Source organism: Sphingorhabdus profundilacus, assembly GCF_009769755.1.
GTDB classification, from domain to species: Bacteria; Pseudomonadota; Alphaproteobacteria; order Sphingomonadales; family Sphingomonadaceae; genus Sphingorhabdus_B; species Sphingorhabdus_B profundilacus.
Window position 1 is genome coordinate 1,607,376 of the sequence record NZ_SDWJ01000001.1, and the last position, 44,440, is coordinate 1,651,815.

General features: G+C 54.8%; 45 protein-coding genes and 1 tRNA gene (1 of these 46 running past the window's edge). 26 read left to right on the plus strand and 20 right to left on the minus strand.

The annotated features are described in order from the left end of the window. On the plus strand, nucleotides 1-256 hold the final stretch of the coding sequence (hslU, locus tag EUU23_RS07520) for an ATP-dependent protease ATPase subunit HslU (RefSeq protein WP_160353410.1). It extends 1,046 nt beyond the left edge of the window; 256 of the gene's 1,302 nt are visible here — the last part of the coding sequence; its start codon lies off the left edge, out of view; the stop codon is at nucleotides 254-256. A gap of 76 nt (nucleotides 257-332) precedes the next feature. On the opposite strand, the gene EUU23_RS07525 is transcribed toward hslU, so the two are convergent. Then, nucleotides 333-3,194 (minus strand): M16 family metallopeptidase, encoded by a 2,862-nt coding sequence (locus tag EUU23_RS07525; RefSeq protein WP_160353411.1) that lies wholly within the window; start codon nucleotides 3,192-3,194, stop codon nucleotides 333-335. 60 nt (nucleotides 3,195-3,254) lie between these two features. Next, entirely contained in the window at nucleotides 3,255-4,013 is a 759-nt protein-coding gene (locus EUU23_RS07530; RefSeq protein WP_160353412.1) for a competence/damage-inducible protein A, read from the minus strand. Between the two features lie 62 nt (nucleotides 4,014-4,075). On the opposite strand from EUU23_RS07530, the gene map reads away from it, so the two are divergent. Beyond that, a complete protein-coding gene (gene map, locus EUU23_RS07535) occupies nucleotides 4,076-4,903 on the plus strand; it encodes a type I methionyl aminopeptidase (RefSeq protein WP_160353413.1) in 828 nt (275 codons plus the stop codon). Nucleotides 4,904-4,911: 8 nt separating this feature from the next. Here the strand turns inward: map and EUU23_RS07540 are convergent, their stop codons facing one another. The 5 genes from EUU23_RS07540 to EUU23_RS07560 form a co-directional block, all read right to left on the minus strand. Then, complete coding sequence (locus tag EUU23_RS07540) at nucleotides 4,912-5,415, minus strand: RES family NAD+ phosphorylase (RefSeq protein ID WP_160353414.1); 504 nt, start codon at nucleotides 5,413-5,415, stop codon at nucleotides 4,912-4,914. Further along, nucleotides 5,412-5,849 carry an antitoxin Xre/MbcA/ParS toxin-binding domain-containing protein gene (locus tag EUU23_RS07545; RefSeq protein ID WP_218939521.1) on the minus strand — a complete coding sequence of 146 codons (438 nt, stop codon included), beginning with the start codon at nucleotides 5,847-5,849 and terminating at the stop codon, nucleotides 5,412-5,414. Before EUU23_RS07545 ends, EUU23_RS07540 begins: the two co-directional genes overlap by 4 nt. 91 nt (nucleotides 5,850-5,940) lie before the next feature. Then, entirely contained in the window at nucleotides 5,941-6,879 is a 939-nt protein-coding gene (gene argC / locus EUU23_RS07550) for an N-acetyl-gamma-glutamyl-phosphate reductase (RefSeq protein ID WP_160353415.1), read from the minus strand. Further along, the gene (locus EUU23_RS07555; protein WP_160353416.1) at nucleotides 6,876-7,772 is read right to left on the minus strand and encodes a C40 family peptidase; all 897 of its coding nucleotides are present in this window, start codon (nucleotides 7,770-7,772) and stop codon (nucleotides 6,876-6,878) included. The genes argC and EUU23_RS07555 overlap by 4 nt, the downstream gene beginning before the upstream one ends. Before the next feature lie 120 nt (nucleotides 7,773-7,892). Continuing rightward, nucleotides 7,893-9,281, minus strand: coding sequence for a leucyl aminopeptidase family protein (locus EUU23_RS07560; RefSeq protein ID WP_160353417.1), 1,389 nt, complete (start codon nucleotides 9,279-9,281; stop codon nucleotides 7,893-7,895). Here EUU23_RS07560 and EUU23_RS07565 point away from each other — a divergent pair. Then, on the plus strand, nucleotides 9,225-9,935 hold the full coding sequence (locus EUU23_RS07565; protein WP_179956494.1) for a hypothetical protein: 711 nt from the start codon (nucleotides 9,225-9,227) through the stop codon (nucleotides 9,933-9,935). The genes EUU23_RS07560 and EUU23_RS07565 overlap by 57 nt on opposite strands. Before the next feature lie 35 nt (nucleotides 9,936-9,970). On the opposite strand, the gene EUU23_RS07570 is transcribed toward EUU23_RS07565, so the two are convergent. After that, nucleotides 9,971-11,485 carry a flavin-containing monooxygenase gene (locus tag EUU23_RS07570; RefSeq protein WP_160353419.1) on the minus strand — a complete coding sequence of 505 codons (1,515 nt, stop codon included), beginning with the start codon at nucleotides 11,483-11,485 and terminating at the stop codon, nucleotides 9,971-9,973. Between the two features lie 123 nt (nucleotides 11,486-11,608). On the opposite strand from EUU23_RS07570, the gene EUU23_RS07575 reads away from it, so the two are divergent. The 3 genes from EUU23_RS07575 to EUU23_RS07585 all read left to right on the plus strand — a co-directional run bounded on the left by EUU23_RS07575 (nucleotide 11,609) and on the right by EUU23_RS07585 (nucleotide 12,536). After that, nucleotides 11,609-11,911, plus strand: coding sequence for a PhnA domain-containing protein (locus tag EUU23_RS07575; protein WP_160353597.1), 303 nt, complete (start codon nucleotides 11,609-11,611; stop codon nucleotides 11,909-11,911). Continuing rightward, a complete protein-coding gene (locus EUU23_RS07580; protein ID WP_160353420.1) occupies nucleotides 11,908-12,318 on the plus strand; it encodes a DoxX family protein in 411 nt (136 codons plus the stop codon). Before EUU23_RS07575 ends, EUU23_RS07580 begins: the two co-directional genes overlap by 4 nt. Before the next feature lie 71 nt (nucleotides 12,319-12,389). After that, nucleotides 12,390-12,536 carry a hypothetical protein gene (locus tag EUU23_RS07585; protein ID WP_218939523.1) on the plus strand — a complete coding sequence of 49 codons (147 nt, stop codon included), beginning with the start codon at nucleotides 12,390-12,392 and terminating at the stop codon, nucleotides 12,534-12,536. Between the two features lie 52 nt (nucleotides 12,537-12,588). Here EUU23_RS07585 and EUU23_RS07590 read toward each other — a convergent pair whose 3' ends face one another. The 4 genes from EUU23_RS07590 to EUU23_RS07605 form a co-directional block, all read right to left on the minus strand. Beyond that, nucleotides 12,589-12,798 carry a cold-shock protein gene (locus EUU23_RS07590; RefSeq protein WP_160353422.1) on the minus strand — a complete coding sequence of 70 codons (210 nt, stop codon included), beginning with the start codon at nucleotides 12,796-12,798 and terminating at the stop codon, nucleotides 12,589-12,591. A 186-nt stretch (nucleotides 12,799-12,984) separates the two neighbouring features. Then, entirely contained in the window at nucleotides 12,985-13,365 is a 381-nt protein-coding gene (locus EUU23_RS07595; RefSeq protein WP_160353423.1) for a VOC family protein, read from the minus strand. Nucleotides 13,366-13,384: 19 nt separating this feature from the next. Next, the gene (locus tag EUU23_RS07600) at nucleotides 13,385-13,681 is read right to left on the minus strand and encodes a hypothetical protein (RefSeq protein WP_160353424.1); all 297 of its coding nucleotides are present in this window, start codon (nucleotides 13,679-13,681) and stop codon (nucleotides 13,385-13,387) included. A gap of 81 nt (nucleotides 13,682-13,762) precedes the next feature. Continuing rightward, nucleotides 13,763-15,250: a replicative DNA helicase gene (locus EUU23_RS07605; RefSeq protein ID WP_160353425.1), complete on the minus strand. Its 1,488-nt coding sequence runs from the start codon at nucleotides 15,248-15,250 to the stop codon at nucleotides 13,763-13,765. A gap of 148 nt (nucleotides 15,251-15,398) precedes the next feature. On the opposite strand from EUU23_RS07605, the gene EUU23_RS07610 reads away from it, so the two are divergent. The 7 genes from EUU23_RS07610 to EUU23_RS07640 all read left to right on the plus strand — a co-directional run bounded on the left by EUU23_RS07610 (nucleotide 15,399) and on the right by EUU23_RS07640 (nucleotide 21,215). Then, complete coding sequence (locus tag EUU23_RS07610; RefSeq protein ID WP_160353426.1) at nucleotides 15,399-15,881, plus strand: UPF0262 family protein; 483 nt, start codon at nucleotides 15,399-15,401, stop codon at nucleotides 15,879-15,881. 335 nt (nucleotides 15,882-16,216) lie between these two features. Beyond that, nucleotides 16,217-16,903: a GH25 family lysozyme gene (locus EUU23_RS07615; protein WP_218939524.1), complete on the plus strand. Its 687-nt coding sequence runs from the start codon at nucleotides 16,217-16,219 to the stop codon at nucleotides 16,901-16,903. After that, entirely contained in the window at nucleotides 16,900-17,322 is a 423-nt protein-coding gene (locus EUU23_RS07620) for a cytidine deaminase (RefSeq protein ID WP_160353427.1), read from the plus strand. The genes EUU23_RS07615 and EUU23_RS07620 overlap by 4 nt, the downstream gene beginning before the upstream one ends. 9 nt (nucleotides 17,323-17,331) lie before the next feature. Beyond that, nucleotides 17,332-17,886, plus strand: a complete 555-nt coding sequence (gene dcd, locus EUU23_RS07625) for a dCTP deaminase (RefSeq protein ID WP_125230723.1) — start codon at nucleotides 17,332-17,334, stop codon at nucleotides 17,884-17,886. 33 nt (nucleotides 17,887-17,919) lie between these two features. Then, the gene (locus EUU23_RS07630) at nucleotides 17,920-19,080 is read left to right on the plus strand and encodes a saccharopine dehydrogenase family protein (protein ID WP_160353428.1); all 1,161 of its coding nucleotides are present in this window, start codon (nucleotides 17,920-17,922) and stop codon (nucleotides 19,078-19,080) included. Between the two features lie 75 nt (nucleotides 19,081-19,155). After that, on the plus strand, nucleotides 19,156-19,887 hold the full coding sequence (locus EUU23_RS07635; protein ID WP_343032687.1) for a metallophosphoesterase family protein: 732 nt from the start codon (nucleotides 19,156-19,158) through the stop codon (nucleotides 19,885-19,887). A gap of 17 nt (nucleotides 19,888-19,904) precedes the next feature. Continuing rightward, on the plus strand, nucleotides 19,905-21,215 hold the full coding sequence (locus tag EUU23_RS07640; RefSeq protein WP_160353430.1) for a M28 family peptidase: 1,311 nt from the start codon (nucleotides 19,905-19,907) through the stop codon (nucleotides 21,213-21,215). Between the two features lie 61 nt (nucleotides 21,216-21,276). On the opposite strand, the gene ctrA is transcribed toward EUU23_RS07640, so the two are convergent. After that, nucleotides 21,277-21,978, minus strand: coding sequence for a response regulator transcription factor CtrA (ctrA, locus tag EUU23_RS07645; RefSeq protein ID WP_143776146.1), 702 nt, complete (start codon nucleotides 21,976-21,978; stop codon nucleotides 21,277-21,279). Nucleotides 21,979-22,414: 436 nt separating this feature from the next. Here ctrA and EUU23_RS07655 point away from each other — a divergent pair, with 436 nt between their 5' ends. The 5 genes from EUU23_RS07655 to EUU23_RS07675 all read left to right on the plus strand — a co-directional run bounded on the left by EUU23_RS07655 (nucleotide 22,415) and on the right by EUU23_RS07675 (nucleotide 28,240). After that, nucleotides 22,415-25,306 carry a TonB-dependent receptor domain-containing protein gene (locus EUU23_RS07655; RefSeq protein ID WP_160353432.1) on the plus strand — a complete coding sequence of 964 codons (2,892 nt, stop codon included), beginning with the start codon at nucleotides 22,415-22,417 and terminating at the stop codon, nucleotides 25,304-25,306. 155 nt (nucleotides 25,307-25,461) lie between these two features. Beyond that, nucleotides 25,462-26,187, plus strand: a complete 726-nt coding sequence (locus tag EUU23_RS07660) for a pirin family protein (protein ID WP_160353599.1) — start codon at nucleotides 25,462-25,464, stop codon at nucleotides 26,185-26,187. Between the two features lie 107 nt (nucleotides 26,188-26,294). Next, nucleotides 26,295-26,696: an alternative ribosome rescue aminoacyl-tRNA hydrolase ArfB gene (gene arfB / locus EUU23_RS07665; protein ID WP_160353433.1), complete on the plus strand. Its 402-nt coding sequence runs from the start codon at nucleotides 26,295-26,297 to the stop codon at nucleotides 26,694-26,696. Between the two features lie 13 nt (nucleotides 26,697-26,709). Next, nucleotides 26,710-27,192: a GAF domain-containing protein gene (locus tag EUU23_RS07670; protein ID WP_160353434.1), complete on the plus strand. Its 483-nt coding sequence runs from the start codon at nucleotides 26,710-26,712 to the stop codon at nucleotides 27,190-27,192. A 181-nt stretch (nucleotides 27,193-27,373) separates the two neighbouring features. Then, nucleotides 27,374-28,240 (plus strand): glycine zipper 2TM domain-containing protein, encoded by an 867-nt coding sequence (locus EUU23_RS07675; protein WP_160353435.1) that lies wholly within the window; start codon nucleotides 27,374-27,376, stop codon nucleotides 28,238-28,240. Between the two features lie 75 nt (nucleotides 28,241-28,315). Here the strand turns inward: EUU23_RS07675 and EUU23_RS07680 are convergent, their stop codons facing one another. Next, complete coding sequence (locus EUU23_RS07680; RefSeq protein ID WP_160353436.1) at nucleotides 28,316-29,074, minus strand: arginyltransferase; 759 nt, start codon at nucleotides 29,072-29,074, stop codon at nucleotides 28,316-28,318. A 106-nt stretch (nucleotides 29,075-29,180) separates the two neighbouring features. After that, on the minus strand, nucleotides 29,181-30,401 hold the full coding sequence (locus EUU23_RS07685; protein ID WP_160353437.1) for a threonine ammonia-lyase: 1,221 nt from the start codon (nucleotides 30,399-30,401) through the stop codon (nucleotides 29,181-29,183). Between the two features lie 56 nt (nucleotides 30,402-30,457). Here EUU23_RS07685 and EUU23_RS07690 point away from each other — a divergent pair, with 56 nt between their 5' ends. From EUU23_RS07690 to EUU23_RS07705, 4 genes are all read left to right on the plus strand, one after another. Next, a complete protein-coding gene (locus EUU23_RS07690) occupies nucleotides 30,458-31,327 on the plus strand; it encodes an NAD(P)-dependent oxidoreductase (protein ID WP_160353438.1) in 870 nt (289 codons plus the stop codon). Nucleotides 31,328-31,386: 59 nt separating this feature from the next. Then, nucleotides 31,387-33,111: an amidohydrolase gene (locus tag EUU23_RS07695; protein WP_160353439.1), complete on the plus strand. Its 1,725-nt coding sequence runs from the start codon at nucleotides 31,387-31,389 to the stop codon at nucleotides 33,109-33,111. Next, the gene (locus EUU23_RS07700; RefSeq protein ID WP_160353440.1) at nucleotides 33,111-34,130 is read left to right on the plus strand and encodes an NADP-dependent oxidoreductase; all 1,020 of its coding nucleotides are present in this window, start codon (nucleotides 33,111-33,113) and stop codon (nucleotides 34,128-34,130) included. The genes EUU23_RS07695 and EUU23_RS07700 overlap by 1 nt, the downstream gene beginning before the upstream one ends. A 149-nt stretch (nucleotides 34,131-34,279) precedes the next feature. Then, nucleotides 34,280-37,069 (plus strand): TonB-dependent receptor, encoded by a 2,790-nt coding sequence (locus EUU23_RS07705; protein ID WP_160353441.1) that lies wholly within the window; start codon nucleotides 34,280-34,282, stop codon nucleotides 37,067-37,069. Between the two features lie 380 nt (nucleotides 37,070-37,449). On the opposite strand, the gene EUU23_RS07710 is transcribed toward EUU23_RS07705, so the two are convergent. Next, nucleotides 37,450-38,793 (minus strand): DEAD/DEAH box helicase, encoded by a 1,344-nt coding sequence (locus EUU23_RS07710; RefSeq protein ID WP_160353442.1) that lies wholly within the window; start codon nucleotides 38,791-38,793, stop codon nucleotides 37,450-37,452. Nucleotides 38,794-38,914: 121 nt separating this feature from the next. Continuing rightward, nucleotides 38,915-39,373 carry a hypothetical protein gene (locus EUU23_RS07715; protein WP_160353443.1) on the minus strand — a complete coding sequence of 153 codons (459 nt, stop codon included), beginning with the start codon at nucleotides 39,371-39,373 and terminating at the stop codon, nucleotides 38,915-38,917. 154 nt (nucleotides 39,374-39,527) lie between these two features. Here EUU23_RS07715 and EUU23_RS07720 point away from each other — a divergent pair, with 154 nt between their 5' ends. Next, nucleotides 39,528-40,973, plus strand: coding sequence for an FAD-binding oxidoreductase (locus EUU23_RS07720; protein ID WP_343032688.1), 1,446 nt, complete (start codon nucleotides 39,528-39,530; stop codon nucleotides 40,971-40,973). A gap of 46 nt (nucleotides 40,974-41,019) precedes the next feature. Next, the gene (locus EUU23_RS07725) at nucleotides 41,020-41,799 is read left to right on the plus strand and encodes a SapC family protein (protein ID WP_160353444.1); all 780 of its coding nucleotides are present in this window, start codon (nucleotides 41,020-41,022) and stop codon (nucleotides 41,797-41,799) included. 60 nt (nucleotides 41,800-41,859) lie between these two features. On the opposite strand, the gene EUU23_RS07730 is transcribed toward EUU23_RS07725, so the two are convergent. Continuing rightward, complete coding sequence (locus tag EUU23_RS07730; RefSeq protein ID WP_160353445.1) at nucleotides 41,860-42,267, minus strand: hypothetical protein; 408 nt, start codon at nucleotides 42,265-42,267, stop codon at nucleotides 41,860-41,862. A 283-nt stretch (nucleotides 42,268-42,550) separates the two neighbouring features. Beyond that, nucleotides 42,551-43,420: an N-formylglutamate amidohydrolase gene (locus EUU23_RS07735; RefSeq protein WP_160353446.1), complete on the minus strand. Its 870-nt coding sequence runs from the start codon at nucleotides 43,418-43,420 to the stop codon at nucleotides 42,551-42,553. A 132-nt stretch (nucleotides 43,421-43,552) separates the two neighbouring features. Here EUU23_RS07735 and cpdR point away from each other — a divergent pair, with 132 nt between their 5' ends. Together cpdR and EUU23_RS07745 are read left to right on the plus strand one after the other, a co-directional pair. Further along, on the plus strand, nucleotides 43,553-43,930 hold the full coding sequence (gene cpdR, locus EUU23_RS07740) for a cell cycle two-component system response regulator CpdR (RefSeq protein WP_160353447.1): 378 nt from the start codon (nucleotides 43,553-43,555) through the stop codon (nucleotides 43,928-43,930). A 43-nt stretch (nucleotides 43,931-43,973) separates the two neighbouring features. Further along, nucleotides 43,974-44,048 (plus strand) — tRNA-Val (locus tag EUU23_RS07745). A 199-nt stretch (nucleotides 44,049-44,247) separates the two neighbouring features. On the opposite strand, the gene EUU23_RS14035 is transcribed toward EUU23_RS07745, so the two are convergent. Continuing rightward, the coding region (locus EUU23_RS14035; protein ID WP_218939525.1) for a hypothetical protein at nucleotides 44,248-44,440 on the minus strand (193 nt) is incomplete at its 5' end.

Sequence of the window (44,440 nt, forward strand, 5' to 3'; positions counted from 1 at the left end):
GGCGACCGAAGATGTGTCGCTCGATTTCACAAATGACGCCATTGATGCCATCGCGCGCATTGCGGTTGATGTGAACGCCACGGTCGAAAATATCGGCGCACGCCGTTTGCAAACAGTGATGGAAAAGCTGCTCGAAGAAATCAGTTTTGAGGCGGAGGATCGTAAAGGGGAGACGCTGATGATTGATGCCGATTATGTCAGCAAACAGCTTTCAGGCATTGCGAAGGACACCGATCTTTCCAAATATGTGCTGTAACGGTCCAAGCACCGTACAGCACCGATGCGCCTAGTCACCCTTCTGCCCTCTCCCGCTTGCGGGAGAGAGAGGACGACTAATGCCCTGCCCTGCCTACAGGTGCGACCACCAGTGTCCATGCCTTGTCCTTGACGAAATAGCGTTTGGCAAGTGCCTGTAACAGGGACGGCGTTACGTCGGCATAGTCGCTATATAGTCGCCCCAGCGCGGTATAACGCGTCGGATCATGTGTCGCCCCCTTTAGGTTGTTCAGCCAGAATGTATTCCCGGATGCGGCACGTTCGATATATTGCTTCATTGGTTCGACCGCACGATTCAACTCATCTGGAGTGACCGGATTCACCGATAGATCTGTCGCAACCTGATCGGCGAAGCTGAAAAAACGATCAACATCGGCGGGTTTCACCTGTGTATAAGCCATCAAATATCCGCCACTGGAAAAATCCTTGGGCCATTGCGATGTCATGTCCGGGCTATAGCTTGCGGCCTGTTCTGCGCGGAATTTTTCAAATAGCCGGTCGCGGAATATAGCTGCCAGAATTTCAAGCTGGCGACCTTCGGTAATTCCAGCGATACCGCCACCGGTTGGCCAAGCCATGACAGCCGCTGCTTGGTCGGCCGATCCCTTATGGGTCAAGCGCATGGGCGTTCCCGACGCCGCAGGAAAGCTGATCGACTGAGCTGTCGCAGCAGGCATGACAGCGCTGCGTGCTTTCATTGCGCCAAAACTTGCCTCGAGCGCGGATATGGCTGCATCCTTGTCAAAATCACCGAATAACAGCACTTCGACCGGCCCTTGCGAGAGCAGCGGCGACCAATATGCCTTGAAAGATGCAGCATCGATTTTGGCGACATCGGATGGTGAGGCCGCTTTCCAGCGCGGATCCTTGCTATGCAAAAGATATTCAAGATCGCGCTGCAATACCGACGTTGCCGACATCTCAAAACTGTCATAGCCCGAAGTGGCGAGCGCCTTTGCCCGTTCAACAGGTGCCGGGTCCCAACCGGGATGTTCAAGCTTAGTCGCGATCAAAGTCAATTGATCCGCCAAATCATCAGGCCGGGTATTGGCAGCAAATTCAAAGGCATCGTCGTCAATCGCGAAGTTAAGTTCGATCCGGCGTCCATTGACCATCTGGTCAATCTCGGTCCGCTTCAGGTTGCCAATGCCATTTTCCGGCAAGACATAAGGTCCGGCCCATAATAGCCCGCCTTTTTCCGGTGTGACCGATTGATAGCCTTTCCCAAATCTGACCATGACCCGAATTTGCCCGCTTTCGGCCTTGTTCGGGTAAAGCAAAGCCCGGACACCATTTGAAAGCTCCAACGAGGTCATTGACTGCCGCGAAACTATTTCCTCTGCCACCAATTTTCCGGGCGCCCCCAGTTTCGGCAGGGCATCAAAACCCAGGGCGGAATTCGCCAGTCGGGCGGCTTTGTTCGCGACAACGGCGTCATTCAATGCGGCAAGTGTGCGCTGGTCTGCATTTGCAACAGGCGTCGGTGATGACAACATCAGCCGGGTTGCATCGGCCTTGAACAAGGCTTGCGTAGATGCGAGCAGTCGGGCTGGGGAAAATTTGCCCTTCATCCCTTCAAAAACCTGAACAATCGTTTTCGGTGCAGCAACTGTTTCGCGAATGTCGACGGCATTCACAATATCATCGGCCTGTTTGGCGGCAGCTTCAAAAGGATAGCTGTCAAGCATGGTACGCAACGCATTGCCAAACAAGGTCAGTTCGCGGTCAATATCGGCTGTCGATGGCGGGGTTGCAACGGCGTCTGCGATCACTGACCGGACATCCTTGGTTGCGGCTTCCCACCTGTCGCCGACAGGGGTGAGCGAAACCAGAGTCGCGTCAGCGGTTCGGGAGATGTCTTCCTGCGCCACTTCGGCGAACAGGAAATTTCCACCGCTGCGGGCCTGAACCTCCAGCCGCCGGTTGATAATCTGCAACGCCAGCGCATCGACCAGTAACTGCTCATTATAGGCGATGGTATCATCGACCTTACGCCAAGGACGCAGATAGGCGATGCTGACCGTAGTCGGCAATGTGGCCTCAACCAGAACGCGGGTTGGCGTGCCGGTCGGTGTTGGATCGCCAAATGCCGGTTCGGGTGCCCGTGGGCCAGTACCTTTCCAGTCGTGGAAATATTTCTGGATCAGATTGGAAAGCTGTTCAGGTTCGATATCACCTGCGATGACGATGACCGCGTTTTCGGGCCGATACCAGCGATCGTGAAAGGCATTGAGCGCCTCTGCACTGGCAGCATGCAATGTTTCCGGGGTGCCGATAGTCGAACGATTCGCCAAACGCTGACCCTGAAAAGCATGTTGCCGCAGTGCGTCGCTATATACCAGCTGAGCGCCGCTATTTTCACGCAATTCTGCAAGGACGATCGACCGTTCGGCATTGAGCGCCACTTCGGAGATGCGCGGGTTGCGGATCATGCCGGATATGATCTTGACCGACTCGTCCAGCTTCTCGGGCGTCGCGTTGGGCAGGTCGAGCTTGTACACCGTCTGCGTGGGCGTGGTCTGTGCGTTGCTGTCGCTGCCGAATGTCACGCCAAAACGTTGCCATATCCGCTTAGCCTCTCCATCCGGGACGAATGTCGAACCGCGGAAGGATAAATGCTCGATCAGATGGGCAAAGCCTTGCTCTTCGTTATTTTCGTGCAATGACCCGGCGTCGATGCGGACACGGATGGATATCTGCCCTGCGGGAACATCATTTTTTTTAACAGCATAGCGAAGGCCATTAGGTAGGACGCCGAATGTCCAGCTATCGTCCACCGGCACGTCACTGCCCTCATACAACCAAGGTTGTTTGATCGGCGTGGCCACCGCCGCCGTGACGGGTGCAGCGTTCTCGGCATAAGTGGCGGAGGATAGCAGCAAGGCTGCAAGGGCGAGAGCTCGGGAGAATTTACGCATTATAGCCCTTTTATCCAAGGTGACGGTTGACGACAGATGAACAACGCGACGAAATACCGCTTAAATTCCACCATCGACGCAATCATACCCCAATCCGCGCAGTCCCAGCTTCAAAGCCTCTACACATTCGTTCAGCATATGCGCGTCGGTGGTGCGGACGACGAAATTGGCACCGACCTTGCCCTCGCGGAAGAAGGGATAGCTACCGATCTGGCATCCTTCATGATGCTTTTCAGTATCGCCGAGCAATTTGGCCACTTCGCTTTCGGCGACCCAGCACCCCACTTGATGAGAAAGCAGCGGCGCGCCGCCTTCCAATGTCCCTGTCAACGCATCCAGCATTCCGGCGGTGATATGCGGCACGCCGGCCATGATATAGATGTTCCCGTGCCGGATGCCCGGCGCGCCCGACATTTTATTGGGAATAAGCTCCGCCCCGTCAGGAACACGCGCCATACGCAACCGTCCGGGATTGATCCCGCCACGGGTCTCATAATATTTATGCAATACTGCGCTCGCCTCGGGATGGATGACCACGTCGACGCCAAGCGCCACCGCTATGGCATCGACGGTGATGTCGTCATGCGTCGGCCCGATGCCGCCCGTCGTGAACAGATAATCGTTGCGCGCCCGCAGCAAGTTCACAGCCTCGACAATCGCGTCCATTTCGTCTGCCACCACGCGCACCTCTTTCAGGCGGATTCCCTGAATATTCAGCCAAAGGGCAATTTGGGCGACATTTTTGTCCTGTGTCCGGCCGGAGAGGATTTCGTCGCCGATAATTACAAGCGCGGCGGTGTAGATGCGGGATTCTGTCATGCGACTGCGATAGCATAAATACCCCTCTCGCAAAGTGGGGAATAACGCTCTATATCGACGACATGGATCATTATGTAGAAGTAACGCCCGCCGAGGCCGGTCTGACCCGCGACGGGGTCATCAAATTGCATGGAGCCGAGGGCTTTGAAGGCATGCGAAAGGCCGGTCGCCTCGCTGCCGAAATCCTCGATGCACTGGTACCGCACGTCGTGCCGGGTGTGACGACCGAAGAATTGGACGACATTGTCCGCCAGATGACCTTGCGCGCCGGTGCTGTACCCGCAACGCTCGGCTATCGCGGTTATACGCATAGCTGCTGCACCAGCATCAACCATGTCATCTGCCATGGTATCCCATCCGATAAGCGGCTGAAAGATGGCGACATCGTCAATATCGATGTTACGCCAATGCTGGACGGATGGCATGGCGACACCAGCCGCATGTTTCTGGTCGGCGATGTTCCGGTCAAGGCAAAGCGCTTGGTCGATGTCACTTACGAATGCCTGATGCTCGGCATTGAACAGGCCAAGCCCGGCAATCATGTGGGCGATATCGGCCATGCGATACAGGCTCATGCGGAAAAGCATCGCTACGGCGTAGTCCGCGACTTTTGCGGCCATGGCCTCGGCCAGCTTTTTCACGACGCCCCCGAAATCGTCCATGTCGGACGTCCCGGAACCGGCCCCGAACTGCGCCCCGGCATGATTTTCACGATCGAACCGATGATCAACATCGGCAAGGCAGCGGGCAAAGTGCTGGAGGATGGCTGGACGGCGGTGACCCGCGACCGGAGCCTTTCGGCCCAATTTGAACATAGCATCGGCATTACCGAAACTGGATGCGAGATTTTTACCGCCAGCCCAAAGGGGTTTGACAAGCCGCCTTATTGAGGCGCTTATCATTCGGTCGGCAACCGCCCGTCGGGATCATAGACGGTCACCTTGCAAGGCGGGGCGTCGCTCCAGTTCCACAGCACCAGATTTGTCGCGCCTTCGTGGATGCCCGGAACATAGCTGTGCACCAGCGCGCCATTGAATCCTTCGGCCACCAAATATTTGGCGACCCTTTGCGAAGGTGCGATTTTGCCGCCGCGCTGGAAGACAAGCCATGCACAGGCCATGTCTTTTTCGTCAATCGCGAGTTTCTGGCATGTTTGCCCATCGGTCAAGTCTGCCACTTTTTCGCACGCAATGTCATATTCACATAAGGTCAAGGGCAGCATCCGACGCGCAAAGCCCTGCGTGCATTCGGCCAAAGCAGTAATCGGTTCGAGCGAAAGATAGAGCGCCGCCTGCCCCCTTATATTGAAGCGGCCACCGGAAATGGCCGCGCCTGTTCCAGAGGTGGGATCAAAGGACCATCGTGGATCATGCGCGCGATAAGCGCGGCCCGTAAAGTTCAAGCAAAACCGCCCAAGGCCATATGGTCAAGATAATCGCGCACAGCAGCCGCGTCGCCCGATTTCACCAATGATTCAGCAGTACGTCCGTCCAGAGCGGGAATAGGTTGCGACCGATACCAAGCCATGGCCTGAGCATCGCCGCCTGCCCAATTTTTGATACGTGCGATGATTTCCAGCATTTCGGTCATCCTGCCTTGCGCCTTTGGCGCTTTCATGCGGTTGGTTTTAATGACGGTTGCCAATGGCAGGCCGACCGTTTCGGCCAGTTGCGTCTTGGACATGCGAAACAGGTCCGCAAGATAGGCGATGTCAACGTCACCGGATTTGGTAAAGCAAGCACCAAGAAACCCGGCATCCGCAAAGGGTGCAAAGGTTGGCATTGCCCGAAACGTCGCGGGCAGTTCGCGTAAAGTCGCAGAAGATGGCGTTTCCATATTATGTCCTTCATTTTGACCCTATAACGTCCATATAAAGGGGCAATTCCTTCCCGTCAACCCTCTTGTACTTCATTCCGTCCCATGGTCGTCACAAGCGCAGCCCGGCAGTTTCGTCCAGCCCCGCCATGATATTCAAATTCTGAACGGCGGCCCCGCTGGCACCCTTGCCCAGATTGTCCAGCATTGCCAACAAACGCACTTGCGTGTTGTCGGGCGACCCCAAAACGTAAAGATCAAGCCGATCCGAAGGTTCCTGCGTATTCAGGATCAGGAGTTCGGACGGAGCAAGTTGGTCATGAACCGTGACCACAGGAGAAGCTGCATAATGTGCAGCCAATGCGTCCCGCATTACCTCCGGGCTGTCGCTTCCCGGCATGACCGAAATCGGCAATGGCACCTCGACCATCATACCCCGAAAGGCGCGCACCACCGCCGGAGAGAATATCGGCGCAAGGCCAAGACCGGCATGGATCTGCATTTCTGGAACATGCTTATGGCTTAAATCAAGGCCATAGGTACGAAAACCGATATCGGCACCGTCGCTGCTTTCAAACCGTTCAATCAACGCTTTGCCGCCGCCCGAATAGCCGGAAACCGCGTTGACGGTATAAGGCCAGTCTTCCGGTATCACATCAGCAGCAACCAATGGCCCAACCAGTCCTAGAAAACCGGTTGGGTAGCAACCGGGGTTGCTCACCAGCCGTGCCGATGCAATTCGGTCATATTGGCCTTTACGATATTCCGGAAAGCCATAGGCCCAATTTTGATCGACGCGGTGCGCGGTCGACGCATCAATGATTCGCGTTTTGGCTGAACTCGTCATTGCCACCGCTTCCTTTGCGGCATCGTCGGGCAGGCAAAGAATGACGAAATCCGCATCGTTCAACGCCTGACGACGGGCTTCAAAATCCTTACGTTTGTCATCATCAAGGACAATTAACGCAAATTCGTTGCGCCCGGCGAGCCGGTCGGCAATTTCGAGTCCGGTTGTTCCAGCCGCGCCGTCGATGAAGACCGATTTGGTCATAATGAAATACGCTTGCGGGCGACGATGGCCTGTTCGTGCGCCGCAAATCGGGCAGCCGCAATGGACAAAGGCTCCACACTGACCGCCATCGCTGTGCCATTGGCATGAATGATATGCTCGGCATCGGCCATGATTCCGACATGCCCTGGAAAAAACACCAGATCGCCCCGGATAAGCGGAGCACCCTCAGGCAAATCTTCGCCAAATTCTGACTGCTGCATATCGGCGTCGCGCGGTGCCAATATGCCTTTTAAGCCAAAAACCAGCTGGACCAGACCGGAACAATCAATCGCATCGCCGCTTCGTCCGCCCCAGCTATAAGGGGTGCCGATCAAGCGTTCTGCCAAATCGGCAGGCGACGGCGCGACGCCGCCTATTTCAGATAGATGCGCCTGCGGGACAAAACCATTTTCACAGGCCAGATAGGCGCCGCAATCGCTTGGTGCGCCGCAGGCCAATTGTGCGCCCATGGGATATCGCGCCAGAACCGGGGCCTTGGTCGAAGGCGCTGATACCAGCAAAGTGGCGGCGGCGCTGACGATATGCGTGGCGTCAAAATCTTCGCCCAGCCCGGCAAAACGCAAATATCCAAGGTAATTGTCGTGCAAACAATACCCCCATGCCCATTCACCCGCAACATCAAGCACGGCAAATTCCTCCCCGTGCATCAGCGCGCTGACGGGCATTGCCGTCGCATGGGGTTCGGCGTGGATTTCTGTCACCGGTGCAATACCCGTTCGCAACATGGGTACCGCATAATGTGGCGCAAATAACTTCCCGGCAAGGCTGATATCGGCAAGGTCACCACGAATGGGCGTTGTGCGCTTGTCACCAATCAGGCTGTGCCCCGATAATGTGTAAATAGGCCGGTCGCCTGTTGCTTGAGTGCCCAACTATCTCTTCCCCACTTGCGTCAATCTGGCCAAGGGCGGGTCTGTCGCGCCTTACAGTAAAAGCCGGTCAATGATATGCGCGCCAGCATTGGCCAACGCCACGCCATGCGTCCCATGTCCTTAGCGGACGGGATAAGTGTCCGTCAAATAGCGAAATACCGCACGCAGCCCCAACGCTTCGCCGCCCTTGGGTCGCCCCGGTTTGCTAGTGGGTCGCCAGGCATAGGTATCAAGATGGACCCATTGCACATCATCAGGCACGAATTTCTGCAAGAACAGCGCCGCGGTTACCGCCCCTGCAAAACTGCCCCCGCTATTGGCCGTATCGGCAATGTCGCTATCGAGCATCTCACTATAGGCAGCCCATAGCGGCATTCGCCACAATGGGTCATTGACCGCCTTCGCCGCGCCTAGCAGCCCCTCTGCGACATCATCCTGATTGCTGAACATTGCGGGTAAGTCTGGACCAAGGGCAGTACGCGCAGCGCCGGTAAGCGTCGCGAAATCAATGATCAATACCGCCTTGTCTTCGACCGCCTTGGTCATGGCATCAGCAAGAACAAGCCTGCCTTCAGCGTCCGTATTATCAATTTCAACGGTTATGCCCTTGCGGCTCTTGATGACGTCACCCGGGCGCAGGGCATTGCCCGAAATGCTGTTTTCCGCCGCCGCAATCAGCATGTGCAGCCGCACTGGCAAATGTGCTGCCATGATAAGCTCGGCTAGCGCCAAGGCATGGGCTGCACCGCCCATGTCTTTTTTCATGATCCGCATACCGCTGGCCGATTTGATATCCAGTCCGCCACTGTCGAACGTAATGCCCTTGCCGACGATCGCAACGCGCGGATGGCGGTCATCGCCCCAGTTCAGTTCGATCAGGCGCGGGGCGTGTTCGCGCATCGCCGCCTTGCCAACGGCATGTATCAATGGATACCCCGTTTCCAAAGCCTCGCCGCCGGTAATGCTCACCTCTGCCTTATGGACTTTGCCGATACGCTTTGTTTCGTTTTCCAGTGCATTGGGGCCCATATCGCCGGCAGGGCAATTGACCATATCGCGCACCAAAGCGGTCGCCATGGCCTGCAATGCCGCACCGGCAATCCGCCCCGGTTCTTTGACCAGCAGCACCCTTGGGCCTGTGACCTTTGGATCGCTTAAATATTCCTGATATCGGTATTGCCCCAGCATCCATCCCAACATGGCGTCGCCGGCGTCGGCATCCAACAGACGGTAATTCCCTTCGGGCAAGGTTTCCGCGAGCTTAGCGAGGCTCCAAATCCCCAAATTGGCCTCGTCGGCAACACCGGCGACTACAGACCATTCACCATATTTCTCAACCATTAGAACAGCGGTATCGTTAACAGCCGCTTCAAACTTTTGGGCTCTTACTGCGGCTCGGACAGTATCAGGTTGCGCCGCCAACCAAGTTTCAAAACCGGCCTTGTGTATAAGTTGGATAGGGATGGCGGGTTGGCCGTTATCGGGCTGGATCAATTGGTCATATTGCATGACAGCCTCGATAGCGACAAAGCCGCCGGAACGGGAGATATTTCAGAAATGACAAGAATTTTTCTTGCGCTTGCCTTTGCGGCTTCCTTTTTTGGACCAGCATCATGCGGTCGACATACATTCGAACAGGCAAGTCTTCCGTCCGACGTTGCAAAAGTGACGACCCCTTTTATGGCGGCCCTGCGTCAGGGGGATCGGTCGACCGTAGACAGATATATTTCAGGCAATTTTGCCGATGACAGCGCATTGCAATTTGACCGGATGTCCCAACAAATCAGCGCTTCGCCAGTCCTTGTCCCCCGCGTTTTTTCTCCTGAAACACAGCTTTTGGGTCCAAATATGAATGAAGTCCGCGTCATATATGCCGCCCAGGTTAAGGAAGAATGGGTCAGTACGGAAATCAAATTGTTCAAACCGAAGGGCGGGACGTACAAGGTTGGCTATTGGACTGTGAAGAAAGAAAGCAAACCACCGGCCTTGTTGGTCCACATTCGCGAAATGCAGCGCTTTGTGAACTGGCTGTTGATCGCAATTGCATCCATCGCCCTATTTGGGCTTGGCCTGATAATCTGGGCCGTCAAGCGGCGCATCGACATTATTACGCCGGATTTAGAACCGGAATCCCGACCTATTGCGACAACCGTTCGCGATTAAAGCCAGGGCCAGAAACAGGGAAACAAAGTCCGCTTTTATTCGGCAGGTACAAGCTGGCTTTCCGAAACCGGACGGGGCGTGGCCGAAGGATTGGAGAATATCATCACGCCGTCATCGACTGGGTCCTGGGACAGGATCTTTTTTTCGGCCGTATAGTTTTGCAAAACACGCCACGGGTGGCGGTCGCCATTTTTGGGCAATTTGTCAAAGGACCTTGCAAAATAGCCTGAACTGAAATCGGAAACAAAGGGTAGCCGGGGCATATTCAGATCATCGAGATGTGGTGTGGCCACTTTGGTATTTTTGTCGTCCATTTTCCAGAGCAGACGGCAAACATAATCGGCCACAATGTCAGTCTTCAAAGTCCAGGATGCATTGATATAGCCGAATACGCTCGCAAGGTTGGGGATGTCATTATACATCACGCCCTTATAGTTGAAATGCTCGCCGAAATTGATCGGTGCGCCGTCAATGCTCATCGCGGTCTTGCCCATTGTCACAAGATTGAGCCCGGTTGCCGTTACGATGATATCGGCGTCGAGATGCTCTCCCGATTTAAGCTGGATGCCCGTCTTCGTGAAATGGTCGATATGGTCAGTGACGACTTTTGCCTTTCCGCTCGAAATCGCCTTGAACATATCACTGTCGGGCACGAGGCATAGCCGTTGTTCCCACGGTCCGTATTTGGGCACGAAATGCTTTTCGATATCCACCGTGTCAGGCATTTCCTGACGCGCCATATCAACAAGTTTTTCCCCCAGTTTCGCTGGACTGCGGCGGGCATACCAATAGGTGAACCGCTGATGGTTGATGTTTTTCCATCGGGTTATCGCATAAGCAAGTTTTTCAGGGAGGAACTTCCTCAGGCCGTTGGCAAAAGGGTCACGCGCAGGTCGCGACACCATATAGGTGGGTGAACGCTGCAACATTGTGACCATTGCGCCTTCCTGTGCCATCACAGGGACAATGGTTACCGCCGTTGCACCGGAACCGATGACGACGACTTTCTTGCCTACATAATCCAGGCCTTCGGGCCAATGCTGCGGGTGGATGATTTGCCCCTTGAAATCCTTTTCACGCGGGAATTCGGGCCGATAGCCTGCATCATAATCATAATAGCCCGAACACATGAACAAGAAACGCGCCGCAAAATGCCGCTCCTTACCGCCATCGACTGACCTTGCTGTCACATGCCAGCACGCATCGGCACTGGACCAGTTTGCCGACATGACGCGGTGACCGAAATGGATGTGCGGATTGATACCGAACTCGGTCGCTGTTTCGTGAATATATTCGTGAATGGCCGGACCATCTGCAATCGTCTTTTCATGCAGCCACGGTTTGAAGCGATAGCCCAATGTATGCATGTCGGAGTCAGACCGGATACCGGGATAGCGGAACAAATCCCACGTGCCGCCCATGTCTTTGCGTTGCTCAACAATCGCGTAGCTTTTGTTCGGACATTGCATCGTCAGGTGCGCCGCGGCGCCGATTCCCGAAAGGCCAGCGCCCACGATCAAAACATCTACGGTCGTTTCCACTTGCGCCATCCTATCTCTCCGCTCAATCTGAAAAAGCTTACTGACATCATTGCAAATTGCAACTGACTTTCGCTTGGGCTGTATTGCGGCTATCAAAGCTGCCAACGGGTGTGGAATTGGAGTATCTTTATGATCGGTGACGACGATTATGTTTATGACGAAGCGTCGGGGGAATGGATCACGGCCACCGATGCGCGGGAAAAAATGTCTGCGGAAAATGCAAATGAAGTTCGCGATGCGGTCGGTAATATCCTGAATGATGGCGACCAGGTCACCCTTATAAAGGATCTGGTTGTCAAAGGCGCCGGCCAGACGTTGAAACGCGGGACGTTGATAAAGTCGATCCGGCTGACGGGCGACGCACAAGAAATTGACTGCAAATTTGACGGAATAAAAGGGCTGGTCCTGCGCGCCGAATTTGTCCGTAAAAGATGAACAGAACGGCCTGGATTCGCACGGCTTTCCGCGTCCTGATGGCCCTGTTCTATTTTGGCGCCGGCGTCTTGCATGTTAAGGCACCGTCGGGCTTTGTCGCGATCACGCCCGACTGGGTTCCTTTTCCGCATCAGGTGGTGCTGTTCACCGGCATCGCGGAAGTCGCAGGTGCCATAGGCTTATGCATCCCGCGTTTTCAAAGGGCGGCAGGGGTCGGGCTGGCGCTTTATGCGCTTTGCGTGTGGCCGGCGAATTTCAACCATGCATTGAATGATATCATCATCGGTGGTCAGGATCTGGGATGGGCGTATCACGGGCCAAGACTCGCCTTCCAGCCGGTTTTGATCTGGCTTGCCCTATGGGTCGGCAATGTGACCGATTGGCCATTCGCCAAACGCGTTGATTAGAGCCGGTCTTGCGTCTATTCGTTAACCGTTGGCAGCTATGGTGTCCGCCAACACAATCAAAGGGGTTTATGATGACCACCCGAGACCAGGAAAAAGACGACGAAGCCGCCCGCCGCCAGAGCGAGCGCCGCGATTCTCCCGATGCTGAATATCAAGGGCCAGAGCGCCGCAAAGGCGACCGCCGCGTCGGTGACCGGCGCAAAGAACCCAGAAGCTGAAACAAAAAAGGGCCGCCTTTCAGCAGCCCTTTTTTATGTAATGCAATCAGGATTAGTCGGCTTGCGACAAATTCACTGCTGAAGCCTTGCCATTGCGGCCAATTTCGACTTCATAATTTACGCGCTGCTCTTTATCGAGCGAGTGCATGCCGGCTGCTTGTACAGCAGAGATGTGCACAAAGCTGTCATCGCCGCCGCCATCGGGTGCGATAAAGCCATAGCCCTTGTCGGCATTGAAGAATTTTACGGTGCCAGTAGGCATATTGATGTTCCTTTCACGAAACAGGTGACCACGCGGCAAAAGCGCCACATGGGAAGCCAAGTCGTGGTAGGAAAACGTTTGCGCGGCCCAGCTACATCGCCAGATACGCGCCTCAAATTCCGTCGCGGTCGACGATAGCGTGGCCGATATACGCAATATTCGCAGATTTAGCAAATTGTAACGGCATCACGCCATGGGTTTGGGTTGCCACAACTCGATTTTCCGGCCTTCGGGGTCCATGATATGGGCAAAGCGGCCATTGGCTTCGTCGGGAAAGTTTTTGACCGGCAACACCCCATGTTCAGCGCAGCGGGCAAGAACAGCGTCCAGATCATCAACCATCAGGTTGAACATGAATTCCTTGTCAGAAGGCGCAAAATATTCGGTGTCGGCCTTAAAAGGCGAAAAAACTGTGGCCGCACCGGGATGCGCCGCAGCTGCCTCCGGGGTAAAAACAATACCCCATGGCTCCACCTTTATGCCCAGGACATCGGCATACCATACATTTACAGCCGCCGGATCTTCCGATTTGAAGAATAGCCCGCCAAGTCCTAAAATGCGTGCCATAACAGTCCGGTCCTTTCTGTCACCAGCCCAGTCGCCGCCGGTTCGCCGACACCCGCCGGGTATAATGGGCGATGCTGCCGCTGACGATCTGTTCGGGGCTGCTGCCCAATTTTCCCGTCACCAGATCGGCCCCAAGCGCCATGTTCGCGGCGACTTTCTCGGTCACCATCCGCTCCGCCTCTTTCACCGCAGAAGGCCCGCCAAAGGCCAGCGCACCCATCCGCATGGCAATGACCATATTGGATTCAGCGGCAAGTGCCCATGCGTCCATGCCAATGCTGAACCAGTTGGGCGATGCTGTTTTGCGCGACTTCATATTATGTTTGTTCCGATCATGGACGCCCTTATGCCCCATTTGTTGCATGCGGAGCAACAGATATCCCGCCTTCAATATTGATCAATCATAACCTGCATCGGCATATTGGTCGTCGGCAAGATCGGTAAAGCGCGTAATCTTCGCCTCGAATTTCATGCGGACCCGGCCAGTGGAGCCATGCCGCTGCTTGGCAACGATCAGTTCCGCAACGCCGAAAATCCGCTCCATCTTTTCACGCCAGGCTTCATGCGCGGCTTCATTGGCGGGGTCAGGTTGCTTGGCGGCTTCGTAATAATCCTCACGGAATACGAACCAGACCATATCGGCGTCCTGCTCGATTGAACCCGATTCACGCAAGTCGGACAGTTGCGGCCGTTTGTCGTCGCGCTGTTCCACCGCACGGCTGAGCTGCGAAAGCGCTATCACCGGAACGCCCAGTTCCTTGGCAAGCGTCTTGAGACCACGGCTGATTTCCGAAATTTCGTTGACGCGGTTGTCGTTGGCGCGGCTCGACCCTTGCAGCAACTGCAAATAGTCGACGATGATTAGCCCGATGCCATGCCGCCGCTGCAACCGGCGTGCGCGGGTTCTGAGTGCGGCGATGCTGAGCGCTGGGGTATCGTCGATGAAGAGCGGCAATTCCTGCAATTCGCGGCTTGCGCGCGACAGTTCGCGGAAATCTTCGCGCGATATCTTGCCCATGCGAAGCAATTCGGAACTGATGCCCGACTGTTCGGCCAAAATACGTGTCGCCAACTGGTCAGCGGACATTTCGAGGCTGAAAAAGGCGACCTTGGCCCCTGCCCCCTTGGCTTCTTCAATCCCGTCTTCGCGTTCGCGGATCCAGCGGCGCGCGGCGTTGAACGCGATATTGGTGGCAAGCGAGGTTTTGCCCATACCCGGTCGTCCAGCCAGAATGACAAGGTCGCTATTGTGCAGGCCGCCGCATTTGGCGTTGATGCTATCAAGGCCGGTCGTGACACCAGAAAGATGCCCCCCCGACTGAAGCGCTTTTTCCACATTCTTGATGGCCTCGGTCGACGCCATCAGAAAGCTTTTCATCGAACCGGTTTCGCCTTCACCCTCGGCGACCTTATACAATGCGCTTTCTGCGGCCTCTATCTGTCCCTTGGGATCGACGCTTTCACTTGTATCCAGCGCATTGTCGACCAACGTGCGCCCAACGGTCACCAATTCGCGCAACAGGGCAAGATCATAGATTTGTTGCGCGAAATCACGCGCGCCGATCAGGCCGGCGCCATCGGCCGTCAATTTGATCAGATAACCCGGCCCACCCAGTTCTTTCATCGCCTCGTCCGCTTCGAAAAACGGTTTCAGCGTGACCGGCGTGACCAGCATGTTGCGATCAATCAGGCGAAGCACCTGTTCGTAAATGCGGCCATGCAAGGGTTCAAAAAAATGGTCCGGCTGCAGCTTGATCGAAACATCTTCGATAATCCGGTTATCGATCAATATCGCGCCGAGAAATGCCGCCTCCGCCTCGATATTCCGGGGCAAACGCTGGGGTTCCGCTTCGTTAACGGCGGCTAGTCTGATCGGTTCGGCCATAACGCCCTATCCTTTAGCATAAGCCCATGTGCAAGACCCTGCAAAAATAGAATGGGGGACAGGGCTGTGGACAAATATTTTTCCCGCGGCGAAGACACGCAGGGGAGGATTCACTTGCCCCAAAATTATCACAAGCTAACACAGCAGCATGAGCGACGCCCGCATCATCAAAGTCGAACTTGACGAGGCAACGATCCTGCGTCGAAACGCCGATATTGAGCAAGAGCGCCGCGTTGCGATCTTCGATTTGATCGAAGATAATGTCTTTAAACCTGTGCGCGATTTTGGCGATGGCTATGCGGGTCCGTATCAATTGAACCTCAGTGTCGAAGAAGGCCGGTTGATCTGGGACATCCGCCGCGAAGACGGCAGTCCATTCGAAATTCTGATCCTTGGACTTGGCCGATTTCGCCGTGTGGTCAAAGACTATTTCGCCATTTGCGACAGCTATTATCAGGCCATCCGCAAAGCCAGCGCGGCCGAGATCGAAACCATCGACATGGCCCGACGCGGCGTCCACAATGAAGCCGCCGAATTGTTGATGGAACGTCTGGAGGGCAAAGTCGAAGTCGATTTCGCAACCGCTCGCCGCCTGTTCACCCTGATTTGTGTGCTGCATATCAAGGGGTGAAAATGGGCTGCTGTGTTGTCGCCGGGTTCACTGCACCAACACCTTTCCACCACCGTCACCCTGAACTTGTTTCAGGGTCCATCATGAAGCGTTCCCCGTCGGGTGCCGTGTAAAGCAACCGTGCGGCGTTGCTTGGTTTGCCACAAGATTGAAGGAATGCACCGACAAATGGACCCTGAAACAAGTTCAGGGTGACGGGAACTATAAATACGATTATGATCGGTAAACGCCCGTAAAAGCATCTACCTACCGCACCCCTTTTCCAATCGCCCCTCGACTCCGCGCATGGTCGGCGGCATTGCAGGTCGTGATTCGGGAAAAGGAAAGTCAGTCGCATGTTTGGTGGTAAAAGCGGCTTTATTCGATGGGGGTCGATCGTGGCGGTGGTGCTGTTGGGCGCCTTTGCTGTGTGGAATCTTGTGACCGGATGGGCACCTGCGCGCGAAGAGTATCCCGAACAGGGACTTGTGGTCACCGCCGCCAATGGTAAACCCGTCTGGTCCAAGCTGGGCGCAACCGGCGTTGATTTTGCCTATCTGACTGCTGTCGAGGGCGCGCAGACCCGCGACGCGCAGTTCGAGGCAAATCTGGAAGGCGTAAAGCAAGCGGGAATCCGCTATGGCGCGCTCCATCATTTCGACATTTGCCGTCTGGCATCCGATCAGGCGACGTTGTTCATCACATCCGTACCGCGCGATCCCGCCGCGCTGCCTCCTGTGGTCCAGCTCGACTTTACCGAAAGCTGCACCAGCCGCCCTAACCGCGCGCTAATCCTGTCAGAACTGGCGACTTTTCTGAATTTGATCGAGGCACATAGCGGTTCGCCAGCGATCCTGTTACTGACGCCTGAATTTGAGAAGGAATATCTGGTGAGTAGCGCAATTGATCGCACGATATGGTTGGAGCGGGACTGGTTTCTACCTGATTATTCGGCCCGCCCATGGGTGATGTGGACCGCCAATTCAGCGCGCCGCGTCGACGGGGTGGATGGGCCGGTCCGCTGGGCCGTGGTCCGCAAATGAGCCAGCAGCTCGTGAACGCCGCGATTGCCGCAGCGGCCCATGCCTATGCCCCCTATTCCAATTTCCATGTTGGCGCGGCCCTGCTGCTTGACGACGGACAAATTGTCAGCGGTGCGAATTTCGAAAATGCAAGCTATGGCATGGCCTTATGCGCCGAAACCGTCGCCATTGCCAAAGCCAATAGCGACGGGGCATTGCGGAATATCGTGGCGATAGCAGTTGCAGGCGGCCCCGCCGGGCAGGTCGCAACCGATGACATGGCCATTACCCCTTGCGGACGCTGTCGGCAGATCATCAAAGAGGTTGCAGACCTGACTGAGCGCGATATTCCTGTCTATTGCGCCCACGCCCACGGCTATGACACGCATTCGCTGTCCGAACTGTTGCCACACGGGTTCGGACCGGCAAATCTGAAGTAAAGGAAAAACATGTCCATTCTTTCCGACATCTGGATACGCGAACAGGCACAGGCGACCGGTATGATCGAACCATTTGTCGAGGCGCAGCGGCGCGACGGATGCATTAGTTACGGCCTGTCCTCCTATGGCTATGACGCGCGGGTCGCCGATGAATTCAAGATTTTTACCAATGTCGACAGTTCGATTGTCGACCCCAAGGAATTTGACCCCAAAAGCTTCGTTGACCGCAAAACCGACGTCTGCATCATTCCGCCCAACAGCTTTGCCCTTGCCCGCACGGTCGAATATTTCCGCGTCCCGCGCGATGTGCTGGTGATCTGTCTGGGAAAAAGCACCTATGCGCGGTGCGGGATTATCGTGAACGTGACCCCGCTCGAACCCGGCTGGGAAGGCCATGTGACGCTGGAGTTTTCCAACACCACCCCGCTGCCTGCGAAAATCTACGCCAATGAAGGCGCCTGCCAGTTCCTCTTTTTAAAGGGCGAACAGCCTTGCGAGACAAGCTATGCCGACCGCGCAGGCAAATATATGGGGCAACGCGGCGTGACTTTGCCGAAATTATAACCAGAAATTATAGTGTTTGAGAGGATAAGCGAGATGAGCAAAGCGAGAGAGTTTGACATCATTGTCTATGGCGCGACCGGATATACCGGCCGGTTGGTCGCCGAGTATCTGAAGGATAAAACCGGCCTCAAATGGGCGATGGCGGGGCGTAGCGCGGACAAGCTTGCCGAAGTGCGCGACCTGATCGGCGCGCCTGCCGATACGCCGTTGGTTGTTGCTGACGCATCCGATCCGGCCTCGCTCGACGCCATGGCAAAACGGGCCAATGTCATTTTGACCACGGTCGGGCCATATCAGCTATATGGCAATGAACTGGTCACCGCCTGTGTTGCCAATGGCACGGACTATACCGACCTGTGCGGGGAACCGGCATGGATGCGGCAGAAGATTGACGAACATGACGCGGCGGCCAAGGCATCGGGTGCGCGCATCTGCTTTTCAGCCGGATTCGATTCCATCCCCTTCGATCTGGGCGTGTTGATGCTGCAGAAACATTGCATCGAAAAATTCGGTGCCCCTGCCCCCCGCGTCAAAGGACGTGTGCGCGCCATGGCCGGGAAATTCTCCGGCGGGACGGCGGCCAGTTTGAAGGCGACAATGGCGGCAGCGGCCAAGGACCCCGCGGTCATCGGCTATCTCACCAACCCGTTCAGTCTTGCTGGCGGCTTCGAAGGTCCGGCACAGCCTGCCGGGAACAAACCGGAATATGATGAAAGTTTAGGGAGTTGGGCGACAAACTTCGTCATGGCCCCCATCAATACCAAGAATGTGCATCGGACCAATGCCTTGACGGGTCATCTTTATGGCACCGACTTTGTCTATGACGAAATGATGCTGACCGGCCCCGGCGATGCAGGGCAGCAGGCGGCGGAATATGTCGCCAAAACCCCGATGATTGGAACGCCCGATGATCCGAAACCCGGCGAAGGCCCCACCAAGGAAGAGCGCGAAAACGGCTTTTATGATGTGCTCTTTGTCGCGGAATATCCCGATGGCCGGACCGCACGGCTCAGCGTCAAGGGCGACAAGGACCCGGGCTATGGCTCCACATCCAAGATGATTTCGGAAACCGCCATTGGCCTGAGCGAAATCGACGGCGCGGGCGGCGTGACGACGCCCGGGGCGGCACTTGGCGAAGCGTTGGTTGACCGCTTGCAGCACTATGCAGGCCTCACCTTCACGGTCGAAGGGTAAGCCCTTTCAAAGAGGGGACCTTGCGCCTATATCGCGCGGACCATGTTAGGTCGCTTCTTCAAAAAAACCGCCAAATTGAGGCCACTCGATACGGCGCGGGTACCCGATGGCATGCGCGTCTATGCCATCGGCGATGTGCATGGGTGCAATCATTTGCTGCACGACCTGCTGATGAAGATTGAGGCCGATGACTTGGCGCGCGGACCGGCAGAAACGCTCATTATCTTTTTGGGTGACCTGATGGATCGCGGCCCGGACAGTGCCGGTGTTATCGAAACCGCAATGGCGCTACGAAAAGCGGGGCGCAATGTCCGGTTCTTGATGGGAAACCATGAAGAAGTGTTCGTGCGCGCATGCCGCAAAAATGATCCCAAGGTCACGCGCTTTTTCATCCGTATCGGGGGGGAGGCAACGGTGCTTTCCTACCCTATCACCCGCAGCGAATATATCGCTTTGGACATGCATCAATTGTCCGAACGGCTGGGGTCGCTGGTTCCTGAAAGCCATCTGGATTTCATCGACAGTTTTGAAGACCAGATCGTCATCGGCGACTATGTTTTTGTCCACGCAGGAATCCGCCCCGGCGTGCCCTTGGCAGAGCAGAAACCCAGCGATCTACGCTGGATTCGCGAGGATTTCGTAGAGCAGCGGGGCGACCTGGAAAAGGTCGTCGTCTACGGCCACACCATCTATGACAGTGTAGAAGAGCGTGGGTCCCGGATCGGCATCGACACAGGCGCTTATGCTTCAGCCGAATTAACAGCGATCGGATTGGAAGGCGGCGAACGCTGGTATTTGCAAACCTGATATGCCAAAGGAAGCTCATGAAAAAATACATCTTTTTGGCTAGTCTCCTCGCCCTTTCGCTTCCCGTTACGGCTTCGGCAGAAAATCGGCCGAGCCCTGACCGGCTGAAGGCTGATGTCGAAAAATTGGTCGGCTTTGGCACACGGCACACGCTTTCATCGGCGACAGACCCCAAGCGCGGCATTGGCGCAGCGCGGGCCTGGGCAAAGGCGGAGTTCGAAAGAATCGCGCAGTCCTGCAAAGGCTGCATGACGACCGAGTTGCTCGAACGCACCATGTCTGGCCCCCGCGTTCCCAACGGCGTCAACATTGTGGACGTTCTGGCGATCAAACCCGGCAAAATGGGCTGGGATCATGTCATCATCATCGCAGGCCATATCGACAGTCGTGGGTCGGATGTTATGGATTTCACCAAAGATGCCCCCGGTGCAAATGATGACGGATCTGGCAGCGCACTGGTGATTGAGGCCGCACGGTTGATGGCGCGGCAGCCACAAAGCGAAGCGACCGTCATTTTCGCTCTTTTGTCCGGAGAAGAACAGGGATTAATGGGCGGACGGTTGCTCGCTGAAACAGCAAAGGAACGCGGCTGGAAAGTGACCGCAATGCTCAACAACGACATTGTCGGCAACACGGTCGGCACCGACGGACGGAAAATTGATGATGTCGTCCGCGTCTTTAGCGAGGGCATTCGCGCCGTCGAAGACCTTCCCGCCCAAATGTCCCGGCGCGGCAGCGGCGGCGAAGATGATGGCCCGAGCCGGTCGTTGATGCGCTATACCGACGCTGCGGCGGCTGCCAATCCCGACATTGGGCTTGATGTATTTGGCGTCCGTCGCCCCGACCGCTTTAGCCGCGGCGGCGACCATCTGCCTGCGCTTGAACTCGGTCTGCCGGCCATTCGCTTCACGGTGGGTGTGGAAAACTACAATCACCAGCATCAGGACCTACGGACCGAAAATGGCATCGAATATGGTGACACCGTCGACAAGATGGACTTTGCCTATTTGGCCAGGGTGACCGCGTTAAATGTCGTGACGGCAACCGCATTGGCCAGCGCGCCGCCTGCTCCGGCCTCGGCAACGCTGGGCGGGGCGGTATCGTCGGACACCAAAGTGAGCTGGATGACCTCTCAAGGCGCATCACGCTACCGCATATATCTCCGCCGCGCCGATGTGCAGGATTGGACGCTGGCACAAGAGGTTGCAGGAACTGAGGCTATGTTGAACGGTGTAATTGTCGACGATCATTTCGTCGGCGTCAGCGCTGTTGGACCAAATGGCGCCGAAAGCATGATTACATTTGCCGGACTACCGCCGCGTCCATAAACAAAAGGCGCGGCCTTTTCAGACCGCGCCGTTTAGGTTCTTTCGGGTGAAAGCAGGAAAATCAGGCAACCATCGGTTGTTCCATATCGTCGAGATCGCGTAGGACGTAGCCTCGGCCCCAGACGGTTTCGATGTAGTTTTCTCCGCCGCATGCCAGCGCCAGTTTCTTGCGAAGTTTGCAGATGAAAACGTCGATAATCTTGAGTTCGGGTTCGTCCATGCCACCATAGAGATGGTTCAGGAACATTTCCTTGGTCAGCGTGGTCCCTTTGCGGAGCGAGAGGAGCTCCAGCATGGCATATTCCTTGCCAGTCAAATGCACCCGGCTACCATCGACTTCTACGGTCTTGGCATCTAGGTTGACCGACAACTTGCCGGTCCGGATAACCGATTGCGAATGGCCTTTGGAACGACGCACCACGGCATGGATACGCGCCACCAGTTCTTCGCGATGGAACGGCTTGGTTACATAATCGTCGGCGCCGAAGCCGAACGAGCGTACCTTGGAATCCATTTCCGAAATGCCGGAAAGAATAAGAACCGGTGTCTGCACCTTGGCGACACGCAGTTTCTTGAGCACATCGTACCCATGCATGTCGGGCAGGTTCAGATCGAGCAATATGATGTCATAATCGTAGAGCTTACCCAGATCGAGGCCTTCTTCGCCCAGATCAGTGGTGTAGACATTGAACCCTTCGGTCGCGAGCATCATTTCGATAGCCTTCGCCGTGGTAGGTTCATCTTCAATCAAAAGCACACGCATTGGGCAAACCCCTCTTTGCTTATTGCAACCCCGAAACACCATCGGACCGATCCGGCTGTGTGTCGGGCTTTATTAACCATAAGGGAAATGAACTGAAAAGGTTAATTTCATCTTAACGCAGGGATTCCGGCGAGTCGCGAGGTGCCGTTCCGGCAAAAAGTGAATCATTTCCATAGGCTTGAGCGGCAAACGAACCGGTGTAAATTTTTTTTGGAGTATTCGGCCAAATTGACTGTGGCCATTCGGCAACAGTGCCGGGGTTTTTACGACAATCGACACCATGCTTTCTTTACATATCAAAACTATCCAAACATACATAGTATCACTTTGCATAATTGCGCCTGCGCGATATCCGCCCGCGTCGCATTTCGCGAAATAAAAACTGCCTGAAACCAGATGGTTATAGGTAACTATGATATAAACGGAGAATGATTTCATGAAAAATAGACGCTATTTTGACGCGCTCAAGATCAGCAGCGCAGCACTGGCAATCGGCGCAGCACTCTCGTCAGCCCCTGTCTTTGCACAGGAAGCTGCCGAGGAAGCCAGCGAGCAGCCGGCCATTGTCGTTACCGGCTCGCGCATTGCGCGGCCTGATCTGGAATCTTCAAGCCCTGTTTCTGTTGTGACATCGGAACAAATCCAGCTTTCTGGTACGAACAATGCCGAAGAATATTTGCGTGATTTGCCGCAAGCTGTTCCAGCCATTGGTGGTAATACCAACAACGGCAACCCTGGCGTCGCGACACTGGATCTTCGCAACCTCGGCGAAGAACGCACCCTTATCTTGGTCGATGGCAAGCGTTTTGTACCATTCGATTCCAACGGCATCGTCGATTTGAACATGATCCCGGCGGCATTGATCGAACGGGCCGAAGTACTGACCGGAGGTGCTTCGTCGGTATATGGGTCGGACGCAGTCGCGGGCGTCGTGAACTTTGTCATGAAGAAAAACTTCGAAGGTTTTGAAGCCGACGCCCAATATGGCATTACCGAAAAAGGCGACGGTCAAAACCGTAGTTTTTCAATCACTGCCGGTGTGAATTCGGAAGACGGCCGCGGCAATCTTGTGGTCAATGCGACCTATGTAAAGGTTGACGCCGTAACTCAAGGTGCGCGTGATTTTTCACGGGATGTTTTGGCGGCGAAAGATCTGGGCGCCGGTGGCGGTAGTTCGACCGTTCCAGAAGGCGTCATAGACGGCCTAGTAGCTTTTGGCGGCCGGGGAATATTCGACGCGGCTGGCAATCTCGCTCCATTTGACATAAAGAAACAGGGGTTCAACTTCAATCCATTCAACCTCTTGCTTACCCCGCAAAACAAATGGACGGCTACGGCGCTTGCGCGCTATGAAATCAATGACTCTATCGAATTTTATGGTCGGTCGTCTTTCGCGAATAGTCGGGTTTCAACGATCATCGCGCCTTCGGGCACTTTTGGTTTTGAATTTGATCTCAATTACCTGACCAACCCCAATCTGTCTGCACAGGCCAAGGCCATTTTGGCACAGAATGATGTTACCGCCGCGGGAGACACGACGCCGGGCGATGGCAATATCAAGATCAACTTCCGCCGCCGCACGACCGAATTAGGTACGCGTAATACGGTATTTGAAAATACCGCTTACCAGCTCGTGGGCGGTTTCAGGGGCGATATTTCGGAATCCGTAAAATGGGAAACCTTTGCCCAATGGGGCCGCACATCGCGCACGCAGTCTTTTGAAAATGATCTGAGTTTTGATGCCGTACAAGCGGGAATCCTTGATGGAAGCGTAAACCTATTCGGTCCAGGGAAGCTCTCACTAGAAGCTGGCCAGAAAATTCGGCTCGACTTGCAGCAAATTGACGCAACCTCGCAATTTGTCGCAGGCGGATTTTTAACTGCGGACCTGCCCTTCACTCTTGCGTCGGACACACCCGGCGGAATCGTGATCGGTGCCGAATTCCGTCGTGAAAAGTCGATTGCAAAGCCTGATCAAAACCTGATCGAAGGCAATTCGATCGGATTTGGTTCATCGACACCTATCGACGCGCAACTCACCACCAAAGAGCTCTACGCCGAACTAAATGTGCCGATTGTTACCGACAAGCCGTTTTTCCATTCGTTCAGCCTGGAGGCAGGAATTCGTCATTCAGACTATACAAATCTCGACAAGCAAATCGCGCGCGGGAATAATTTCAAGACAACAAGTTTCAAGGTCGGAGGCGAATGGTCGCCAGTAGAAGATTTGAAAATCCGCGGTGGATTTAACCGAGCAGTGCGCGCACCGAATTTGAATGAAATTGGCCAGCCATTCACGCCAGGGACCGGGGACGCAAATTTCGATCATTGTGAATCCGTTGATCGTGGACAGCCAATTGTGCTGTCAAAAGACGTCGTCAACAACCTTAACCGTGGAGCGGCTGCGACTGAACTATTGAATCTGTGCGTTGCGACGGGCGTCCCTTTGGCGGCGCTTCAAGCAGGCTTGGTGGATGGAATTGTTGCAGGTCAGATTAACAATTTTTCTGGCGGTAACATCAACTTGACACCTGAAAAAGCCGATACGTTCACAATCGGTGCCGTGTTCAAGCCGAGTTTCCTTCGTGGCTTTACCGCCTCGGTCGATTTTTATGATATCAACGTCAAGAACGCCATTTTCTCGGTTCCCGAGCAAGAAGCGATAATCGCATGCTATGAAATCGAAAAGAAAGCGGACGGCTTTTTCTGTTCGCGCATCAAGCGCAATCCTTTGAATGGCTCGCTATCTGGTGGGTTGGACACTGGTGTTGATTCATCTACAGTGAATATCGGCGGTGCCCGTAACCGCGGGATCGATTTCGCGGCTTCCTACCAATTTGATATAGGTGAGGATACCAATCTTGCATTTGCCGTAAACGCGACAAGAACGCTTAAGAGCACGCTTGATTTTGGTGCAAGTGTTCGGGAATGCGCTGGTCGTCTTGGCGGAATTTGCTTGCGTCCACTGCCCAAGCTTCAATGGATACAGACATCGACTTTGGAACATGGGCCCTGGACATTCCAGTTGCGTTGGCAACATATCGGAAAGCTGACCAATGACTCGGTCGCATTTGGACTTGGCGGCGCGGTTGCCGAAGACTTCGCCGTTCCGGTCATCGGGGCACGCGACTATTTCGATCTCTATGGCAGCGTCGAAGTCGCAAAGTCCCTGAAATTCCGTGCAGGCATTAACAACCTGCTGGATAGCTTGCCACCCATCGTCGGGAATGATTTCGGCGGTACAACGGAAAATAGCGGCAACACCTATCCTGGAACTTACGATCCTTTGGGACGCAGCTTCTTTGTTGGTGCGACTTTAAGCTTCTAATACCTAACAAAAACAAAATTCAGGGCCCGGAGAGATCCGGGCCCTTTCTTTTTCCTTAACCGGTCATTGCATCTGAAGCCCTTGCAACTTGTCCCCCCGCGCACCATTTGTCGGATATTCCGGCGGTTAACTTCCCCGCCGATGCGGACATATTCATGACCGGTATCACGACATCCTCTCCCCTATCCATCGAACCACGGCCATTTGCTTCGATTGGCAAGCGCGATCATGGCTGGTTGAAGCCCAATTTCCATTTCAGTTTTTCGGACTATTACGACCCGGACCGGATGGGGTGGGGCAATATTCGCGTCTGGAATGACGATGAAATCGCCGCGCAGACGGGCTTTGCGCCCCATTCGCACGACAATATGGAAATCATCACCTATGTCCGCGAAGGCGCGATTACGCACAAGGACAGCATGGGCAATGTCGGACGCACGGCTGCTGGCGATGTGCAGGTGATGAGCGCAGGCACTGGCGTGACGCACAGCGAATATAATCTGGAAGACGGGCCATGCCGCCTGTTCCAGATATGGGTGCTGCCGCGCGAACGCAATGACCCGCCTGCCTGGGACCAGCGCCAGTTTCCCAAAGGCGACCGGTCGGGAGCCTTCAACGTGCTGGCCAGCGGCTATGGCGATGATGGCGCGCTTTCAATCAACGCCAACGCCCGCGTGCTTGGCGCGACGGTCGCGGCGGGTGCGACAGCGCATTATGAACTGACAGACGGGCACTACGCCTATCTTGTCATTGCAGGCGGCCGTGTAAGGATAGACGGCACCGAATATGGCGCACGCGATGGTGTGGCAATGCGTGGGAGCGGGATCATGACTGTTGAAGCTGTTGAAGAGTCCGAATTGGTAATGGTCGACAGCGTGTAAACACCCAAGCCCGCACGTGCCGAACGAAGCAGAGACAACCATAAAGCACGCGTGACCGAAAGGTGTCTCGACTTCGCTCGTCACGAACGGCTAAGGATGTGCGTGATATGGCTTACGACCTTCCTGAAGATCTGCTCGAAGAAACATTCCTCGCGTCCACCGGGCCGGGTGGGCAGAATGTGAACAAGGTTGCCACCGCCTGCCAGTTGCGGGTGGATGTATATGGGTTGGGGTTACAACCCTATGCGTTTCGACAGTTAAAGATATTGGCGGGGTCCAAGATGACGGTTGCGGGCGAACTCATCGTGACCGCCCGCAACCACCGCACCCGTGAAGCGAACCGTGCCGAGGCACGGGCACGCGTTGTTGAACTGATCGACCGTGCACATATCCGCAAAGCGCGCCGTGTTGCGACCAAGCCAAGCAAAGCCGCCAAAGCCCGCCGCGTCGACACCAAAAAAGGCCGATCCACCCTAAAGAAAAACCGTGGCAAGGTTAGCCTCGACTGATAGGAGCAGCGGTATGTTTGAATTTTCCATCAATAACAGCGCGCCAAAATCCGAACTCTATCGCGAATTGGTGCGCTCGGCAGATGCGCTTACAAAGGGAGAACCCGATGGAATAGCGAATATGGCGAATATCGCAGCTTTGTTGTGGGAATATCTTCCCGACGTCAATTGGACGGGTTTCTACCGTGTAATTGACGGTGAATTAGTACTCGGCCCGTTTCAGGGCAAAGCAGCCTGCATTCGCATCGCACTGGGTGACGGGGTATGCGGCGCAGCGGCGGCGAGCGGCCAAACACAGCTGGTCGAAGATGTTCATGCGTTTCCCGGTCACATTGCCTGTGACGCAAATAGCCTATCCGAATTGGTTGTGCCGGTTACACGTGCAGGTCAGGTAGTTGCCGTTATTGACCTCGATAGTCCGATATTGGCGCGATTTGATGCCGACGACGTCAGCGGGATCGAGGCACTCGCCGGTTTGCTGGCGGACAGGATATAGTTCGAGGGTTTGAAACCGGAGAATTTTCCGGTTCTGATTGCCTCATTTTGGAACAATGGCGTGGACGACCATGCAATTTACATCCGGTTGAATCGCCAAGACCGCCAAAGACTGTTAATCCCCCTTTAACTATCGGCACCGGCCTTTTCCGGAGCAGACGATGATTGGGGAGTCGTTAACTATGAGAAGCCTTTTGTTTTCAGGGACTGCGGCGGCCGCGCTCATGCTGACGGCAACGCCTAGCTACGCTGGCGAATCGAAAGCAGCGGCGGCCTCGACCGTACAGAAAAAAGAAGTCGTCATCGTACAGCATGCAGACGGGGACCGTACCGGCGATTTTCGCGAACCTGAATTCAGCCCGGAATTACATCCGAACGCACAGATATATAATTGGAACGATGAAGCCGTTTTTGCTGCGCCAGATGGTTCAAATTACAAATATAATGGAAATTGGGAAGGTAAGTATATCGACCCGCAGGGCGACATATTTGAAGGTGACTGGAGTGGGCGCGTAACACGCCAAAATGGCGCGAGCGGCGCCGGGTTTCCAAGACCGCCGGTTCATGCGGTGCCATCCCACGACGAACCAGAATATGACATGGATGACGACAATTATGACGTTCCTCCCGGCTATGAAAATTACGAAAACTGCTTGAAAAGCAACGGGTTAAAAGGGGCTGCAATCGGCGCACTACTTGGCGGCTTTTTGGGTAATCGCATTGCCGGTCGGGGCAATCGCACCGGTGGTGCATTGGCAGGGGCGGGCATCGGCGGACTTTTGGGCGTTGCTGCTGAAAAAGCCAGCGACAGATGCAAGGCCTATCGCCCGAGACCTCCGCGCGGTCCGCTCTATTATCCTCAACACTATCAGGGATGGACAGGTGGATATTATTACTATCCCCAAGCCCCAATTGTTACCGTTACCGTCCAACCCGTGATAACCACCACAACGGTCACTGAAGAAATCTATTATGAGACAATCCGCACGCAGCCGCGCAAGAAAATAATACGCAAATGGAAACCGAAGCCGCGCTGCATCTGCCGGTGAGTCAGATAGGGGCGGCCACTGCTTTTTAGCGGCGGTCGCCATTTGTAATCGCAGAAATGGGCCTATGGTCAGGACCTAACCTGTTATTGACTCCAAAGCAGCCGGTTCGAACCGTTCCCAACCCTCTGGCCCCAGACGTTCCAACGGCGTGTAGCGGATCTTATATTGCATCCGGGCCGCACCTTCGACCCAATAGCCGAGATATACATAAGGCAGACCCGCCGCCTTGGCGCGCATGATATGGTCGAGGATGATATAATTGCCCAATCCCGGGCGTCCATCCGCATCGGAGTCGTAGAAACTGTAAATCATCGACAGGCCGTCGGCCTGCTGATCGGTCAAGCATGCGCCGACCAACTCACCTAAGCGGCCAAAGCGGCCCGGCGTGCGATATTCGATGACATTGCTGCGAACCGGTGACTGTTCGACCATATCGGCATAGTCCATATCGTCCATATTGGTCATGCCGCCGACGGGATGGCGCTGACCAAGATAGCGCCGCAAAAGATCATATTGTTCGGATGTCGACCAAGGACGGCAGGCACTGACTACCAGATCGGAATTGCGACGGATGATACGGCGTTGTGTGGCGTTGGGTTGAAATTCGCTGGTCAGCACACGCACCGAAACACAAGCCTTGCAGTCAATGCAGCTTGGTCGATAAGCGACATTCTGGCTGCGCCGAAAACCGATGCGGCCAAGTGCATCGTTCAGTTCATCGGCATGCGGGCCATTGAGTTCGGTAAAAACTTTACGCTCGGTCTTGCCCGGCAAATAGGGGCAAGGACCGGGGTTCGTAACAAAAAAGCGTGGAAACCTGACGGGTGCGCTCATCGAATAGGGCCCTCAAGACCTAAATTGTTTGTGAATTATTCACCCTATATGCACGGCTGTCAGTAATGTGAAAAGAGCGTTTACCATGAAAGTTGTGGACGCAGGTTTACTTGTTCAATTCAACCCGTTCCACCAAATATCCTGCTGCGTTCAAACCATCCACTAGACCTTGCAGTTGGTCGGCATCGCGTGCTTCGCATTCGATGTCAGTGATCAAGCCCTTGGCGGGAAGTGTTGTAAAAATCCGTTGGTGGTAGATTTCAATGATATTGACATTATGTTCGTTGAACAAACGCATCACCTTGTACAGGGCCCCCGGACGATCCTGCAAAGTGAGGCGAAGGCGCGCAAGCCGTCCTGAACGCGCGAGATCGCGCAACAAGACGTTGGCCAGCAGGCGCGTGTCAATATTGCCCCCGCACAGAACAACGCCGACATTCTTGCCCGCGAAAATTTCCGGATTGGCCATGACAGCAGCAAGGCCAGCCGCACCCGCCCCTTCGACCACTGTCTTTTCAATTTGTAACAACAAGCTGACGGCGGTTTCCAATTCCGCCTCGCTCACCAGAACAATGTCGTCGACCAGCCCGCGGATGACTTCGCTCGTAAAACTGCCGGGTATTTTAACCGCAATCCCCTCAGCCAACGTATCGCCTTCGCATGGCAGTTGCTGGTTTTTCAGCAAGGCATACATCGACGGATACAATTCCGCCTGCACGCCGATCAAGCCGATATCCGGATTTAACGCCCGCGCCGCGGTACCCATTCCGGACAACAGTCCGCCACCGCCGATCGGCACCACCAGCGTATCGAGCGAGGGAATGCTTTCGAGCATTTCAAGGGCAACGGTCCCCTGCCCTGCGGCAACATTGGGGTCGTCAAAGGGATGCACGAACGTCAGGCCTCTTTCTGCCTCTAGCAAGCGGGCGTGCTTGTATGCGTCGTCGAATGTCTCCCCATGCAGCACGACTATACCCCCGACGCTTTCGGTCTGCATGACCTTCACCGTTGGGGTAGGAACCGGCATGACAATCGTCACGGGTATTCCAAGCCGTGTGCCATGATAGCTTAACCCCTGGGCATGGTTGCCAGCCGAAGCCGCGATGACACCCTTCGACCGTTGCTCGTGCGTCAACAGCAGCAATGCGTTCAGCGCGCCGCGTTCTTTATAGGCGGCGGTAAACTGGAGATTTTCGAACTTCAGATAAATATTGGCCCCTGTTAGTTTCGAAAGGGTCTGGCTGTGCAGGGTCGGCGTTGCCACAATAGAATCGCGGATACGTTCATGCGCGGCACGGATATGATCGAGAGTAAGTAATTCAGACATAGTGTGCGGCCCTAACGCATCTGGCGTTGTGTGAAAACAAACATTAAGAGCCAGTCATGACTAGAATTGCTTTCATCGGTTTGGGCGTCATGGGCGGCCCTATTGCGCGACACCTGAAACAGGCGGGCCATGAATTGACGGTTTATAACCGTTCACGGGCTAAGGCCGAGGCTTGGGCTGCGGCCCATGGCGGAACAATCGCTACGTCTCCGGCCGAAGCCGCGCGCCAATCCGAAGTTGTTATTTCCTGCGTCGGGACAGACGATGATCTTGCAGGCGTCACATTGGGCCGTGACGGAGCCTTTTCGGCGATGGCAAAAGGTGGTTTGTATATTGATCACACCACGGTGTCGGCACGCATCGCACGACAATTGGGTGTAGAGGCGAAATCGCGCGGGCTTCTGGTCGTTGACGCGCCACTGACCGGCGGACAAATCGGCGCTGAAAACGGGACATTATCGATCATGTGCGGCGGCAGCGAAGCCGCAATGGACGCCGCCCGTTCCATCATGGAACCCTATTCGAAACGCATCGTTCATGTGGGTGGACCGGGAACCGGGCAGACGGCAAAAATGTGCAACCAGATCGCCTTTGCAGGGGTCATCCAATCGCTTTCCGAAGCATTGCGTTTTGCCCAATCGGCGGAACTTGATGTTAACAAGGTCTATGAGGCAATATCGGGCGGCGCGGCGCAAAGTTGGCAAATGGACAATCGGTGGGCCACGATGGCGGAAGACAAATTCGACTTCGGCTTTGCCGTGGACTGGATGCGTAAAGACCTGGGGTTAGCGTTTGAAGAAGCGCGCGCCTTGGGCGCGACGTTGCCGATTACCGCGCTGATCGATCAATTCTATGCCGATGTCCAGCAAATGGGCGGCGGCCGTCTAGATACCAGCGCCATTGTCAAAAGGTTACCCAAGGGATGATCAACGAAAACTCCAAAAACCGTTCGTGTCGAGCGAAGACGAGACACCGTGCAACACTGATGGGCCTCTCGTCGTCGCTCGAGGCGAACGGGCGGAGAGCTGTTAGTGGAATTCTCGCACTCGCCCTATTCACCATTGCCACCCCCGCCTTTGCCGACGGCCTGGTCGAAAATGTCAACGGCATCACGCTGGACGCCGATGGCAAAGTGATCCGCTTCAACGCCATCCTTATCGGCAAAGACGGCAAAGTTACCGAGCTTTTATCCAAAAAAGACAAGCTGCCGCCGCAACTGGATTTTCGTCATGACGGCAAAGGCGCCACGATGTTGCCGGGGCTGATCGACGCGCATGGCCATGTCATGCCACTGGGTTTCCAGTTACTCACGCTCGATCTGTCCGCCACCAACAGTTTGGCCGAGGCGCAAGCCGCGATCCGCGACTATGCCGCGAAGAATCCGGAACGACTGTGGATTATCGGGAGCGGATGGAATCAGGAAAAATGGGGTCTCGGTCGTTTCCCGACTGCCGCAGACCTCGATACCGCAGTCGCTGACCGGCCGGTCTGGCTCACGCGCGTTGACGGACATGCAGGATGGGCAAACAGCCGCGCAATGGAAATTGCCGGTGTGACCGCGGCGAGCAAATCACCTCCCGGCGGGCGTATCGAGCTTTCGGGCGGCAAGCCCAATGGCATCTTTGTCGATGCCGCGTTCAAACTCGTCGATAAATTTGTCCCCGCGCCCAAACCAGCCGAACGCGATGTTGCATTGGGCGAAGCTCAGAAGAAACTGCTCTCGCAAGGCATCACCGCCATTGCCGACATGGGGACAACGATGGACGCTTGGCAAAGCTATCGCCGCGCGGGCGACGGCGGCTGGTTGTCGATACGGATTTTCGGTTATGCAGGCGGCATCGATGCTATGGTCGCCATCGCAGGACCGCGCCCGACGCCATGGCTCTATGATGACAAGCTCCGTCTCGGCGGGGTGAAGCTGTTTCTCGATGGCGCGCTGGGCAGCCGGGGCGCCTGGCTCAAAAAGCCATACACTGACGCCCCGGGACAGACTGGCCTGCAAATTCTGGCCCCCGCTGAAATCCGAAACCTGATGGTTCGCGCATCGATGGACGGTTTTCAGACCGCCGTGCACGCCATCGGTGACGCCGCCAACGGGGAAGTCATCGGCGCGATCGAGGAACTCGCCGAAACCTATAAGGGCGACCAACGCTGGCGCATCGAGCATGTGCAGATCGTCGACCCGGTCGACCTGCAAAGGCTCGGTAAGCATGGCATTATTTCATCGATGCAGCCTGTCCACCAAACATCCGACCGGACAATGGCAGAGGCAAGGCTCGGACAGGAGCGACTGGCTGGCGCTTACGCATGGCAATCCATCGCCAAGGCCGGCGGCAAACTCGCATTCGGATCGGACGTTCCGATTGAGTCCGCCGATCCATTTGCCGGTCTTGCCGCTGCAATCACGCGCGAAGATGCCAATGGCCAACCCTTTGGCGGATGGCGGCCCGAAGAACGCGTTACACGCGAACAGGCGCTTGCCGGCTTTACAACAGGGGCTGCTTATGCCTCATTTGCCGAGGGGAAAGTAGGTTCCTTGACCCCCGGGCACCATGCCGATTTCATATTGATTGATGTCGACCCGCTACTTGCAAGCCCGGCTGAACTGCGTAAAGCAGTGGTCAAGGAAACATGGGTTGGCGGACGACCTGCGTATCAAAATGCAACGGTCACCCCCGCTGACAACCAAAAAGATGGAGAAACACGATAATGGCACGCGCATGGACATTGGCTAGCCGTCCGGCAGGACTTCCCAACGACAGCAACTTTGCAATGATCGAAACACCAGACGCCCCCTTGGGTGATGGTGAATTTCAGGTCAAAAATAGCTGGCTTTCGGTTGACCCCTATATGCGTGGCCGCATGAACGACGCGAAAAGCTATGCCGATCCCTTTGCGCTTGGCGCGCCTATGACAGGCGGCGCAGTCGGTACGGTCACTGCCAGCAACAACGCAGATTTTCCGGTCGGCGCAAAAGTGCTACACATGGGCGGCTGGCGCGACAGCGTCATATTGGGCGGCGGCACTACACCGCCTGCTGGAATGCCACCTGTAAAGCTGCCTGATCTGGGCGTACCTGACCAACATTGGCTCAGCATCATGGGAATGCCGGGCGGAACCGCATGGTTCGGATTGCTCAAGGTTGCCCAAGCCAAGCCCGGCGAAGTTATTTTCGTATCCGCTGCGGCAGGGGCGGTCGGCTCGACCGTAACGCAAGTTGCCAAAGCCAAGGGTATGAAAGTTATCGGGTCAGCAGGTGGCGCGGACAAATGCGCCTGGGTGAAGGAACTCGGTGCCGATGCCGTTATCGATTACAAGGCAGGCAAGGTATTGCCGCAATTGATGGCTGCGCTGAAGGATATGGGTGAAACCGGCATTGACGTATATTTCGACAATGTGGGCGGCGAACATTTCGACGCGGCGCTGGCCACTTCGAAAGAATGGGCGCGTTTTGCCATTTGCGGCATGATTGACGTCTATAACGACTTTAAAGCACAGCCTATGCAATATCTGCCAATGATCATCGGCAAGCGTATCACGATAAAAGGCTTCCTCTATCCGGATTTCTACGCACAGGTTCCCGAATTCAACGCAGATATGGCTGCGCTCATTACATCGGGCGCGGTCAAAGGGCGCGAAACGGTGAAGGAAGGCCTTGAAAAAACGCCCGAAGCTTTCCTCGGCCTTTTCAGCGGTGAGAACACAGGGAAGATGTTGGTTAAACTGTGAGCGATATACGGGCGGGCGGCTCCAAGGCCGCCCTATGTGGCAATTATGCCGCAGTTCTTCGAATTGTCACACACAGTGGTTGCAATCAGGTGACCTGCTACCCCATTTGATTTAGCAATAGCGCAAACAAGCTAAACAAGCGGGAGAGTATGATGTCGAAAACCTTCACTGTAGCCAGAACTGTACTTGCAATTTCAGCAGCCGTGGGCGCATTGGCCATTCCTGCCGTTGCGTTTGCACAGGATGCAGAAACCGCAGACACATCCGAAGATGAAATCGTCGTAACCGCGCAAGGCCGGACGCAATTGCTGTCGGACGTTCCGGTCGCAATATCCGCAGTCAACGCGGAAACCCTGCAAAACAGCGGCGCGAATGACATTCGCCAGCTCAATCAGGTTGCGCCGTCATTGCTGGTTTCCTCGACGGGGACAGAAGCGAACGGTTCGGCCCGTATTCGCGGCATTGGCACCGTGGGCGACAACCCCGGCCTCGAGAGTTCGGTTCCCGTTTTCATCGACGGTGTATACCGGTCGCGTTCGGGTATCGGCCTGAATGAACTCGGCGAAATTGACCGGGTCGAAGTACAACGTGGTCCACAGGGCACGTTGGGCGGACGCAACTCTTCGGCTGGTCTGATCAGCATCTATTCGAAAAAACCAAGTTTCACATTTGGCGGCAGCGGCGAGCTGACCTACGGCAATTTCGATTTCATGCGCGCAGCGACGAGCTTCACCGGACCGATCACTGAACAACTCGCCTTTCGGGTCGACGGTGTTTATGTAAAGCGTGACGGTTTCTACACGGACGACCAGAATGGGCGCGACGTCAACAACCGCGACCGGTATTTTTTGCGTGGACAGTTGTTGTTTGAACCCTCTGATGCGCTGTCGGTCCGTGTGATTGCAGACTATACCTATCGTAAAGAAGAATGCTGCGCGGCGACATATGTCGATGGCACGGTCAATCCGTTCATCGGCAATTTGAACAATCCCGCCACGCCGTTCCTCCAACCGGGCGCGACACCAGCGCGGACCAACGACAATGGCAACAACATCATCAACGTGTTGCGCGATCTTGGCCAGCCACTTGCTGCCTTCAGCCAAGGCTATGGCCGCAATATTTCGGTCAGCGCCAATCGCGTGTTCACCGGCGAAACCAAAGATTACGGCCTGTCAGGCCAGATCGATTATGATTTCGGCGGCGCAACCCTGACGTCGATTACGGCATATCGCCAATATCGTTCGGGTCAGGCATCCGATACCGATTATAGCGAAGTCGACATTTTATATCGCGCACCCAGCGACGATGCCTATCGCCAGTTCCATACCTTCACACAGGAATTGCGCTTGCAAGGCGAAGCTTTTGGCGGAAAACTTGATTGGCTGGTTGGCGGGTTCTACGCCAATGAAAAATTGACGGTCCGTGACAATCTTCGCTTTGGCAATCAATATGGCCGCTTTGCAACTTGCCGCATCATTTCAGGCGGTGGCCTTTCGGGCCTGTATTCGCCAACCAATCCGTCTTGCGTATTGCCCGGCGTAGGCCCTGCCACATTGGCGGGTGCAACCGGCGCTTCAGGTGCGGACATTGTTGCAGCCTTTACCCGGCTTGATAGCCTGAATGACCGCGGCACAACGAATGACCGTTATTTCCAGAACGGTACCAACTGGGCCTTGTTCACGCATAATATCGTCCATATTACAGATACACTCGATCTCACATTAGGCCTGCGTTACACCAGCGATAAGAAGCGGTTCAACGCGACTTTTGGGAATGACAACAATGTGTGTACTGCGGTGCAGGGCCTTGTTCTCGACGACTTGACGACAACAACCGCTGGATCTGCATCGCAAATTGGAACGGCGCGTGCATTGGCTGGTGCCCTTATCGGCCTTAGCTGCCAAGGTAATTCAACCGCTGAACTCAACGGTGTCTCCATTAAGGACCGCCGCAGTGAAGACGAATTCACCGGCACAGCAATCCTGTCATGGAAGCCAATCGATGACCTTTTGCTTTATACCAGCTTTGCCCGTGGATATAAGGCAGGGGGTTTCAACCTTGACCGTTCGGCCCTCAAATCCCCCATTTTACCATTCGCGGCAGTGGGCGGCGCACAGGCGTTGGTCGGCAATCTGCAATTTGACCCCGAATTGGTCGATAGCTATGAATTGGGCGCGAAATACTCAACCGGCCCCTTCAGCCTGAGCGTTTCTGCGTTCCGTTCGGATTTCTCGAACTTCCAGCTGAACACGTTCAACGGCACTGTCTTCCTCGTTCAAACTGTTAATGGCTGTAGCAATCTGGTCGGCGGTCCCGCTGCGGATACCGATCTGAGCGCTGCCACCGGAACCTGTGCCACGGGCGACGTGACTTATGGTGTCCGTACCCAGGGGGTCGAATTGGAAGCGTCGTTGGTTCCAGCGCGCAATTTCCGTATCGCCGCCGGTCTGACTTATGCCAGCACCAAATATGAAGACGACTTGGTGGGAACAAAACGGGGCACAGCACTGGACCCCGCCCTTCGCAAACTGCCCGGTGACAATCTGTCCAACGCACCAGAACTTGTTGCAACGTCAAGCATTACCTGGACACCCGAAATTGGCAGCAGCGGTTTGACCGGCCTGTTCTATATCGATGGGCGTATGACCAGCGATTACAACACCGGTTCTGACCTGTTCCCGCAAAAGGAACAGGATGGCTTTGCCGTATTCAACGCCCGTATCGGCCTGCGCGGCCCAGACGAGTCTTGGGGTATCGAATTGTGGGGCCAGAATATCTTCAATCAGGATTATGCCCAGGTCGCCTTCAATACGCCGTTTCAGGCAGGCACGACTGCAACACCGTTTCTTGACCCCCAATTCCCCGGCGGACGCCAGATATTCTCGCACTTCCTCGCTGAACCAAGGACCTATGGCATCACGCTGCGCGGCAAGTTCTAACACTCCCTTTTGGGAATCAAAAAAGGCCCGCAGCGATGCGGGCCTTTTGTTTTGCGCGGAGCCGGGGGGTGTGACTTTCGTGACGGCGCCATTTTTTCGTCAAAAGGAAAAAGAAAAGAAGATAAAAGAAGTGCAGTACCCGTCTAAAAGGGCAACCTCATTTTTGCTTTTTGTCTTTTTCCTTTTGACGAAAAATTATCATACCCGTTTGCCATAAAATCCCCTCCGTCCGTCACCCTGAATTTATTTCAGGGTCTTAGTTTTCAACGTCGAAGGATTAAGACCCTGAAATAAATTCAGGGTGACGGCGGTTTGGAAACGGGTTTAGCGAGGACGACGCAAATTTCACGGCGGCGTCGTCACGGACTAGGCAAAAGCCTTCAGCTTCCGAAGCCAACCCCTAAAAACCCGGGCATTGGACCATTCCAACCATTGTCGCTTGCGGGTTCCGCCGCCTTTTGCGGGGCAGCAGGCTTTTCGCGGGTTGGCTTTTTGTCTGCCGGGGTACGTGTGGGGCTGGATTTTTCCGGTTCTGCCAAGGGCTCCTTGGCCACCACTTTACGCCCACGCTTTGCAGGTGCGCGTTCCTCTTTTACCGCAACAGGTGCGTCCACTTTACCAAGGCGTTCAATCTTGTTGCCGATCAGCTTTTCGATGTTTTCGATGGCTTCCTCGTCCGCCTTGGTGACGAAGGTAAAGGCTTTACCCTTTGCCCCTGCCCGCCCCGTGCGGCCGATGCGATGGACATAATCGTCGGGATGCCAAGGCGCGTCGAAATTGAAGACATGGCTTACGCCTTTCACATCCAGTCCGCGCGCGGCAACATCTGATGCGACCAGAAAGTCGATATCGCCATTTTTAAATGCTTCGAGCTGCTTTTGACGCGATGCCTGATCGATATCGCCATGAATTTCGCCTGACCGCAGGCCATGGCGTTGCAGGCTGGTGTTCAACTCGCGGACTGTTGTCTTGCGATTGCAAAAGATAATCGCGTTCGAAACCTGTTCACTGCGGATAAGATCGCGCAAGACATCGCGCTTTTTCATCGGAGATACGTTGACAAGAAACTGTTCGATATTCGTATTGGCCGTCGCGGGACGTGCCACTTCGATATATTTGGGGTTGGTCAGAAACTTGTCCGCCAGTTTCTTGATCGGCGGCGGCATTGTTGCCGAAAATAGCAAAGTCTGGCGCGTGGTCGGCAATTTGGTGCAAATATGTTCGATGTCGGGAATGAATCCCATATCGAGCATTCTGTCAGCTTCATCGATGACCAGCATCTCGCATCCGGTAAGCAAAATCTTGCCGCGTTCGAACAGGTCCATCAGGCGTCCGGGTGTTGCAATCAACACATCGACACCCTTTTCAAGAGCCTTGACCTGATCGCCCATCTGCACGCCACCAATGAGCAACGCCATCGATAGTTTGTGATATTTCCCGTATTTTTCAAAATTCTCGGCGACTTGGGCGGCAAGTTCGCGGGTTGGCTCCAAGATCAGACTGCGTGGCATTCGGGCGCGGGCGCGGCCGTTTGCCAGCACGTCGATCATGGGCAGAACAAAGCTGGCGGTCTTGCCCGTTCCCGTCTGTGCGATGGCAATAATATCGCGCATCATCTGCACTTGCGGGATTGCGGCGGCCTGAATAGGGGTTGGCTCATCATAGCCAGCCTCGGTAACAGCCTTTAATAATTCATCAGACAAGCCGATATCGGCAAAACGCATAGGATTGTTCCGGAAAAGCGATATATGCCAAACAACATCACCGAAGCGCGTCTTGGCCTGCGCGGCCTTTGGTCTGCTATGACCCAAATGTCAAGGAATTTGGCGGTATCAGGTCGGTAGGTCAGCGCGGTATGAGCAACCGGAACTTGTCAACCTCGCACTTGGCGCCCGTGCGGGCGTGCAACAGGTCGCGATCAATGCACAGTTTTCCATCATAAGGCTTTTCCATATAAGCGCCTGCATAAAATTCGCGCGCCAGGCAACCATCCCCAAGATAGGCGCGGATCAGCACGCCATCTCGGGTCAACAGCTCCAGCGTATCCTTTGGACCCGGCCGTGATCCGGCCAATTTGTCAATCCAAAGGCATTTGCCAATTTTTTGTTCTTTATACCTTAAACTAGCGGCCTGTTTTGTCTTTCCGCCCGGCGTGTTCATGGGCGCAACTGTCTGGCTCGGCAAACGCACAATAACACGTTGATCCACCCGGACCTGTTGAAACACAGTTTGCAGCCGCATAATCGGAGCGAACGGATTGCCCGGACGATCAGTCTCGATTTGTGCAGAAGCATCGCGGGACACTATCATGAAACCGATCGCTAAAATTACTATGGCAAAGACTGCGCGCAAGAGTTGATCCGGTATCAAGTTGAAGTTCGAACGGCTTTAGTCGATAGGGTTGAACAGGGTATGAATTGGGCAACGGTTCGCCGCTGTCAATCTTTTGGAATCCAATGTGCAAGATACAGATGCTTTGTCAGAATTGAAGGAATATTTAGGCCCCAAAGGCTTTACAGATGATCCCGACGTCATGGCGCCCTGGCTGACCGATTGGCGTGGCCGTTTCACTGGTCGCGCTGCGGCGCTCGTCTCTCCTGAAAATAGCGCACAGGTTGCCCATGTGGTTGGCATTTGTGCGCGGCACCGGATCGCTATTGTCCCGCAGGGCGGCAATAGCGGCATGGTTGCCGGAGCGACCCCGGATGACAGCGGCGAACAAATCATTGTGTCCTTGCGCCGGATGAACAGGATTGACCCGATAGATTCTGAAACGGGCCTTTTGCGCTGCGAAGCGGGTGTCATTCTTCAAAACTTGCATGAAGCAGTGGCAAGGCAGGGCCGTCGTTTCCCTTTGACGTTGGGCGGAAAAGGGTCAGCGACAATAGGCGGACTGGTATCAACCAATGCTGGCGGTACACAGGTGTTACGCCATGGCACCATGCGAAACCTGATTGCAGGGATCGAAGCCATATTACCGGATGGGTCACTTTATGACGCGATGATCCCGCTTAAAAAAGACAATCGCGGGTACGAACTGAAGCATCTTTTGATAGGCGGGGAAGGAACGATCGGAATTGTAACCGCTGCGGTCGTTCAAACCGTTCCCGCATTGCTGGATCGCTGCGTCATGTGGGTCGGCGTTGATAGCCCCGTTCAAGCCTATCACTTGCTGCTTTTTATGCAGGCGCGCGCGCGCGACCGGCTCGAAGGATTCGAAATTTTGCCCAACCGTGCGCTTGATGCCGTCACGCAGCATATCCCGGGAACGCGCGCTCCGTTGGACACAGCGCACAAATGGCATGTCCTGATGGAGCTGGTGCAGGATGACCCGGCCCAATCGGCACCAGCCGAACGCGCGTCAGATCTTCTCGAAGAAGCCATCCAATCCGGTCTGATGGAAAATGCAACATTGGCCAGCAGCGAGGCGCAGGCCGACGCTTTCTGGAAAATTCGCGATTCGATTGCAGAAGCGGAACGCGCCGCCGGTCCTGCGTTACAGCATGATATCAGCGTACCTGTCGATGCGATGGCAAAATTCATCGAATTGGAATCGCCGGTTATCGAGCGGCAATGGCCCGGAAGCCTAACAGTTGCCTTTGGTCATATGGGCGACGGAAACATTCATTTCCATGTCAAAGCACCACCCGGTGTTGATGTGTCCCAATGGCATGCAAGTGATGCAAAGGCGATAACGGCACATGTCTATGATCGCGTCGCTGCCTATCATGGCTCGCTTTCTGCCGAACATGGCATTGGTCAGGCAAAGATTGCCGAGTTTGAACGCCTGTCAAACCCGGTCCGCATCGCATCGTTGCGCGCAATTAAAAACGCCCTGGACCCTTTGGGTATAATGAATCCGGGAAAGCTTGTTCCACTTGCGAAAGTGACGATGTCCGACTAAGACCCCCAAGAATTTTTTGTCGCAATAACAACATATGGAGTCTCCCATGGCCACCGCGCCCCAAGCTACCAACCTGCCGCTTCTTTACCAGGATCTGGTTCCGCTCAACAGCAACGAACATGCAAAGTGGAAATCGCGCATGCTCGAAAATGCTAAATTCATGGATGGCCAACATGCTATCCCGTTGACGATTGAGGAATTTGTTCCTGCTTCGCGCAACTATCCAATCATTTTTTCGGCATCCGAAACACCCGTTCCGCTGGTGTTGATGGGAATGAATGAAGGCGTGAATACCTTCATGAACGAAGAGGGCCAGTTTGATCGCCCGGTATATGTTCCTGCCTATATCCGCCGCTATCCCTTCATGCTCGCAAAACTGCGTCCGGATACCGACGAATTGTCGCTTTGCTTCGACCCGACATCGGGGGCTGTTGGTGAATTTAAGGAAGGAAACGACCTGTTTAATGGCACCGACCCTAGCGACAACACGAAAGCAATCCTCAAATTCTGTGAAGATTTTGAAAATGCCGGCGCGCAAACCCATGCCTTTGTCGAAGAGCTCAAAAAACTTGACCTGTTGATGGATGGTGAAGTTTCGATTCAGCAAGAAGGTCAGGAAAAGCCTTATGTGTATCGTGGCTTCAAGATGGTGGACGAGAATAAGTTGCGTGAATTGCGTGGCGATGCGGTCCGCAAATTGAACCAGAACGGCATACTTGCCTTAATCCATGCACATCTGTTTTCGCTTCAATTGATGCGCGAAATTTTTGCGGTTCAAGTCGCTCAAGGCAAAGTTCCACAGATTTCAGAATTGCCGGCCAACTAATCCGAAATCCGTTTCAGCCCCGCCAGATCATCCTCGGATCAACTGGCGGGGCTTTGACTCTCAGCGTTGGATATAACCAACGGCGTTTAGCGCTTTCGCCCGCGTAAAAAACAAATCCAGCGCCTCATCGGGCAGCATTTCTCTCAGCAACGTCTGAAATTGCGGACGTTTCTCGGCATTGGCGAGACCAATGGCCTGCACAAGCAGGATTTCATCCACACTCGCGCCGCCGCAACAGGGCCGGAAAATCGAAAAAGGCTCGGGCCAAATTTGCGTCACAACCTCCATCAGCAAGTTGAATTGCAATGTTGCATGTGGACAGTGCAAATACCCCAATATTCTTGCGTACGGATCGAGCGCCGCATTTCTTGAAATACACCAGCTACGCGCAGCCAGAATGTATCGCGCGTCGGCCGACCGCATATCCAGCAATCGTGGCTGTCGGGACAAAAATAGATTGATAAGCATGACTATCTCCTACTCTCTTGGGAGTTATTGATAATCATTCTCAATAGCAAGTCATTTTTCAGTGACCCGTGAAATCATGGCGAAAGTCGTAAATTATTCTTAAGGTGGGGTTGATTTTGGACCGCATCGCCCCCATTCTTTCAAGAGGACGGAGATATCCCCTCCCATTTTCGTCCTACCGGTGCCGTTAGGCGGCACCACCTCCCTGAACCTTGGCCACCCCGAATTTATTCGGGGTGGTTTTTTCTTGGACTAGGATGGGGACCAAGCCCGTAAAACTGTGTCATTCGGCCGCGACTAAAGTTGCCGAACCCAGCGCCTGATCAGACAATATCCGTACAAGGTTCCCAATCAGATCCGAAATGGAGGCCAGCGAAATGCTGGGCTCCCGCAAGGTCGAATCGAGATAGAGCGAGCGATCAACCTCCAACTGCAGGGCATGTATGTTCGCCTTAGGCCGACCGTGCCGTCGCAAAATATGTTCGCCGGAATAAGGGTGGTTCAACGCGGTGCGAAACCCGGCCAATTGGATTTGGTGAATCAGCATCTCTGAAAATGGGGAGGCTGCACTATGCCCAAAACGATCGCCGATCACAAAATGCGGTGGGTCGCCTTTGGGCACATTGCCAATGGGTGGCATGCTATGCAGGTCAAGGAGGACCGCCACACCGAATTTTCGGCGCATCTGAGTTAAGATATCCGCGATTGCTTCATGATAAGGCCGGTGAAATCCCGTTATCCGTCCCTGGATTTCGTCCAGTTCATATTGGCCTTTCCAAATATCGCCGGCACTGGCCAATCGTCTTGGAATCAAACCCAAACCGCCGCGCTGTTTTGGCCCCGGTGTGGGATAATCTGCCGGGTTGGCATCACGGACCATTTCTGCATCCAGATCATTTTCATCCCGATTAAGATCAATCCACGCCCGGGCGCGATGCGCGACAATGGCCGGGAAGCCCGAACCGATGACTTTACGAAGCAACAGATCAGCATAGCGATCTTCCAAACGCACCAAAGATTCCTTTGGCAGACGCAGTGAACGAAAAACGATCTCAGGATAATCGCGCCCTGCATGGGGCACCGATACGAGCAACGGGATCGACAGCGATTGGCCTCCATAGACCGCAAATCCGCTGTTTTCGATAAGCTCCATACGCTTTCATCCTCTTGCCTGATCGAAACCTTGGCACATTTTACCGTATTTGGTGCAAAAAATTAAAACTCTGCCCTTATGACAGGCTGAAATATAGTGAATTACATTTTGAGTGAAAGAAAAGGACGTTCGATGACCCGTATCTTGCTTGCAGAAGATGAACAGGCAATGCGCGAATATCTGGCACGTGCGTTGGAACGGTCGGGTTATGAAGTCGTCTCTGTCGACCGCGGAACCGAAGCAGTGCCGCTTTTGGAAAGCGAACATTTCGACCTGCTTTTGACCGACATCGTGATGCCCGAAATGGATGGCATCGAACTGGCGCGGCATTGCAGCAAAGTGTCCCCCCAGACCGAGGTTATGTTCATCACCGGATTTTCCGGCGTCGCCTTGCGTGCAGGCGAATCGATGCCAAATGCCAAAATCTTGTCCAAGCCGTTCCATTTGAAAGACCTGGTGCTTGAGGTAGAGCGCCTGTTTGCAAAGGAAAGTTTCAGCGAGCTGAAATAGACTTGAATGATAGGGCAACCCCAGCTAGAGGCTGCCGCAGCGTGGGCGTATAGCTCAGTGGTAGAGCACTGTGTTGACATCGCAGGGGTCGCAAGTTCAATCCTTGCTACGCCCACCATTTTCCTTCCAGAATCATTATAAATCCCGATCCGCTTAAAATACCGGCTTATTGTTACGCATTTTCCGTCGCTTACGAGGACGATTAGGGCTGGTGCTCGGCCAGAGACCATTTGTAGTCACGACATATCAAGAGATCTGGTCGATTTTCTCAAGGGCCAATTTTTTGCCACCACTTTGGGGAAGACTCGAATGGTCGGTTACGCCGACGCAAATCCGAGGAATTTGCGCTGGTCTTGCCAGCTAAGCGGAATGCCGCGCATGCGACCACGCTTCATTCGCCGAAGGTGGCTGGCAATACTATTGCCGCAGTGACGTAACCAACCAATCCTATCGTGGAACTGTAACCTTCCGCTTCTGATCAACTCCAGACATACGGTAACGCTGGTCTTG

Coding starts and splice junctions, on each gene's coding strand:
- EUU23_RS07640 (WP_160353430.1), top strand. CDS start 19,905: ATGAAAAAATACATCTTTTTGGCTAGTCTCCTCGCCCTTTCGCTTCCC.
- EUU23_RS07570 (WP_160353419.1), bottom strand. CDS start 11,485: ATGGCGCAAGTGGAAACGACCGTAGATGTTTTGATCGTGGGCGCTGGC.
- EUU23_RS07730 (WP_160353445.1), bottom strand. CDS start 42,267: ATGCTTATCAATCTATTTTTGTCCCGACAGCCACGATTGCTGGATATG.
- EUU23_RS07585 (WP_218939523.1), top strand. CDS start 12,390: ATGACCACCCGAGACCAGGAAAAAGACGACGAAGCCGCCCGCCGCCAG.
- EUU23_RS07700 (WP_160353440.1), top strand. CDS start 33,111: ATGGCACGCGCATGGACATTGGCTAGCCGTCCGGCAGGACTTCCCAAC.
- EUU23_RS07595 (WP_160353423.1), bottom strand. CDS start 13,365: ATGGCACGCATTTTAGGACTTGGCGGGCTATTCTTCAAATCGGAAGAT.
- cpdR (WP_160353447.1), top strand. CDS start 43,553: ATGACCCGTATCTTGCTTGCAGAAGATGAACAGGCAATGCGCGAATAT.
- EUU23_RS07705 (WP_160353441.1), top strand. CDS start 34,280: ATGATGTCGAAAACCTTCACTGTAGCCAGAACTGTACTTGCAATTTCA.
- EUU23_RS07590 (WP_160353422.1), bottom strand. CDS start 12,798: ATGCCTACTGGCACCGTAAAATTCTTCAATGCCGACAAGGGCTATGGC.
- arfB (WP_160353433.1), top strand. CDS start 26,295: ATGGCTTACGACCTTCCTGAAGATCTGCTCGAAGAAACATTCCTCGCG.
- EUU23_RS07735 (WP_160353446.1), bottom strand. CDS start 43,420: ATGGAGCTTATCGAAAACAGCGGATTTGCGGTCTATGGAGGCCAATCG.
- EUU23_RS07615 (WP_218939524.1), top strand. CDS start 16,217: ATGTTTGGTGGTAAAAGCGGCTTTATTCGATGGGGGTCGATCGTGGCG.
- argC (WP_160353415.1), bottom strand. CDS start 6,879: ATGACCAAATCGGTCTTCATCGACGGCGCGGCTGGAACAACCGGACTC.
- EUU23_RS07660 (WP_160353599.1), top strand. CDS start 25,462: ATGACCGGTATCACGACATCCTCTCCCCTATCCATCGAACCACGGCCA.
- EUU23_RS07630 (WP_160353428.1), top strand. CDS start 17,920: ATGAGCAAAGCGAGAGAGTTTGACATCATTGTCTATGGCGCGACCGGA.
- EUU23_RS07560 (WP_160353417.1), bottom strand. CDS start 9,281: ATGCAATATGACCAATTGATCCAGCCCGATAACGGCCAACCCGCCATC.
- EUU23_RS07675 (WP_160353435.1), top strand. CDS start 27,374: ATGAGAAGCCTTTTGTTTTCAGGGACTGCGGCGGCCGCGCTCATGCTG.
- EUU23_RS07580 (WP_160353420.1), top strand. CDS start 11,908: ATGAACAGAACGGCCTGGATTCGCACGGCTTTCCGCGTCCTGATGGCC.
- EUU23_RS07545 (WP_218939521.1), bottom strand. CDS start 5,849: ATGGAAACGCCATCTTCTGCGACTTTACGCGAACTGCCCGCGACGTTT.
- EUU23_RS07620 (WP_160353427.1), top strand. CDS start 16,900: ATGAGCCAGCAGCTCGTGAACGCCGCGATTGCCGCAGCGGCCCATGCC.
- EUU23_RS07605 (WP_160353425.1), bottom strand. CDS start 15,250: ATGGCCGAACCGATCAGACTAGCCGCCGTTAACGAAGCGGAACCCCAG.
- EUU23_RS07655 (WP_160353432.1), top strand. CDS start 22,415: ATGAAAAATAGACGCTATTTTGACGCGCTCAAGATCAGCAGCGCAGCA.
- map (WP_160353413.1), top strand. CDS start 4,076: ATGGATCATTATGTAGAAGTAACGCCCGCCGAGGCCGGTCTGACCCGC.
- EUU23_RS07690 (WP_160353438.1), top strand. CDS start 30,458: ATGACTAGAATTGCTTTCATCGGTTTGGGCGTCATGGGCGGCCCTATT.
- EUU23_RS07725 (WP_160353444.1), top strand. CDS start 41,020: ATGGCCACCGCGCCCCAAGCTACCAACCTGCCGCTTCTTTACCAGGAT.
- EUU23_RS07680 (WP_160353436.1), bottom strand. CDS start 29,074: ATGAGCGCACCCGTCAGGTTTCCACGCTTTTTTGTTACGAACCCCGGT.
- ctrA (WP_143776146.1), bottom strand. CDS start 21,978: ATGCGTGTGCTTTTGATTGAAGATGAACCTACCACGGCGAAGGCTATC.
- EUU23_RS07525 (WP_160353411.1), bottom strand. CDS start 3,194: ATGCGTAAATTCTCCCGAGCTCTCGCCCTTGCAGCCTTGCTGCTATCC.
- EUU23_RS07530 (WP_160353412.1), bottom strand. CDS start 4,013: ATGACAGAATCCCGCATCTACACCGCCGCGCTTGTAATTATCGGCGAC.
- EUU23_RS07685 (WP_160353437.1), bottom strand. CDS start 30,401: ATGTCTGAATTACTTACTCTCGATCATATCCGTGCCGCGCATGAACGT.
- dcd (WP_125230723.1), top strand. CDS start 17,332: ATGTCCATTCTTTCCGACATCTGGATACGCGAACAGGCACAGGCGACC.
- EUU23_RS07600 (WP_160353424.1), bottom strand. CDS start 13,681: ATGAAGTCGCGCAAAACAGCATCGCCCAACTGGTTCAGCATTGGCATG.
- EUU23_RS07710 (WP_160353442.1), bottom strand. CDS start 38,793: ATGCGTTTTGCCGATATCGGCTTGTCTGATGAATTATTAAAGGCTGTT.
- EUU23_RS07695 (WP_160353439.1), top strand. CDS start 31,387: ATGGGCCTCTCGTCGTCGCTCGAGGCGAACGGGCGGAGAGCTGTTAGT.
- EUU23_RS07670 (WP_160353434.1), top strand. CDS start 26,710: ATGTTTGAATTTTCCATCAATAACAGCGCGCCAAAATCCGAACTCTAT.
- EUU23_RS07610 (WP_160353426.1), top strand. CDS start 15,399: ATGAGCGACGCCCGCATCATCAAAGTCGAACTTGACGAGGCAACGATC.